The sequence below is a fragment of the Rhodoglobus galactosidasius genome, assembly GCF_054957775.1.
This window is the reverse complement of the sequence record NZ_JBQIAV010000003.1, coordinates 115,343-172,047: the sequence shown is the minus strand read 5'-3', so window position 1 is coordinate 172,047 and position 56,705 is coordinate 115,343. Positions and strand designations below refer to the sequence as shown.

Here is a 56,705-nt window from a genome sequence, read left to right as displayed (position 1 = left end):
ATCGTTACCTCTACTTCGCTGGCAAAGTCTTGGGTCGCCATGATTCTCGGCGGCTTTCGAACTCCGTGATATCTGTTTCGTTTCTCAGAGTGAGGCCGATGTCATCGAGCCCTTCGAGCAAACGCCACCTAGTGTAATCATCAATCTCGAAAGTGAACTGTGTCGAACCTGCGGTTACGGTGCGAGCTTCGAGATCGACTGTCACCTCAAGTCCGGGCTCTGCGTCAATAAGCGCCCAGATGGTTTCGATCTCTTCTTCGGTCAGTTGGGCCGCGAGTAGGCCCTGCTTGCCGGAGTTGCCACGAAAGATGTCGCCAAAGCGCGAACTGAGCACTGCTTGGAAGCCGAAGTCTCGAAGCGCCCACACAGCGTGCTCGCGGCTTGATCCGGTGCCGAAGTCGGGGCCGGTGACCAGAATCTTGCCCTGGGTGAATGGTTCGCGATTGAGAACGAAGTCGGGGTCTTGGCGCCAGGCGAAAAACAGTGCGTCTTCGAATCCGGTTTTCGTTACTCGCTTGAGAAACTCGGCCGGAATGATCTGGTCGGTATCGACATTGCTGCGCTTGAGCGGAACAGCGATCCCGCTGACTGTGCTGACCTTCTCCATTAACGCGACTCCTCTGCGGTGTTGCTGGTCGAAACAAGCTGTTCGGGTAGCGGGCTGTTTTCTAGATCCCACGGGCTCGACAGGGTTCCGCGGATGGCGGTGGCTGCGGCAACGAGCGGCGACACCAGATGGGTGCGGCCTCCTTTGCCTTGGCGACCTTCGAAGTTGCGGTTGCTTGTTGATGCGCAGCGCTCCCCCGGTGCCAACTGGTCGGGGTTCATACCGAGACACATGGAGCAACCGGCGAAGCGCCATTCTGCACCGAACTCTTCGACGATCTTGTCGATACCTTCAGCTTCTGCTTCGAGGCGCACTCGAGCGGAGCCGGGCACGACCATGACGCGCACGTGGTCGGACTTCTTGCGGCCCTGAATGATTGACGCGAATGCACGCAAATCTTCGATACGGCTGTTGGTGCATGACCCCATGAAGACGGCATCCACTCGGATGTCTTTCATGGGCATGCCTGCGTCGAGCGCCATGTATTCAATGGCACGTTCCGCCGAAACCCGTTCGGTGGGGTCGCTGATGTCGGCAGGAACTGGCACGTTTTGGCTGAGCGAGACGCCCTGGCCGGGATTGGTGCCCCAGGTGACGAAGGGCTCTAGCGTGTTGGCATCGAGGAAGACTTCGGCATCGAAGACGGCATCGTCGTCAGTCACAAGGGTGTCCCAGTAGTCGACGGCAGCATCCCAGTCGGCACCCTCGGGTGCGTGCGGGCGACCCTTCAGGTAGTCGTAGGTGATCTGGTCTGGCGCAATCATGCCGGCGCGTGCACCAGCTTCAATCGACATGTTGCAGATCGTCATGCGTCCCTCCATAGAGAGGGCACGGATGGCGCTGCCGCGGAATTCGAGCACGTAACCTTGGCCACCGCCAGTTCCGATCTGCGCAATGACGGCAAGGATGATGTCTTTTGAGGTGACCCCGGGGCGCAACTCACCTTCGACAGTGATCGCCATTGTTTTGAACGCTTTGAGCGGCAAGGTCTGGGTGGCGAGAACGTGCTCGACTTCGCTCGTGCCGATGCCGAACGCGATCGCTCCGAAGGCGCCGTGGGTGCTCGTGTGTGAGTCGCCGCAGACCACGGTGATGCCGGGCATGGTGAGACCAAGCTGCGGCCCAATGATGTGCACGATGCCCTGCTCGATGTCACCGAGCGAGTGCAGGCGCACACCGAACTCTTTAGCGTTCTTGCGCAGAGTCTCGATCTGGGTGCGACTCGTGAGGTCGGCGATCGGTTTGTGGATCGCGAGCGTCGGGGTGTTGTGGTCTTCGGTGGCGATGGTGAGGTCGGGGCGGCGAACCGGGCGGCCGGCCATCCGAAGTCCATCGAATGCTTGAGGGCTTGTCACTTCGTGCACAAGGTGAAGGTCGATGTAGATCAGGTCGGGGGTGCCGTCAGCACCCTTGACGACCAGATGGTCATCCCACACTTTCTCTGCCAGGGTCTTGCCCATAGCGCACCTCTTTCAGATCAACGATCGCACCGCAAATTGCGCGGCTCAATCTCTCTAGTCTACTTCCGTATGAGTCGGCGGTATGCTGACCACAGCGCACCACCCTTGCGCTACCACCACTTGCCGTTTTGTTGTTTTGCCCACAAGGCCCACACGCAGGAGAAGTACATGATTATGCAACCGTCAACGACGCTGGAAGCACCCGTCTCTGCTATTGAGAATGCGGATTTTACTCACGAAAACGTGCTCGTATCTACGGGTAAACGTTCCGGCCTCGTTATTAGCGTCGCCGTCCACTCCACCGTCCTCGGCCAAGCCCTCGGCGGTGCGCGAATGTGGAACTATCCGCACTGGACGGATGCTGTCGCCGACTCGCTGCGACTCTCGGCCGCAATGACGCTCAAGAACTCTGCCGCTGGGCTCAACCGCGGTGGCGGCAAGTCGGTCATCCACATCCCCATGGGAGTGGTCCTCACGGCAGAGCAGAAGCGTGACGCGATGCTCGACCTCGGTGATGCCATCGAAAGTCTCAACGGCGCGTACATGACCGCCGAAGATGTGGGCACAAGCGCCGAACTGATGTCTGTGGTCGCCGAGCGCACCGAGCACGTGTGCGGATTGCCCGCCGATCAGGGCGGTGCCGGTGAACCTGCGGATGCCACTGCCGCCGGTGTGCACGCGAGCATTCTTGCCACCTGCGAGGCCCTGTTTGGTGCTCGCGAGGTTGCCGGACGTCATCTTGTCATTTCTGGCCTCGGCCAGGTCGGCGGACGTCTCGCTCGCTCCCTCACCGCCGCCGGGGCTGTACTCACGGTTACCGATGTGAACCTCGACCGCAAGCTGCTCGCCGCCGAACTCGACGCCAACTGGGTTGACGCCGATGAGGCTCACAGCGTGGTTGCCGACATCTTCGTTCCGTGCGGAATGGGCGGCGCGCTCAGCCCGCGCGTCATCCGTGAACTCAACGTCAGTGGTGTGGTTGGCGCAGCAAACAACCAGCTCGCCCAGCATGACGGTGCTGAGGCACTCGCCGAGCGCGGCATCCTCTGGGCACCAGACTTCGTGGTGAACGGTGGCGGTGTGATCTACCTCGACATGGCGTCAGAACCCGATGCGGATGCCGACGCTATCGCTACACGCGTCGAAGCGATCGGTGACACTGTCGCCACGATTTTCCGCGATGCTGCCGCTCAGGGAATCACGACGTTGGATGCTGCAGAGCGTCTCGCGCAGTCACGGCTGGTCACAACCTAGTCATGTGATTCGCGCCCGAGGGCGCGCCAACACTGCCCGCTTAACGCAGCGCGCGGTGCACACATCCCTCTGAGCTGTTGCTCGGGGTGCGGCACCGCGCGTTGTGCGTTTTCGGCTGGGCGTTATTCGCTGTCGATGCTGGCGAGTTCGCGCCGCTTGTCGTGGTTCATCTTCACGAGGCTCGCTACGACCGAGATGGCCATTGACACGAGGATCACGATCAGCGACGCCCACGTGCTGATTTCAGGCGCCCACAGCACGTTCTCTCCTCCGTTGATGAACGGGAGTTCGTTGATGTACAGCGCGTGGAAGAACAGCTTCACACCGATGAAGCCGAGTACGAAGGCGATGCCGTAGTGCAGGTATTCGAGCTTGTCGATGAGGTCGCCTAGGAGAAAGTAGAGCTGGCGTAGTCCCATGAGGGCGAAGATGTTGGCGGTGAACACAATGAACGGGTCGGTGGTGATTCCGAAGATTGCGGGAATCGAGTCGATGGCGAACACGAGGTCGGTGATGCCAAGTGCGATGAACACCACCAAGATTGGCGTGAACACCTTTTTGCCATCGATCACGGTACGCAGTTTGGCTCCGTCGAAGACTGGAGAAATGTTGATGTGCTTGCGCAGGAACCTGATGATTCCACTTTCGGTCTCTTCCATGTCGTCGTGGTTTTCAAACACTTGACGAATGGCGGTGTAGAGCAGGAACGCACCGAAGACGTAGAAGATGAAGCTGAAGTTTTCGATCAGTTGAGCGCCAAGCAGAATGAAGATTCCACGCAATACGAGCGCGATCAGGATGCCCACCATCAGCACCTCTTGTTGGTACTTTCGCGGCACCGAGAACCGCGCCATGATGATCACAAACACGAAAAGGTTGTCGATCGAAAGACTGTATTCGGTGACCCAACCGGCAATGAACTGCCCGGCTTGCTCGACGTCTCCGAGAAGGAACATCATGAGGGCGAAGATAAGCGCGAGGCTCACATAGAAGCCCACCCACAACGCCGACTCACGTGTGCTCGGGATGTGCGGGCGTTTGTACGCCATGATCAGGTCTGCGGTCAAGATGATCAGCAAAATCGAGAGCGACGTTAGTTCAAACCAAATAGGCAGAGTGGTCAAGAGAATCCATTCGGGGGTTTCGAGGTGCTACAAGTCTCGAAAGTCTCTCCCGCATCCGTGTGAATTGTGGACGCCGTTGCCCCGGACTCACTACTGAGTGGTCGTATTGACGAGAACAACGAGGTGGGATACTCCCCTTCGCGTTCACCATAATAACCGACGCTCACCCTCGAGCTGTGCACTGTCTCCCAGCTTGTGGGAAATGCCATAAGTCAGCGACTGCTGTATGGTCAGTGGATGCTGACTAGTGCTTCGCGTCTCGATGTCATGAACCGACTGGGACGCGCGATGGCCGACCCGACCCGCGCCCGCATCCTGCTCTCTCTGCTGCAGAAACCCGGATACCCGGTGCAACTCGCCCACGACCTAGAACTGACGCGCAGCAACGTATCGAACCACCTCACGTGCCTGCGTGGTTGCGGACTCGTCGTGGCGACGCCTGAAGGACGTTCGACTCGCTACGAAATTTCGGATATGCATTTGGCCCGCGCGCTAACCGCCATGGTGAATGTCGTGCTGGCCGTCAACGACGGCGTCCCGTGCGCAGACGACGACTGCGACGTTCCACTGTGCTGCGGCCCGAAGGCGACGGCGTGAGCCTTCCGTCCACGGACGACGAACTTGCCCCGTGGTGGAGAGACCGCGCACTGGTGCTGCCTGCACTCTCCGGTGCGCTTCTTGCCGCTTCACTTATCGCGCAGGCCGAGGGCGCCGCCGAGTGGGCCGTAGCCGCGATGCAGGCAGCTAGCCTTCTCGCCGGCGCTGCCACCTTCGTTCCGGGTGCGCTTCGTCGGCTCGCGCGGGGATCTCTCGGCGTGGGGTTGCTCATGACAATTGCCGCGGTCGGTGCCGTTCTCCTCGGCCATGTCGGTGAAGCCGCGGCCCTCGCATTTCTCTTCTCGATAGCGGAAGCCCTCGAAGACCGAGCAATGGACCGTGCCCGCCACGGTTTACGAGCGCTGCTCTCCCTCATCCCCGATACGGCGCTCGTGGAACGCAACGGGAGCCGTACGGAAGTCGCAGCAGCAGAGCTTGTAGCAGGCGATCTGCTCGTCGTTCGCGCAGGTCAACGTGTCGCAACAGACGGTGTGGTCGAGAGCGGGCGCAGCAGCGTCGACACCTCTGCGGTCACGGGAGAGTCGATTCCCGTTGCGATTGAGACGGGCGACCCCGTGTTGGCCGGCTCCATCAATGGGGCGGGCTCGCTGCGCATCAGGGCTACCGCAAATGGCACCGACAACTCGCTGACGACGATCGTGCTACTGGTCGAAGGAGCCAACGCGCGCAAGGGCACGCATGCGAGGCTGGCCGACCGAATCGCCCGCCCTCTCGTACCCATCGTTCTTGTGGTGGCCGCGGGGATCGTCGGCTTCGGTTTCCTCGTCGGTGATCCTGAACTGTGGACCGAGCGTGCACTGGTCGTGCTCGTTGCGGCGTCCCCGTGCGCCCTCGCAATCGCGGTTCCTGTGACGGTGATTTCGGCGATCGGTGCGGCCAGCAAGCTCGGCATCATTGTGAAGTCAGGCGCGGCCTTTGAGCGGATGGGCAGCATCCGCACTGTCGCGTTAGACAAGACGGGCACGCTCACCCGCAACGCTCCGTCTATTGTTGCCGTCGAGACCGCACCCGGTTTCAGTCGCGACGACATACTACGGTTCGCTGCGGCTCTTGAGGTGCACAGCACCCACCCGCTCGCGACCGCCGTGCTCAACGAGCATCCCCGTCCTCCCGAGGCATCCGAGGTCAGTGAGGATGCCGGTCACGGCATATCCGGAATCGTCGGGGACCTGCCCGTGCGCGTGGGCAACACGCGATGGCTCAATCCCGGGGAGCTCGCCGGCGCGGCAGAGAAACTTTCCGACCGCGGGATGACCGTGGTGGTGGTCGAGCGCGATGCGCAGGTGATCGGGTTGCTCGGCATCCGCGACGAACTGCGGTCGGATGCTGCAGCGGCCGTGACGCAATTGGAGGCGTCAGGCATCCGCACCCTCATGTTAACGGGTGATAACGCTCGCACCGCCACAGCGTTGGGCCGAGAGGCTGGAATTGACGATGTGCGGGCTGAATTGCTGCCCGCCGATAAGGCTCAGGCGATAGAGACGCTCTCGGCGCACTCCCCCACGGCGATGATTGGTGATGGCATCAATGACGCTCCCGCGCTTGCCGCCGCAGATGTCGGAATCGCGATGGGTGCGACCGGCTCAGCTGCCGCGGTTGAATCGGCGGATGTCGCCTTCACCGGCAGCGACCTGCGACTTATCCCTGTGGCTCTGCTTCACGCACGCCGCGGCCGTCGCATCATGACGGGAAACATCGTGCTTTCACTCGCGATCATCGTTGTGCTGTTTCCGCTCGCGCTGACCGGTGTGCTTGGCTTGGCGGGGGTAGTTCTCGTGCACGAGGTTGCTGAGCTGATAGTTATCGCCAACGGGCTGCGTGCGGCACGACTCCCACAGCGCGGCCGCGCGCGAGGGAAACCCGTGCGGGCATCCCTCGCGTCGACTGACCGTTAGGTGTACCAGCTAGGTTCCGGCACCTCGTTGAGCAGCACATACTGGCCGACTTCGCGCTTCTTATAGGGCGCTGGGTCGTGCAGGCTGTGCGTACGGAGGTTGCGCCAGTAAATGTCCAAACCAACCGAGTTTGCGGATGCCCGCGCGCCAGTCAGTTCGAATACCTTCGTTGCGGCCTCAAGCCCGTCTTCGCTGATGCGGAGCTTGCCTGCCGCGATCCGCACGGCAATTTCTCCGCGGCGTCGCTCGGTGAGTTCTGTGCGGGGTGCGTGCAGAACCGCACTGATCTCGGCGCCGACAGAGTCGAGCAGGGCCTCATCCGCCCACAACTTTGACTGCAACTGGCCGTAGCCCTCGAGGATGTACCACTCGTCAGTTGCATGTGCTTTGTTGTCGCCTCCGTACGGCCAGGCACGGCTCTTTGTGCGCGTGTAGGCCGCCGCATTCTGGATCGCTCCCTGGGCGATGCCGAGGTAGAGATTGGCAAACACGAGCTGAATGGCGGGCACGTTAAGCGTGCTATAGGTGAGCGGCTGGAACTCTTTGTCGACGAAGCCCGCAGCCGATGCCCAGCTCGTGCGCACCCCGTTGATCTGAACCGAGCCCGACTCGGTGAGTCGCTGACCGAGGTTATCCCAATCGCCATTGAAAACGATGGCGGGCTGATCAGTGGGAACGATCGCGAAGACGTGGGTGTCTGTTCCTTTGAGGACGCCCTCAAGCACGGTGAGGTCAGAGACTACTCCGCCAGTCGAGAATGACTTATTGCCCGTGAAGATGATGTCGTCGCCGTCGTCCGTCACCGTCAAATCAGAATCACGAGGGTTGACGGCCCCGCCGATCAGGAAGTTGTTCTCGGTGTAGTTCTTCTCGATTGTGGTGATCTGGTCGTCGGTGGCGACGAGACGTGCCGTCCAGGCCCAGAGGTAGTGGTAGCCGAGTAGTTGCCCGATCGAACCATCCCCGCGGGCGATGATGCGGATGACCTTATAAGTGGTCTCCCACGACTGTCCGCCACCGCCGTGCTCAACGGGGCCGAGCAGAGTCACGAGGCCCGAGTCTTTCAGCAGTGCCACTTCGGCGTGCGGTGGTTGGTTCGCGACATCCCGCTCGAGAGCATCCACAGCAAGAATGTCCGACACCTCTTCTGCGCGGTGCAGCCAGCCTTCGGGCGTCGTTGGCGGGGATATGGATGCCCAGCGACTCTCAATCGTCGGGCGGGTGATGGTGACGTCAGACATGGTTGCGCTCCTCGGTTGTAGACCCACTTTTCTGGGTTGTGTGGGCTACATCCTGTTCCCGATTTCACGCAACGTCGAGTTTGTGTCGAGTATGTGTCGCCGCACTACTTCTTGTTACGTAGCCTGCGGTTCTACCCAATTTACGATTACTCTTGAGCGGAACTCACTGTCTCTTCTTTCTGTCGGAGTCTCCAATGAAAAGATCCCTACTTCCGACGCTTGTCGCCGAACTGGGGCCTAATGTGGATGCCTACGACGCCATCCATCGTGGATCCCGCAACACAGGCCCGCATAGAGGCCGACCTTGAAGCCGGCAAGGCTCTCGGCGTGAACAGCACTCCCTCGTTCTCCGTGGACGACGAGCTCATAGACACCCAGCGCGTCGAGAATCTGCCTGAGGCGATTGACGCAGCACTGCAGTAGAGCGAGGCTTCCCGGGGCGGCCAGCCTCAGCATCCGCGTGCCCTGTTTGGGTGGTCCGTTAACGAGGAAAGTCCCGGCCTTGTTGATACGAACATGACCGGAACTTTGCTACTGTGACCCCAGCGGGATTCGAACCCGCGTTACCGCCGTGAGAGGGCGGCGTACTAGGCCTCTGTACGATGGGGCCGTCACAACAACTAGGAAAGTATGCCACAAATTGAGGGCAATTTTTTCCACCACCGCCAATTACGGACCACAGGATCATTCTTGACTGCTATCACGCGCGCCACCGATGCCCGAAGCTTAAGTCGCGGCCGGTAGCGCGGCACGGGCAGGATGCGCAATCGGGCCGACGCAACAGTGGCGGCCCAGCCGAATAGCGGCAGTCGCGCTAGTCGCGCTGGTCGAGAATGTGCAGGACGCCCGGCGCCATCGTGATGTCGATCGGCAGCGCAGCAAAACGCTCCCCGTCGGCATAGGCGGTGATGTCTTCGGACTCGATGCGGATGTTCTTTCCGCGATACACCGTCACGCGCGGGTCGGAGAGATGCGTGCCATTGAATACGCGCGGGAAGACGCGCAAGAAAGCCAACCTCGAGAGAGCTTCGACGACAAGAACGTCGGCAAGGCCGTCATCCACTAGGGCATCCGGGGTCACTTTCATGCCGCCACCGAGCGACACATTGTTTCCGACACTGATGAGTGCACCCGTGGTTTCGATTACTTTGTCGTCGATCGTGAGCTTGTACTTGATCGCGCGCAGCCGCAGCAGTTCGATGATGAGAGCGACCGTGTAGCGACTCGGGCCCTTCGGCCACGACATCAGGTTCGCGCGCTCGTTGACGATCGCATCGAACCCGGCCGATAGCACACAGGCAAACCAGCGAGTTGCAGCGGTTCCCGTGGCTTCGTCGACGTAGGCAACACTGCCGGCATCGATGGCGCGCGGCGGACGTCCGAGGCCGCGCACAATGCTGGCGATAGCGGCATCCGTGTCATCGAACGGAATGCCCAAACCGCGAGCCATGTCATTGCCGGTGCCTGACGGGATGATGCCCAGCGGAACCGTCGTTTTGGCAACCAGATTGGTGCCGAGATTGACCATGCCATCGCCGCCAACCACGAGCAGAGCATCCGGCTTCTTGGCAACAGCTTTGCGGCCACGTTTCAGAAGCAGCGCAAAGTTAGCTTCCTCGAGAGCAGTGACCTCATGACCGAGAGCGCGCAACGCTTCAACGGCTCGAGGGCCAACACTCTTACCTTTACCAAAAGACGCTGTCGGATTGATCGCGACAATAAGACGCAGGGGTTTGATCGACTCCACGTGTTCAGTATGTCGCACTGATTCGCATCAGATGCACCGCGTGCACCACCGGTCTAGGCTCGTGGCATGAATGTCACCAAGTATGAGCACGCGTGCCTCGTTCTTGAGCACGAAAACCAACGACTCGTTATCGATCCCGGCGGGTTCACTGCCCCTCTGCCGCCGCTCGACAACGTGACCGCGATTGTGATCACCCACCAGCATCCCGACCACTGGACGGGCGAGCAGCTTGCGCGCATTCGCGAAAACAATCCCGACGCGCCGATCTTCGGTCCTGCCGGTGTCGCGGCCGCTGCCAGTGACTGGAACGTCACGACAGTCGTCGACGGCGCGAGTGAAACTGTTGGTGCGTGGACGCTGGAATTCTTTGGTGGCGAGCATGCTGTCATCCACGAATCGATCCCCGTCATCGACAACCTTGGTGTGCTCGTGAATGGCGAGTTTTGGTACGGCGGCGACTCGTTCACCGTGCCGCCGAAGCCGGTCGCGAGCGCCGCAATTCCCGCGGGTGCTCCGTGGTTGAAGATCAGCGAGGTCATGGATTACGTGGCTGAGCTAGCCCCGAAGCGCGCGATTCAGACGCACGATGCCGTGCTCTCTGACAAAGGGCTCGCGATCGCGGCGGCCCGAATTGTGGATGTTATGGCCGGCTATGGTGGCGAGCTCACGGTGCTGCAGCCTGGCGAGACGCTCGCGTTGTAGTCACAAATCACAGCCAGAGCTGGCGTTCGGTATGAGCATGCAGGTTCTGGTGCTGGTCGTGCAGAACACGTTCCTGAACTCGCAGGCGGGTAGCTTGTTTGTTGCTCGCCTCAGGTCGCCATCTCCGTGATGGTAGCTTCGGCGTCTGCCATGGTGATGGCGTGCGCTACCAGTGCACGCGCTCCGACTAGTGGTGAGGCTTCGACGCCCTTAAGGATTGCTTCCTGAAGCAGCAATGTGCCAAGGCCGCTTCCTGCGAAACGCTTGTCGACGGCTAGGTACTATGCCTGTAGTTGAGGAGCCGATCGCGTGATATCAGAATGTGCTCGCGAGTGCGGGTGCCGGCAAGCTCTGGATCAGCCTCGATGACGGCATCCAGAATCCCTTGGTGCTGGGCGGCGACATCGGCCGCAGTGAGTAGGCTGTTCGAGTCCACCTGACCGATGCACAACTCTATCTCCCCCATTATCAATGCGTGCATCTTGGCCAACCTTGGGCTCGGCTGCCCAAGAACGAGCGCCTGATGAAATGCGATGTCGGCGCGCGCATAGCTGGTCGGCTCCCCCGAATCAGCGGCGACCTTCAGCTCCCGGTGAGCACTGATCGCCGCCGCAGGCACCACTCCCGTCAGGGCGAGGTTGCGCAATGCGGCTTCCTCCACCACGACCCGGCTGGCATAGAGGTCGTAGATGTCCGACTCATCGAGCACCGGAACTTGTGCGGTGCGGTGCGCACTTCGACGAAGCAACCCCTCGCTCACCAGTCGCTCGATCGCTACCTTCGCAGTGGGGCGCGCAACCCCATAGCGCGCGGACACAGCGGTCTCGGTGAGCACCGACCCCGGTGGATCAGTGCTTGCGATGATGCTCTCGCGCAGCGTGTTGTACACCGCCTCGGGTAACGACGTGGTGTGCAGATCAATCGCCATTCACAAGCTCCATCCCAATATTGTTAGACAAGTTTACAAGCAAGCTCTATGCTCACGTTAACAGGTGAGCATTGGAGCACCCTTTGGTAGGTAGACGCTTCCCCCGTCCGCGAGACTTCGCCCAGCTCCTAGCATTCAAGAAACCGGAGTTGAATGCTAAGCGGCGACGGCTGCAAGCCGCCCTCACCATCTACGACCTCCGTGACATTGCGAAACGGAGAACTCCGCGAGCGCCATTCGATTACACCGACGGCGCGGCCGAAGCCGAGTTGTCTATTTTCCGTGCACGTCAAGCGTTCGAAGATATCGAATTCCACCCTTCAATTCTGCGAGACGTGACCACGGTCAACGCTTCGCGAAACGTACTAGGCGGGCCGAGCCGGATTCCGATCGCCATCGCGCCGACGGGGTTCACCCGAATGATGCACACTGAGGGCGAACTTGCCGGCTCCCAGGCAGCCAGCAAATTCGGAATCCCCTTCACGCTTTCTACCATGGGTACGGCCTCGGCCGAGTCCCTGCGAGCCGCAAGTCCTCAAGGACGCCTGTGGTTCCAGCTCTACATGCTGCACGATAGAGAGCGCTCGATGGAGCTGGTCACCCGCGCCAAAAACGCCGGCTACGACACCCTCGTGGTCACAGTCGACGTTCCTGTGGCGGGGGCGCGGCTGCGAGACAAGCGCAATGGCATGTCGATACCGCCCGAACTCACCCCCTCAACGATCCTCACAGCGATTCCGCACCCAGAATGGTGGATCAACTTCCTCACCACCGAGCCGCTGACCTTTGCGAGCCTCTCCCACTGGGACGGCACCGTCGGGGAGTTGATCGACTCGATGTTCGACCCGAGCATCACCTTCGAAGACTTGGCGTGGATGCGAGAGATGTGGCCGGGAAAACTCGTGGTCAAAGGAGTGCAATCCCTAGAAGATGCGGTGGCATTGGCCAAGCACGGCGCCGACGGCATCGTCTTGTCCAACCACGGAGGCCGTCAACTCGATCGTGCCCCCGTGCCCTTCCACCTGCTACCTGAAGTAGTCAAGGAGGTAGGCGGCGATCTCGAGATTCTGCTCGATACCGGAATTATGTCGGGTGCCGATGTCGTCGCGAGCATTGCGATGGGCGCGCGCAGCACCTTGATCGGCCGGGCATACCTTTACGGTCTGATGGCAGGGGGCCAGGACGGTGTAGAGCGCAGCCTCCAAATTCTGTCGGACCAGCTCTTCAGAACCATGCGGCTGCTGGGCGTCGCGGATATCGAGGAACTTACCCCTCGACATGTGACCCAGCTGAGACGGCTTGTTCCATACGCGACGAATTGACTCGGAGGTAGCAGGAAAATGCAAGACATCGAATTTACACCAGAACGTTCACAGTATGTGTATACATTCGGCGGCGCAGAGCCCGTCATGCGCATCAAGCCCGGCACAGCGTTACGCCTGTGGTCAGAGGATGCCTTCAACTTCGCGCTGCAATCGACCAGCGATCTGTCGAGTCAGAAACTCGATATGCGGTATGTGAACCCTCAAACCGGCCCGTTCTATGTTGACGGCGCGGAACCCGGCGACACTCTGGCCATTCACATCGTCGACCTGACACCGGCGCGCGGATTCGGGGCATCGACGACGATTCCGTTCTTCGGCGGGCTCACCAGCACCGATAGAACTGCCCTGCTGCAGGAAGCACTGCCCGAGGCCACCTGGATCTATGAGGTTGACAGCGAGCATCAGACGGTGGGGTTTCAAGCCCGGTTCGGCGACTTCGAGGTCGCCCTACCCCTGGAGTGCATGCTCGGAACGGTGGGGCTTGCACCGGCGGCGAACGAAGTGCGAACCAGCTTGGTTCCTGAGCGGTTCGGCGGCAATATGGACACCCCCGAGATGAAAATCGGCACCACAGCCTATCTCGGCGTAAACGTTGAAGGGGCGCTCTTCTCGATAGGCGATGGACACTACCGGCAGGGTGAGGGTGAAGCCTGTGGCACCGCGGTGGAGGGCGCGATGAACTCGGTCATCATCGTCGAGTTAATCAAAGGCTCGGCTCCCCTCTGGCCACGCCTGGAGAACGACGACTACTGGATGGTCGTCGGATCATCCAGACCCATGGAGGATTCTTGGCGGATTGCCCAAGTCGAGATGGTGAATTGGTTCACCGAGATGTTCGGGCTCCACCAAATGGATGCCTACCAATTACTCACCCAAATTTCGCGCGCGCCGATCGCCAACGCTGTGGACGCCAATTACAGCGTCGTAGTGAAGGTGAAGAAATCACTGATGCCTTCGGGCATCGCCTATCAGGGTCTGCATCAACAGCTTCGCGAAGCGGCCAAGAACGTCCGCTAGCGCAGGAGCCCAAAACCTTGGCCTCGCGAACAGAACATACAAAGGAGTATGAGAGTGAGTGATGTAAAAGTTGCAAATCCGGCTGTCCTCGGACTGCTGGGATATGGAATGTCCACGGTGCTTTTGAGCCTAGCCAATAGCGGCATCTACCCGGTTGACGGCATGGTCTTCGCCATGGCAATCTTCTTCGGTGGTGCTGCGCAGACGATGGTTGCAGCAATGCTCTTCCGGCAAGGCGACACCTTTGGAATGACCGCCTTCGGCGGTTTCTCCTTCCTGTGGCTGTCATTCGCCTTCCTCAATATCGGGGCCCTCAACGACTGGTGGACTGTCACCAACACCGGAGTCGGCTGGTACCTGATCATCTGGGCGGTGTTCACCCTCGGCCTCGTGATCGCCTCAACTGTGGCCCCACGGGTGCTGACGATCATCCTCGTCTTGACCGTGATCCTGCTGGGCTCACTGGGCCTGGGCGCCATCACCGGAAGCGCGGCGCTCAGCCTCTTCGGTGGATACGAGGGAATCCTCACGGGTGCACTCGCGATCTACCTCGCGTTCGCGTTCCTCATCAACGAGATGTATGACAAAACGGTGCTTCCCATCGGCTCACCGTTCCGCAAATAAGAAGGAGCAGAAAATGGATCTGAAGATCAAGGGAAAAACCGCTCTCGTCACCGGTGGCACCAGAGGCATCGGGCGGGCAATCGCCGAACTCTTCGCCACAGAGGGGGCCAATGTCGCCTTCTGCGCCAGGGATGCCAAAGAAGTGGCAGCGACCGAGAAGGCGATTGGCGCCCTGGGCGTCAAGGCGAAAGGCACAGTGCTGGATGTCGCCGACGCCGACGCCCTGAAAGCGTGGGTGGAAAGTAGCGCGGCTGAGTTCGGTGGCATCGACATGGCGGTGGCGAACGTCAGCGCCCTGGCCATTCCAGATACCGATGAGAACTGGGAAGCCTCTTTTCGCGTCGACCTGATGGGAACCGTGAACTTGGTGAAGGCAGTGCTCCCCTATCTGGAGCAGAGCTCCGTGAAGTCGGTGGTGGCCATTTCCAGCGTTTCTGGCCGGGAGGCAGACTTCGCGTCCGGCCCTTACGGAACGATGAAGACAGCGATCCTCGGCTATATGGCCGGTGTGGCGCTTCAGGTTGCGGAGAAGAGCATCCGGGTGAACTCGGTCTCGCCGGGCAACACCTACTTCCCCGGCGGGGTGTGGGAGAGCATCGAGGGTGGAAACCCCGAACTGTTCAGCTTCGCCATGGGCCTGAACCCGACCGGAAGAATGGGAACCCCCGAAGAGATCGCCGCCGGAGTTGTTTTTCTGTCAAGCCCAGTATCCAGCCGGGTCAGCGGTGCAAACTTCCTGATGGATGGCGCCCTGACGAAGGGAATACAGTTTTAGGCGCCTCCCTCTAACGTCTGTTCGAATGGGTGGCCCGTCCCTGGCTTCACACTGCGGGGATGGGTCACCTTTCTCGCTCGACCTTGATGAGTTCTCGCGATGCCTGGGAGCACTACAAGGGTTGCTGCGTGAAGCCTCCTTAGCACCCGCGCCGGTATCAGCAGTGGCGCGAGATACCACCCAGGGACCAGAAACAGCCTTACAGGTCGAGCGCGAGCTGCAAACCCACGATTGATGTTGCCGGCATGATCCGGCTGGCCATCACCTCCGCTGCTGAGCCGATCATGCCGTCGAACATGTTCAAGGAACGCAACTTTGTGCTGACCACGACATCCGGTCTCATCCCAGGTATCGCCATGTTTGGTGCTCTCGCCTACATGCCCACGTAACTTCAGATGGTTACCGGCGTGAATGCGACCCAGGCTGGGTTCTTGATGATCCCGATGATGGGTGACACGGGTGACACGAACTCGTTGACGCCGGGCGCAGTGCGCGACCTTCCGGATGCCGTGCGCGAGATCATTGTCAGCTCCTACAACGACGCACTTGCTCCTGTGTTCCTCTACATGGTGCCGCTGCGCTGCTCTCGGCAGTGCTGCGGGCATTCGTGAAAGAGGTTCCGCTAGCGACAACAATCAAGCGCGACGAACCCACCGACACCCTCACCGTGCTCGGTGAGGGTGTCACGGCGAGAAAGTGATCGCTGGGCGCGCTGAGAGGGGGTTAGTCGAGGCCCAGGTAAGCCTCGATGACCTTCTCGTCAGCGAGCAACTCGTGCGCGGGGCCGAAATGTGAAACCTCGCCGGTTTCCAGCACGTAGCCATAATCAGCTGCCGCTAGGGCGCGTCGAGCGTTCTGCTCAACGAGCACCACGGTGGTGCCTGTCAGCCGGATCTCCTCGATCACTGCAAAGACCTCGTCGACGATCTTCGGCGCCAGCCCCATCGACGGTTCGTCGAGCAGGAGCACCTTGGGTTCGGCAATCAGGGCGCGAGCGATCGACAGCATCTGCTGCTCGCCACCGGACAGCGCGCCCGCGTGCAGCTTGCGTCGTTCGAACAACACCGGAAAACGTTCGTAGACCTCGGAGACTTTCGCGTGCAGGGTGCTGTTTTTTCGGTGCCAGCCTCCTAGGCTGAGATTCTCGGCCACGGTGAGCGTGCCAAGAATTTCTCGCCCTTCGGGAACCTGCACCAGGCCGGCCTTCACAAGACGGTGCGCCGGCCACTTGGTGATGTCCTTGCCCTCGAACGTGATGACACCCTGGCGAGGACGCAGCAGACCTGAAACGGCGTTCAAGACGGAGGTCTTGCCAGCACCGTTGGCTCCCACCAAGGTGACCAGTGCACCCTCGGGCACCTCGAAGGACACGTTGCGCACAGCCTCCACACGGCCATAGTTGACCCGCAGGCCCTCGACGCTCAGGATCGGATCGCTCATCGGTTCTCCTCCGGGTTAGTCTCGCCGTCGGGAGCAGGGTCGCTGTGATGCCCCGACTGATCGCTGTCCCGGTCGGCGGCGACCTGAGCGAGGTTCTCGGAGGCGAGCACGGATGCCGCGTCGGCGTCTTCGTCGGAGCCGACTGAGCCGAGGTAGGCCTCAAGCACCCGCGGGTCCCTAGCAATGTCACCGGGCTTTCCGAAAGCGATGATCTCACCGAAATTCAGCACCATGATGCGATCACAGGTGGCCAGCATCATCCTCACGTTGTGCTCGATTACGAGCACCGCGATTCCGTCGGCGGCAAGCGAACGAATAAGCTCCGACAAACTTGCTGCTTCGACATGGTTCATTCCGGCAGCGGGCTCATCGAGCACCAGAAGAGACGGATGCGAGGCCAGCGCACGAGCGATCTCTAACCGACGCTGGTCGCCATAGGAGAGGTCACCGGCGGCATTGGACGCCTTGTCGGCGAGCCCAACGCGAATCAACTGCGCAGAGGCCATAGCCACGGCTTCGCGCTCCGAACGACGAGCCGAGGGCAGAAACAACAGTCGACGCAGCAGCGTGTCCTGAGTAATGCGGTACCCGCCGACGAGCACATTCTCGAGCGCGGAGAGTCGGTTGAAGAGCTTGATTTGCTGGAAGGTGCGCGCAACTCCGGCCTGGGCCAAGCGGTGAGCCTTTGTGGTGGCGGAAAGCGGAACGCCAAGTACGGTGCCGGTTCCCGTGGTCGGAGGCGTCAAGGCGGTGACCATGTTCACGAGGGTGGTCTTGCCTGCACCGTTCGGACCGATCAGGCCGAGAACCTTCCCGGCATTCACGGTGAGGTCTACCGATTGCACGGCGTGCACTCCTCCGTAGGACTTGCCGAGGCGGCTGAGGCTCACGAGTTCAGAGCCGGCCGCAGGCAAGGCAGGCAGGGCGGGTCGAAGCGAGGGATCTGCGATCAGTCTCTTGGCCGATTTTCTCCGCGGGATGAGGCCTGAGAGTCCGCCCGGGAGGAAGAGAATCACCACGAGGAGCAGCACGCCGGAGATGGTCGGGCGGATCCATCCAGCGTCAATACCGATCACGCGCTGCACCTCAGGAAGGACGCTGAGGAACGCGGAGCCGAGGATCGGACCAACAAACAGGGTGACTCCACCGACTACGGCCGTGACTAAGCCATCTACCGCGGCCGTGAACGAGAACTCGTTTGGGTCGGCAAACCGAGAGAAGTGGGCGAGCAGCACGCCGTAGAGGCCAGCAACCGCTCCCGCGATCACGAACGAAGCCATCCGGTACCGGGGAACATCGATTCCCATCGTGGTTGCGGCTAGTTCGTCTTCCCTGATCGCGGCGAAGGCTCGCCCCAGTCGGGAACCAGACAGGCGCCAGAACCAGTAGGCAACAACGGCTAGAGCGATCCAGGCGATGCCGGGGCCGACGAGCTTCGAGAAGCTCAGCCCTTGCGCGCCGTTCGTCCAGCTCTGGTTGATCAGGAAGATTCGTACCATTTCGCCGAAGGCGAGGGTTGCGATCGCCAGAAATACTCCGCGCAGACGGATGACGGGCAGACCCAGGATGAACGCGGCGATAGCGCCAACGAGCATGCCGAAAACGATGCCTATAGCAAGCGGGGGGATAAAACCGAAAAGTGGCTCCGCGGGGACAACGAGCGCGGAGGTGAAAGCGGCCAGCGAGGCGAGCCCGACCTGAGCCAGGCTCAGCTGGCCGGCGATGAGCACGGCATAGAAGCTGTAAGCGAGGATCGCGGTCAAGGCGATCAGGGTGATGAGCGAGGTGTAATCCGCGAACATGATTAGACCTCCCGCGTCTTGCGTGCGCCGAATAGGCCCTGCGGCCGAAGGATCAGGATAAGGAACAACAGCCCGAACGCCACCATGTCTCGCCACGAACTGCCGATGTAGTTCACGGCCAGCACCTCGGCCACACCGAGGATCAGGCCGCCGACCAGGGCACCCGGCAAGGATCCCATCCCGCCGACGACGATCACGGCGAGGGCCTTGAGCTCCACGGCATGACCGATTCCTAGGGAAGCGGCGTTCACGTTCAGGGTGAATAGCACGCCGGCCACAGCACCTAGTGCGGAGGAGAGAGCGAAGGTGGTGCTGCTGATCCGGCCAACGTTAAGGCCAAGAACCGCGGCGGCGTGCGGGTTCTCGGCGATGGTGCGCATGCCACGGCCGAGCTTTGACTTAGCCACGAGCCAGGTCAAGATAACCATCAGCGACACACTGACGATCAGGATGATGACTTGGAGCAGGGAAACCGTCGCACCGAAAATTTCTACCCGGGTGCTCGGAAATGCATCCGCGGGAAAACGCCGGGTGTCTGCCCCGTACAGTGCCTGCAGCAGCGAGAGGATGATCGCGCCGAACGCTATGGAGGAGATCAGTCCTGCGAAGTGCGCATCGTGCCGACCGGCGAGCGGTCGGAACGCGATGCGTTCGATCAGGATGCCCAGCACCGCGCCGAGAACCAGCACGACGGGAATAAGTAGCCAGATCGGAACGCCAAATCGGGTCACGATCTCGATCCCAACCAGGGCGCCGGCGGTGAAAACTGCGGCGTGGGCCAAGTTCAGCCGGTCGAGAATACCGAACACCAGGGTGAAACCGATCGCGAACAACGCGTAGATCGAGCCGAGAAAAATCCCGTCCAAGAAGAGTTGCATTGGTGATGTCCCTGTCTTTCGGCGCGTGCCGCCCGAAGGCGGCACGCGTGTGTTGCCGGTGCGGTGACGCTAGTTCAGGATGACGAACTCGCCGTCCTGAACGATCTGCACGAGGGCGTCGTGTTCAACGTCGCGGTTCGCGTTCAGAGTCACATTACCGAGAACGGTAGGAACATCGGTGATGTCGCCGAGGCCCGTCTTAATGTCGTCGCGTTCGCCCGAACAGGTGGTGCGCACTGCCTGGTCGATGATCTGCATTCCTGCGTATGCTTGCGCGGCGAACTGATCTGGAGCCGAGCTGTACGTCGCAGTGAAGTCCTCGATGAACTTCACGTTCTGCGGGTTGTCGGAGGCCGAGTTCCAGGCGGCACCCACGATGACGCCCTCAGCTGCTTCGCCGGCGCCAGTGATGAGAGCCGGTGAATTGAAACCGTTGCCACCGATGATCGGAGTATCAATACCGATTTCGCGGGCCTGGGTGACGAGCGGCACAGCCGCATCAATGAGACCAGAAACGATGATCGCGTCCGCGTTGGACTGCTTGGCCTTATTGAGCAGGGCGCGGAAGTCGGTGTCTGACTTGGAGAATGTGAGGGTGTCGGCTACGTCGACGTTCTGGTCCTCAAGTGCCGCGGCAAAAGCCTGATAACCGGATTCGGTGAAAGCGTCATCGTTGGCGTACATGACAACGACCTTCTTCACCCCGAGCTTGTCAACGGCAGCCTTGACGGTCTGCGGGATAACAGCATCCTCGGTGAGCGAATCGCGGAAGATGTAGTCGCCGATGTCGGTGATGCCAGCTGCGGTATTCGACACGCCGAGCACGGGAACCTGCGCGTCCTGCGCGATCGGGTCCGTCTGCTTCGCTGTGTTGGACAGGGTCGGGCCGATGATGATGCTGGCGCCCGAGCTGATGAAGGTGTCGAATACCTGGATGGCCTGTTTCGGGTCGGTCGCATCGTCTTCGATGGTGAGGTCGTAAGTGACTCCACCAACCGCGTTCAGGTCTTTAACGGCGAGTTCCAGTGCGTTCTTTTGGCCTTCACCATATTGGGCGGCAGCACCGGTGAGGCTGAACGCGGCGGCGATGGGCACGGCGGAATCGATGACGCATTCCGCTCCGGTTCCTGTTCCCGTCAGGCCGCCATCGGCGGTCGAATCCGTTCCCGCGGGGGTGCTGCAAGCGGTGAGGACGAGCAATAGGGTTGAACCGCAGACAGCGGCAGAGAGCAGTTTTCTTCTCATAGTGGACCTCCTTGGCCAAGGTGCGCGAGTCGCCTAGCGCCTAGACAAACCCGTCTGGGCGAGTCTATCTTTCCTCCCCTCGAACCGGGACGCCAAATATTCGGGCGTGGAATTTAGGCATCATCACGTTTCGGTTACGAGCCCCTCTGCAGGTGCAGGCCGGGGCCACGCGGCTAGAACAGTGGCCAGAGCACCGCAAGCATTTCCCCATGCGGGGCGGGAAACCGAGCGTCGGAACGCAGCAGATTGCACCGCTCGGCGAGCGCAGCGATCTCGACATCGCTGCGCAACCCCGCGAGGGTGTGGCTGAGGCCACCGGCAAGCTGTGACAGCGGTGCAATTCGGGCCCATCGTCGTGGAATAGACGCACGGAAAGTTCTGGATCCACTCCCCCATTCAACCCAACGTTTTCTAGATTCTGCAACAGTCTGGATGCCCACGGCAACGATTCACGCAGGCGAGTCATCACCCGAGCTACGGCGTCGAGGGTTCGTCCCAGGTTGGGGATTCTGGCCACCAAACTCCGTGAGTTCGCGCCCGGCCGAGAATCGGGTCGACAAATGCTCCTATGACCTTCACTACGTCAGCAAACTCCGCGGGGAGTTCCTCTTCGCGGTGGACGCGCGATCGCCACGCACGCCATTTGGGCTGGGCGATACTCGGCATCTCTTCTAGACTTGGCAGCAGCGGGCTCAGCTCTGCCTGTCGATGGTCAGCGACAGCGGAAAGCGAGGCGGCAAGTTCTTGCGCATCGACGGTGTGTGCTCGGATGAGGGTGTAAATGTCAGCGAAGTCACGCCAGCGGGTATTTGCATCACCACGTTCGATGGCCGTGACTACTTTCTCTGCGAGAACCATCGTCAGCTAGCTGAGTGACAGCAATCTGTCGGATGCGGGCTGCCACCTCATCGGCATCGTTGGCGAACCGGGTGGCCTGCAGTACGGCTCACAGCAGGATTTCGAGTGCGTTCCGAAGGGCCGGTCGGGACTGCGGAAAGTCGTGCGCCATCGTCAACAAAGCTCCCGCCGTGTTTCCACGCATGCGGAGCCACCGCTTCAGGGCTGTGACAGCAAGGCCACTCCCCCACTCATACCGCAGCCGAAAGAGGTCAATGATTGTGCGCTCAGCCGAGTACAGGCCTATGGTCAGGCCCCCCCGGAAGCGCGTGCTCCTTGCGGCCGATCTCGAATGTAGCGGCCGAGAAACGGTGCCATGCGATTGGGGCATAGTGCGTTTTGATTGGGTGCGTTCCGCGCGGGATTGCAATGTCACTGCTACGGGGGATTTCATCAGTCAGTTCGTGCAGGGCGAGTGCGGTGAGCAGACAGAGCGTCGCGGTCGGTCGTTTCACGGCGATCGCCATCCACGCTGCGGTCGTGTCGTCAGTGCTATTCGTACGCAGGAACGTTCCCGGTGCGATGCGCTCGTATTCGCCTAACTCAAGCAGGCGATCAAACTGGTGTCGTGTGATCTTTCTGTCGGCAAGTGGGTGCACTCAAAAGGATCGATACGATCATTCGTGTCTAGGGCTGCCAGCTTCTCGATAACTTTTACTGTGAGGCTGAGCGCATGACTCAACTGCTGATCGTGATGGTGACCGCCCTTGCGGTGATCGCCGCTGCGACCCTCCTCGGCCCTCGTTTCGGCGTCGCGTCACCACTCGTCTTGGTTGCGATCGGTGTTGCTGCCAGCCTTCTGCCCGCGTTCGAGTCGGTGCAGATTGACCCTCAACTTATTCTTCTGGGCATCCTGCCGCCGCTGCTCTATTCGGCTGCGGTGTCGTTGCCGACGATGAATTTCCGGCGTGAGTTCGGCGCAATCGGGGCCTTGTCTGTCGTGCTTGTCGTGGGCACGTCGCTCATTTTGGGTGTGTTCTTCATGCTGGCAATTCCCGGGCTTGGGTTTGCTTGGGGTGTGGCACTGGGCGCAATCGTTAGCCCCACGGATGCTGTCGCAGCATCCATCATCAAGCAGACTCCGGTGTCGAAGCGGGTGGTGGCGATGCTCGACGGCGAGAGCCTGCTGAACGATGCCACGGCGCTAACACTGCTGAGGGCTGCGATCGTGGCGACTGCCACCTCGTTCTCTTTCTGGGGTGTGGTTGCCTCGTTCTCATATTCGGTCGTTATCGCGCTCATCATTGGTGGCGCGGTCGGCTTGCTTAACCTAGTGGTTCGTAAGCGCATTACTGACCCGACAGTCAACACTGCGCTGTCGTTTACTGTTCCGTTTGTTGCCGCCATCCCTGCGGAGCTTCTGGGGGCTTCTGGGCTGGTCGCTGCGGTTGTCGCGGGCCTCGTGACCGGCGTCCGAGCAGCGCGTGTTCTTTCACCACAAAACCGTATGTCGGATTCCCAGAACTGGCGCATGATCGAGCTTGTGCTTGAGGGCAGCATTTTCTTGATGATGGGGTTGCAGATTTCGGCCATTCTGACGGATGTCGAGAATGACGACGCTGGGATCAAGGCTGCCGTGCTCATTGCGGTGGGGGCGCTCGTGATCACTGTTCTTGTGCGCGCGGCTTTTGTGGCACCGCTGCTCGCCGTGCTGACCCGTCGATCGCGGCGGCACGCCACAATGAAGCCCCGAATGGAAGTGATTCAGGAGCGACTGACTACACCGCAAGAGATTCTGGATGCGCCGGAGCACCCGAGCGGGCTCACTCCCACCAAGTCGGCGCGCTACGTTGAGCGGGTCACGTCACTGGTGACGCGCTCTCTCGCCGACATCGACTATTTCTTGCGCGAACCGCTCGGCTGGCGCGAGGGAACCACCGTGATGTGGGCGGGTATGCGCGGTGCGATCACTGTCGCGGCAGCGCAGTCGCTCCCCTCGGATACTCCGCTGCGATCAACGCTCGTGCTCATCGCGTTCGTGGTCGCCGCGCTGTCGCTTCTGGTTCAGGGCGGCACGATTGGTGCCCTTGTTCGACGCATCTCCCCCAAGGTTGATGACGCGGTGCAGGATGAGCGGGCCACCGCTGAGCGCACGAGGCTCTTCGCGCTGCTCAAGGCAAGCGCCGCGACGGTGCCGAAGCCTGCGGTGGTGGGCGACGAGGTAGAAATCGGCGCGGTAGATGGCGACCAGTTGGATGGCGGCGACCACGCAGCGGCGGACGACGACTATGCGCCTCGCCGAGCCCGCTTCGAGGCGGACAAACAGCACCGGCTCGCAGTCATTAGTGCGCAGCGCACGGCCCTCCTCGATGCGCGCGACAACGGCATCTTCGATTCCGACCTGCTCGAGAATGCGTTGGACAATCTCGATGCGACACAGATCACGCTGGAGATGCGCGGCAAGCCCGTTGGCTGAGCGCAACGCGATTGCGACATCCACCGTACGGCCGTGTTTCTTGACACGATCCGAAAGAGCAAACGCGACAGTAGGTTAAGTGGCTCCGAAGGAGCATGATGTCCTCATGAAGCCGGAAGCCGCGCGACCAGATCGCACGCTCATCGCGATCCTTTCCATCATTGCTGCCATTGTGGTGATCGCCCTCGTGGTGGTCTTCACCCGCGGTGGGCCAGCGGATGTGGACCCCGCAACGCCGGAAGGTGTCGTGCAGTCGTACTCGCGCGCGATGGTCGACAGTGACTACACGGCGGCACGGGACTTTCTCGCTTCCGATATTCGCGACAACTGCGAGCGGGCCGAGCCGAGCATGATTCAGGGCCTTCGGATGACCGTCATTTCGTCGAAGAATAGCGGCGATACCGCGGTGGTGCGGGTGGCGATGGAACGCCGCGCTGGCGAGTTCGGCGGTTCAGGCTACGAATCTGACGAAGTTTTTACGATGATTCGCGAGGGCGGACTGTGGAAGATTGAAACGACTCCGTGGGACCTGACCTTGTGCTACAACCAAGGAATTCGCGAATGACCTCCACGACGCCAACTCCCAGCGCGACACCTGCAGTCGGAGGCGTGCAAACTGTCCGGCGCGTGATCACGTATTTGTTGCTGGCGGCCACGGTGATCATCGCTGCGAGCGGTCTGAGTGGCCTCTTGGAACGGCTGTTCACGGCCAACCGCGTCGAGGTGAGTTTTGACAATTTCGGTCTGGCAACATCGCTGGCCTCTGCCATCATTGCGGGCCCCCTCGCCGCGCTCCTGTGGTGGCTGACGTGGCGTGACGCGGCCATTGCCCGCGACCGGGCATCCGTCATCTGGCCGGTGTACCTCGTGATCATGTCCACGGTGGCGCTTCTCGTCTCCACGATCGCGCTCTTCTCTTGGGTAGCTAGTGCCATCACCGCCGGTTGGGACCCGTATGGGCTCGCCGTGGGTATCGTGTGGGGGCTTGTGTGGCTGTGGCATTACTGGATGTGGCGGCATCCCCGTAAGGCACCCACAAGGCTTCCGGGTGCCGCCCCCGCGATCGCCTCCCTGATCGGCCTGACGTACGCGGCAGGCGGACTGGTCTTCGCTTTGGGGAGACTCATCGACTCCGCTGTCGACACGTTCACGGGCAGTGTCGTGGTCAGCGACCCGGTGTGGCAGCTGGTGATGCAGTCACTGGTGTGGGCGGTCGGTGGCGCGCTTCTGTGGTGGTGGCACTGGTTCCGCGTGGGTGTTCGCAGGCAGTCGTTCGGGTTCACGAATGTGATCCTCGTCTTCACTGCGGGTCTCGCCTCGTATGCCGTACTCGCTTGGGGCTTCACGCTCACCCTGTCGGCCATTCTCGAGTTGGTGACGGGGTTGCAGCAACCGCTCGCTGTCACACTCGATCCGTTGGGTATCGCGCTTGCAAGTGCGGCCGTTGGTGCGCTGGTTCTCGTGTATCACGCCCGTGTTGTTGTTACGCGGTCCGCCGGAGTTTGCGCGGCAACCAGGTTGGCGAGTGCAGGTGTCTCGCTGGCGTACGCGGCGTCGGGTGTCGGCGTGACCCTGAATGCGCTGCTGGCAACGTCAAGCAACTCGATCGTCGAGGGCAACATCCGGAGTCTGCTGCTGGGTGGGCTCAGTGCGTTGCTTGTCGGCGGTGTGTTCTGGTGGATGACGTGGCGCCCGCTTGAGGCGTCAACCCCCGAACGTGTGGCGACTCCGGGGCGGCGCATCTTCCTCGTGATCATTTTTGGTGTCAGCGCGTTGGTGGCGCTCATCACGTTGCTCGTGATCGGGTTCCAACTGTTCTCGTTCCTGCTCGATGGGAGCAGCGGTGAGACCTTCATTGAACGTTCACGTCAGGCGCTCGGACTACTCACGGCAACGGTTCTCGTGGCGAGCTACCATTTCGCGATCTGGAAGAAGGATCGCGCCTCTGACGTCGCCGAAGAACGCGTCCGCCGCATTGAGCGTGTGACACTCGTGACCTCCAACGACAGCGCCGAACTCATCGACGCAGTGCGCGCCTCCACGGGTGCGCGTGTCACAGTGCTTCGCCGCACGGATGCGGCGGAGGGTGAACCGGATGTCGCAGCGATCGTCGCCGCACTCGACGGCATTGAGGCCAATGACGTGCTGGTTGTGGCGGGAGCGAACGCCAAGGTCGAAGTTATTCGGATCAACGGGTGAGTTCGCTAGTCAGCTGGATGTGCGTTGACAACACATCCGTTTTTATCAAGCTATTTCCATTTTAGGAAAAATTGATAAAACACCATAAAATCGCTAAATTGACAGCATGGATAGTAGGACAAACCCTTACACGCCCAATGCGGGAGCCGCGCCAGAGCTAGTGGTTGGTCGAACTGATCAGCTAGAAAGTTTCAAGATCCTGCTTGGCCGCCTAGGCAGCGGCCGTACCGAACAGTCCATGATCATGACTGGCCTCCGGGGCGTTGGAAAAACGGTTCTCCTTGGAGAGTTTCGCGAGCTTGCACTGGCCGAGAAATGGCGCGTAGTCGAGATAGAAGCAAGTAAGCACGATGAAAGCAGCTTCCGAAAGCGAATGTACGCCGAATTGCGCTCGGCCCTCTTCGAGATATCTCCACGTAATAAGTGGGGAGATCGCGCTAAGCGTGCCGCTAGCGCGCTGACGTCCTTCGGGATTTCAAGTCAACCAGACGGTGGATTCACTGTCTCCATGGGTGTGTCCTCCGTCGAAGGCCTAGCAGATCACGGCGACTTGGCAATGGATCTCTCCGATCTTCTGGTGGCGCTCGGAGAAGCGGCCCAAGAGCACAAAACCGGACTCGTCCTCCTTGTCGACGAGGTCCAATTTCTGACCAAAATTCAGCTGGAAGCGCTTATCCAAGCAATTCACAAGACTGTTCAACGCAGGCTTCCCGTCACCTTCGTTGGCGCCGGACTGCCGCAAATTGCCGAACTCGCGGGTGACGCTAAATCGTATGCTGAGAGGCTATTCAAGTTCCCGAAAATTGACTCGTTAGGCGAATCGGATGCAAAGCTGGCGTTTACTAAGCCTGCGGAAGTCGAGGGCACATACTTCACCGATGAAGCCCTCGAGCTGGCATTCGAGATAACACGTGGATATCCCTACTTCATTCAGGAATTGGGATATCAAGTCTGGGCCATTGGATCAAACGACTGCATAGAGCGTGAAGATGTCGAGGCGGCGCGAGAAGCATACGAAGCCAAGTTGGATAGCTCCTTCTTCCGAGTCCGGTTAAACCGCGCAACCGCTCATCAAACAATGTATATGCGGGCGATGGCTCAACTTGGCCCGCAGCCACAGAAAGCGGCCGACGTTGCACGATTGCTAGGCAAAGAGTCAAACCAAGTCGGCCCGACTCGCGCCGAACTCATCAATATGGGCTTGCTCTACACCCCAGAACATGGCTACGCAGCCTTTACTGTTCCAGACTTTGACAAATTCATGATGCGTGCAGTTCCCATGCTCGAACAGCCGCCCGCGAAACGAAGTAATTCAACGAGCTAAGGTCGTTCAATGCTTGGCTGCTACGACTCGCTCATCAAGTTCTGTGAGCAGATAGTGACGTAGAAATTCGACACTCTCTAACTTTTCCACCAAGACGAATGGCAAAGTGTCTAGCGCGCGTGCTCAGGCAGTTGGAGCGAAACCAGAAACGTTGAACCTAGCAGAAAACAAAGAAAAAGCCCGGCAAATCCGGGCGGTGGGAGTTGCTCCCTAAATGTTTTGCTGGGGTACCTGGACTCGAACCAAGAACAAAAGAATCAGAATCTTCCGTGTTGCCAATTACACCATACCCCACAGGATTCAGCCGGAGCCGAACCGATTTACTACTTTAGCGCATCCTGAGCGGGCTGTGGTTCACACTGCCAGCTGAGCCACAAATGCGCGCCGACAACGTGGCGTTAGAGCAAGTCGCGGTTGATGACTGCGGCAACCTGAGCGCCGTCACCGGCGGCAACGATGAGCTGCTGGGGGCCGGGCGGGGTGGCATCACCGATCGCATAGGCGCCAGCCGTGGTGGTACGGCCGGCAGCGTCAACGACGATCAGACCCTCCGAGTCGAGCGCGAGCTGCAGTCCCTGCGCATAGTCGAGCGCGGTCTCATAGTCGGGGCGAACAAACGCGGCCTCGCGCGGGACAGTTTCGCCGTCGGCGAGCACAACACCGTTGAGCCCATCGCGGTCACCCGAAACATCCGCCACTTCACGACGATCCACCCGGATGCCGCGGTCAGCCAGCGCCGCCTCATCCGCCTCACTCACATACCCAATGCCCTGAGTGAAGACGATCAGATCGCGGCTCCACTGCGACAACAGCAGCGCTCGCTCCGCCAGGTCATCACTGTGACCGATCAGCGCGATCGGACGATCCGCATACTCATAGCCGTCACACTCCATGCAGGAGTGGATGCTCGTGCCATAGAACGCCCGCAGCGTCGGCAACTTTGGCAGAACCTCACGCAATCCGGTCGCGATCAACACCGTGCGGGTCGTGACTGCTCCCCCACGATGTGTGACCGTGAAGCCGACGTTTTCGCCAGCTGCAGCAGAACCCGCAGGAGCCTCGCCGTCAGCACGGGCGACAGCGACACCACCCTCAAGCGGCACAAGGCTCTCGACGATCGTGCGCTCAAACGCAACGTTCGGATACTGCTCAAGCTCCTCACGCCCCATCTTGCGCAGCTCGAGAGGAGAAATACCATCGCGGCTCAGAAAGCCGTGAGAGTGGAACGTCGCCGAATTGCGGGGGCGATTGCTGTCGAGCACCAGCGTGCGCCGGCGCGCCCGCGCAAGATTCAGGGCAGCGCTGAGTCCGGCCGGTCCGCCGCCGACAATGACAACATCCCAGTCGAACTGCTCGCTCATAGCTGTGCGCGCAGCGCTCCCAGGCGAGCCAGAGTCGACTCCTTGCCCAGCAGTTCCATTGACTCGAACAGCGGCGGGCTGATGCGGCGACCAGCGATCGCACTCCGCAACGGACCAAATGCCAACCGTGGCTTCATTTCTTTCACATCAATAAGTTCGGCGCGGAGAGCCGCTTCGATTGCATCGTGCGTCCACGAATCCAGATCCGTCAGCACGGCGATAGAAGCATCCAGAACCTCAGGGCCCTCGGCCTTGGGCATTGCATCTGCCTCAACGACAAGTTCAGCATCCGGGGTGAACAAGAACTGCAACAGTGCGGGCGCATCACCCAGCAACTGCATGCGCTCCTGCACGAGAGGCGCTGCACTCGCGAGCGTCGCCAGCTCAGCTTCGGTCGGCTCAGTCGAAATCACGTCAGCAGCAACCAGATACGGCACCAGACGCCCCGCAAACTCCTCAGCTGACAGCAGACGGATGTGGTCGCCATTCAACGACTCCGCCTTCTTCACATCGAAGCGGGCCGGGCTCGGGTTCACATTCACCACGTCGAACGCCGCAATCATCTCCTCGACGGAGAAGACATCGCGGTCGGGGGCGAGTGACCAGCCCAGCAGCGACAGGTAGTTGATGAGACCCTCGGGGATGAACCCGCGGTCACGGTGGTGGAACAGGCTCGCCTCGGGGTCGCGCTTGGAGAGCTTCTTGTTGCCCTCGCCCATCACGTAAGGCAGGTGACCAAAGCGCGGGATCGCATCCGTGAGACCGATCTCAATGAGCGCCGTGTAGAGGGCGATCTGGCGAGGAGTGCTCGAGAGCAGGTCTTCACCGCGCAGCACGTGCGTGATGCCCATGAGCGCGTCATCCACGGGGTTCACGAACGTGTAGAGCGGGGCACCATTCGGGCGCACCACAACGAAGTCAGAGAACGAGCCGGCGGGGAACGTGATGTCGCCACGAACCAGATCGTCAAAGCTCAGATCGGAGTCAGGTACCCGCAAACGCAGTGCCGGCTGGCGACCCTCTTCCTTGAATGCCGCGATCTGCTCAGCAGTGAGGTCACGCTCGAAGTTGTCGTAGCCCTGCTTGGGGTCGCGACCGTTAGCCACGTTGCGGGCCTCAATCTCTTCACCCGTCGCAAAAGACTCGTAGAGGTGACCGGAAGCCTTCAGCTTCTCAATAACCTCAAGGTAAATATCGGTGCGCTGCGACTGGCGGTACGGCTCGTGCGGGCCACCCGTCTCCACGCCTTCGTCCCAGTCAAGACCCAACCAGCTCATCGCGTCGAGAAGCTGCACGTAGCTCTCTTCGCTGTCGCGAGCGGCATCCGTATCTTCAATACGGAACACCATCTTGCCGCCCATGTGGCGCGCATACGCCCAGTTAAACAGGGCAGTGCGAATCAGCCCAACGTGGGGCGTACCCGTGGGGGACGGACAAAACCGAACGCGAACGTCGGAAGCGGTTGCAGTAGAAAATGGCGCAGACATTGCGCCCATTCTACCGAGAAGCGGTGCGCACCGGGTTGCTCAGCGTGCCGATGCCCTCGATCGTGATCTCGACGGTGTCGCCGTGCACAATCGGCCCGACGCCCGCGGGGGTTCCCGTGAGAATCAGATCGCCCGGCAGCAGCGTGAACACGCTCGACGCATACGCGACCAAGGATGTCACCGAGTGCACCATCTGGTCGACGGTTCCGTCTTGCTTCAGGTCACCATTCACCGTCGTGCGGATGCTCTGCGATGCCACCTCGAACTCGGTCTCGATCACGGGCCCGAGGGGGCAGAACGTGTCGAAGCCTTTAGCGCGAGACCACTGGCCGTCCTTCTTCTGAAGGTCGCGTGCCGTTACATCGTTCGCGATTGTGTAGCCGAAGATCACGCTGTCAGCGTCAGCCTCGGCCACGTTCTTGGCGATGCTGCCGATGACGACAGCCAGCTCACCTTCGAAACTCACGTGCTCGCTCTGCGGCGGCAGCATGATGGCATCCCCCGGGCCAACCACAGAGGTGTTGGGCTTCAGAAACATCATCGGCTCGGTCGGAGTCTCATTGCCGAGCTCCTTCGCGTGCTCTGAGTAGTTGCGGCCAATAGCCACAACCTTCGAGCGCGGAATGACCGGTGCCACAATCTTGATTTCCGACAGCGGCAAGCGCTCCTCGGTCGTCTCGAAGCCATTGAACATGGGATCACCGGTCAGAACAACAATTTCGTCGCCGTCGATGATGCCATAGCGGGCTCCCGTGCCAGAACTGAAACGAGCTACCTTCATGCGTCGAGCCTCATCATCCAGCCGTGCTTGTCTTCACGACGGCCATATTGGATGTCGGTGAGCTCTTCGCGCAGCGACATCGTCAATTCGCCGGCCGGAGCATCCGCCGACCCAAACTCAACACCATCCCCCTTGAGCAGGGCAAGGGGCGTGATGACCGCGGCGGTTCCGCAGGCAAACATCTCGGTGATCTCGCCAGACTCAACGCCCTCGCGCCACTCGTCGAGAGTCACGCGGCGACGCTCAACCTTGTGGCCGCGGTCTTCAGCAAGCTGAAGCACGGAGTCCCGCGTGATGCCCTCGAGGATCGACTCGGAGTGCGGAGTAACAAGGGTTCCATCTTTCTTGACGAGAACCACGTTCATTCCACCGAGCTCTTCGATGTACTTGCCCTCTTCGGCATCCAAGAACAACACCTGGGCGCAGCCCTGTTCAGCAGCTTCTTGCTGAGCGATAAGCGACGACGCGTAGTTGCCGCCCGTCTTTGCCGCGCCTGTGCCACCCTTGCCTGCGCGAGTGAAGTTTGTCGAGATCCAGATCGATACGGGAGCAACGCCACCGGGGAAGTACGCTCCAGCAGGGCTAGCGATCACGAAGTAGTTGACTTTCTTCGCAGCACGCACACCGAGGAATGCCTCTTTGGCAAACATGAAGGGGCGCAGGTAGAGGCTCGTCTCAGGTGCGTTCGGCACCCAGTCGCCATCAACCGCGATGATCTGCTTGAGCGAATCAATGAAGGCATCGATCGGCAGCTCAGGCAGCGCCATCCGGCGAGCGGAACGCTGCAGGCGTGCACCATTAGCTTCGGGGCGGAACGACCAGATCGAACCATCCTCGTGACGGAACGCCTTCAGGCCCTCGAAGATCTCCTGGCCATAGTGCAACACTGCTGCGGCCGGATCGAGCTCGATGGGGCCGTACGGCTGAACGCGCGGACGGTGCCACCCGCCCATCTCCGACCAGCACACATCAACCATGTGGTCAGTGAAGTTCACACCGAAACCGGGGTTCGCCAAAACCGCGTCTCGCTCTTCGACAGAGCGTGGCTCTTGGTTCTCCTTAACCATGAACGTGAGGGGGCGAGCAGCCAACAGATTCTTCATGCGATGTCCTTAATGACGTTCAGCCACAATGGCGGTGGGTTAATTCTGCGCTACAGCGTCGGCAATTGCACTGCCAATCTCAGACGTGGACCGTGCGGTGGTGCCACGAGCGCTGAGATCAGCTTCAACAGCCGCAGAAACGCGGGCTGCGGCATCCGATTCGCCGAACTGTGACAGCAGCAATGCGATCGACAGGATTGCCGCCGTAGGGTCAGCAAGTTGTTTGCCCGCAATGTCAGGCGCTGAGCCATGGACCGGCTCAAACATCGAGGGGAATGCCCCGCTCGGGTTGAGATTGCCGGAGGCGGCCAAACCGATGCCGCCGCTGATGGCCGCTGCGAGGTCTGTGATGATGTCACCAAAAAGGTTGTCAGTGACGATGACGTCAAATGTACTCGGTTGTGTGACCATAAAGATCGTGGCCGCATCAACGTGCATGTAGTCGACCTCGACCTCGGGAAACTCGCTGGCGACACGATCGACTGTCGACTGCCACAGCCCACCAGCGTGAACGAGCACGTTGGTCTTGTGCACGAGGGTGACCTTCTTGCGGTCGCGCCCCATCGCGTGAGCAAAAGCAAAACGAACCACACGCTCGACACCGAACGCCGTGTTGATTGAAACTTCAGTCGCAATCTCGTGCGGAGTGCCGGTGCGGATGCGCCCACCATTGCCCACGTAAGGGCCCTCGGTGCCCTCCCTCACGACAACAAAGTCCACCGCGCCAGGGTTAGCCAGCGGTGACGTCACGCCGGGAAAAATCGTTGTGGGGCGCAAGTTCACGTGGTGATCGAGCGCAAAGCGCAGCTTCAGCAACAGACCGCGCTCAATGATTCCGCCCGTGAGGCGAGGATCGCGCGGGTCTCCCCCGACAGCACCCAACAGGATCGCGTCGTGCGTGGCGAGCTCGTCGATGTCGGAGTCTTCGAGAATGGTGCCCGACTCGAGGTAGTGGCTTGCGCCGAAGGGAAACTCGGTGGTCGAAACATCCACACCGGTTGCCTTCAGCACCTTGAGCGCTTCGGCCACAACTTCGGGCCCAATACCATCACCGGGAATGACTGCAAGCTTGATCTGAGAAGGCATACAAATACAGTACCGGTGCGCACACGGTGTGGGCCGCACAGCGGATATAGAGCTTTTTCCCCGCGCGCTGAACTAATTTTCCATTCCTGAATGTTTTCTGATTGCGTCCTGTGCGTATTTCGCCAATAATTGGTCGTATGAGTATTGGAACCGGAATTGTCTTATTTGTTATTGGCGCGATTCTTACGTTCGCGCTCGACCTTCAAGTGCAAGGAGTGAACTTCGACCTCATCGGCTACATCTTGATGGGCGCCGGAGCGGTCGTGTTCATCATTGGCCTCGTGCTAATGATGCGTAAGCGCACCTCCGTCACCACCGTGCACAACGGCACCGATGGAGTGAATGGCTCCGTCAGCGAGCGCCGCACCACTAACACGACCCCCGACGAAACCATCTAACGACCACAAACATTTACACCGACTGCGCAGGACGATTTAATCGTCCTGCGCAGTCGTTAGTTAAGTCGGTTACCACGCCACCCAGCCATTAGGAAGTTGCGTGAGTCTGGCGCGAGCGTGCTTGACCTGCTCCGTTGATTCAGTTGGCGGCCCCATTTTGCCCGAGCCTCCGTAACTGCCTGTACTGGCCTGGATTTTCCAGTCGTAACGAGGGTGACGACCGCGTGAGAGCGCTTCGCTCAGTCCTCCCGCCGCTACCGCGAGAACCTGCCATTCCATCTCGGCGGCGACATCCTCCCACCCGTCGTCACAGGCATCACAGCCACAATCAGGGAACAGGAAGTCGGTGAGCGCCCCAGCATGGACGATCACCGAGGGAAAGCTCGTGAACACGAACGTGAGCGGAGCAGCGCGAGGGTTGTGTGGCGTTAGCCGAACGGCCCGCACCACGTCATCGCGGGTACGCATGATGTCCCTAGCGCTCGCGAGGTCGTCACTCACGTCGACCCCGTAGGTCTCGACGAGATGCGCAATCAGCGCCTCCGCGACAGTGTGCAGAGGCTGCAAGCGCTCAAGGTTCGAAGTGACGCTGTACGTGTCTTCCAGGGGCTGACCCATGCCCCACCGCTCGCCATAGGGAATGACGTTGCCCGCGGCATCCCGAAACTCAGGAGCCTCTATCGAAGGCCGAACATAGGCGGACATGTCTTGATTCTAAAACGATCTCGCGCTTCACCATGCTCCCCTCCCCACCATGAACCTTTTCCCATAAGTGTTACCGAGATTCATCTTTACTAACAGTTTTGCAATAAGTGTTAGTAAAATCAGGCACGAGTAACACCACACCGGAAAAGGAGACGGGAATGAGCAACGCCGATTACCAGCCCACGGAGCTCAGGGTGCCTGCTACCACACACGAAACCCACATCTGGACAGTCGATCCAGATGGCCCGTTCAGCCGGTCAGAACGAAGCCGTGGCTCAGGACCATACTCATCAACCATCCCCGCCGCGCTCGCAAGCTATAGTCCCGCGCTATCAAGCGAGATGGCGGCAGATCTCGACGATGCCGCACAATCGCTCATAGCGTTTGACACCCACGCAGCAATCACCCTAGGCCGCGACAATCCAGCGCTGGGGCCGATGAGTGCCGTCTTGCTGCGCACCGAGTCCTCCACCTCATCGCAAATCGAGAACCTCACGGCGGGTGCGCGGCAGATAGCGCTCGCAGAACTCAACGAATCCCTCAGCCAGAACGCAACAATCATCGTCGCGAACGTACGCGCCCTAGAAGCCGCTCTTCGGCTTGCGTCAGAGCTCAACGAATCCAGCATTCTCAGCATGCACCGAGAGCTACTAATCAATCAGCCCGGATGGGAAGACCATGCTGGTGTGTACCGAACCGAGCTCGTCTGGGTCGGTGGCGGTCGAAGCTCACCTCGCGCTGCGCAGCACATCGCCGCGCAAAGCGAACGGATCGCCCCCGCGATGAAGGACCTCGTAGAGTTCATCGGTCGCGATGACATTCCCGTGCTTGCTCAGACGGCGATCGCCCACGCGCAGTTCGAAACCATCCACCCGTTCGCTGACGGCAACGGACGCACGGGACGCGCACTTGTGCAGTCGATGTTGCGCGGAAAAGGCCTCATAACTAACGCAACAGCGCCGATTTCAGCTGGGCTCCTGAGAGACACCGAAACTTACTTCTCTGCGTTGACCGCCTACCGGGAAGGCAACGCCGCGCCCATCGTTCGACAATTCGCGGAGGCGTCCCGGTATGCGGCGCACACCGGAAAAAAACTCGTAAACGACCTTGCTGCGCAGCAAGAGTCAGCACGCAAAAAACTCTGGCCACTTCGAAAGCAAGCCGGAGCGTGGCAAGTGCTCCCCCACCTCATTGCTCAACCAGTGATCAACGCCGCATATTTGCGGGCGAAACTCGGGATGAATGCGATGAGCGCTGGCCGAGCGCTCACCCAACTCACCGAGGCCGGAGTATTGCGTGAAGCGACCGGTCTGCGACGCAACCGGGTGTGGCAACAACCCGAGATTCTCAGCATCCTAGACGACTATGCGGCGAGCATCCGCCGCAACTAGGCCCCCCACACGAAACGGGCGCACCCCGTGTTAGCACGATGCGCCCGTTCAGACAACTGCCGTTTTGAGCGGCAACTCACACTATGCGTCGACGATATCGATCGCGTGCACGTAGCGGGCGTCGATACGCTCTGCAACTGTTGCGAGCACCTCTGCGGATGCCTGCGAGTCGACCGTAAGAACCGAGAGCGCGTTGCCGCCTTCGCTTTCACGCGCGATCTGCATGCCTGCGATGTTGATGTCGGCGTCGCCGAATTCCTTGCCGAACACGGCAACGATTCCCGTGCGGTCTTCGTACATCATCACGATCAGGTGATCCGCGAGCGGAACCTCAATGTCGTAACCGTTGATCTCAACGATCTTCTCAAGCTGCTTATTGCCAACAAGCGTTCCTGAAACCGAAACCTGCGAGCCGTCAGCAAGCGAGCCACGGATCGTTAGCAGGTTGCGGTATTCGGGGCTCACTGCATCCGTAATCAAACGAACGGTGAGTCCACGCTGGTCGGCGAGCACCGGAGCGTTGACGTAGCTGACCGTCTCGGACACCACATTGGTGAAGATGCCCTTGAGAGCCGCAAGCTTGAGCACGTTAACATCGAACTCAACGATCTCGCCGCGAACCTCAATGTCAACAGCGGTGAGGGGGCTGTCTGACAGACCAGAAAAGACCTGGCCAAGCTTTTCCATGAGCGGGATACCGGGGCGCACGCTCTCGTCGATAATTCCACCAGCAACGTTCACAGCGTCAGGCACGAGCTCGCCACCGAGGGCAAGACGAACCGACCTAGCAACCGAAACGCCAGCCTTCTCCTGAGCCTCCGCAGTCGAAGCGCCAAGGTGCGGGGTGACAATGACGTTGTCGAGAGCAAGAAGCGGCGACCCTGTGGGCGGCTCGCTCACGAACACATCAAGACCGGCACCGGCAATGCGGCGCGACTTGAGGGCCGTGTAGAGCGCATCTTCGTCGATGAGGCCACCACGGGCAACATTCACGATGTATGCGGTGGACTTCATGTGAGCAAACTGCTCAGTCGAAATCATGCCCGTCGTTTCGGGCGTCTTCGGCATGTGGATGGTGATGAAGTCTGAACGCTGCAACAGCTCGTCGAGCGAGACGAGGGTGACACCCATCTGCTGCGCGCGAGTCGCCGTGACGTAGGGGTCGTAAGCGATGATGTTCGTGCCGAAGCTCTGCATCCGCTCAGTAATCAGCCCACCAATGCGGCCCAGGCCGATGATGCCGATCGTCTTCTCAAACAGCTCAGTGCCCGAGTACTGCGAACGCTTCCACTGCCCCTGCGCGAGAGCGCCATGAGCGGCAGGAATGTGACGCGCCAAGCTCAGGATGTGCCCAACGGTCAGCTCAGCGGCCGAGATGATGTTCGAGGTTGGCGCATTGACGACCATCACACCAGCAGCCGTGGCCGCCTTGATGTCCACGTTGTCGAGGCCGACACCGGCGCGCGCAATGACCTTCAGGTCAGGGGCGGCGGCAAGAGCATCGACATCCATGTTGGTTGCTGAACGGATGAGAACGGCCTGCGCATCAGCGAGCGCAGACTTCAGAGCGCCACGGTCGGTGCCATCGATGTTTCGTATCTCAAAGTCGGGCCCGAGGGCGTCAACTGTTGCGGGGGAAAGTTCTTCGGCGATCACAACGATCGGCTTGGCCACAGATCTGGTCCTTCAATTCGCGGGGACTTCGCGCTGACACAGCGAAGGCTGCTTGAATACACAACTACTGCAACTTTAGCCGCGACGGGAAGCCGCCGTTGCCATGTGACGACTCAGTGCGACGATTGACCCATGATGGATGCCGCCGAAATCGCCCAGTGGGTGTTGCGAATCGCCCTCGCGCTCGCGTTTATCGGCATGGGCGTCAGCCACTTTGTTGCCGCCCCCGCACGCACAATGGCGGCTATGATCCCACCCGCACTGCGCCACAAGCGGATGCCCTCCCCCAGCGTTCTCGTGACAATCACCGGACTCTGCGAAGTTGCCGGAGGTCTTGGTCTGCTGTGGGAACCCACCCGCTTTATTGCCGGAATCGCGCTTGTACTCTTTCTGATTGCCGTATTCCCCGCCAACGCGTATGCGTCCGAGCATCCGGAACGCTTCGGGCGTGTAGCAACCCCGTTCTGGCCGCGCTATTTCGCACAACTGCTGCTCATCACACTCTGCCTGCTCGCGGCTGTGTAGTCCGCGCCGTGAACCCCTGCACAACAAATTCGAACTTTCTCTCAGCAGCACACAACGAAACCGTGCACTCCATCGTCTACCTAGGTAGGAGGACACAATGCCCACAAAAACAGTGCTCAAGAAGATTGCCCCACTGATCACCATCAGCCTGCTCGCTCTCGCCGGGTGTGCGGGCTCTGCATCGGATGTCGGCTCTGATGAGCCGCCGCTCGACAGCGGGCCCGGCTACGGCGACGGACAAACCCCTGGCGACCCGATCCCGGTTGAAGGGATCGACGGCACGTGGACCTTCCTCGATGGCATCGATGCGTCAGGCACCATGACTGTCGACGCAACGGTGACGCTCGTGATCTCCGGTGGCAGCATCGTTGGTCAATCGGCGTGTAACAGCTATGTAGGGGCCCTCGACGGCGAACCTACTGACTTCATGGTCAAAAATTTGACCCGGACGGAGCGTGCCTGCCCTGATACCGCGCTCATGGAGTTCGATGATCGCTACTTCTCCGCCCTCGACCTCGCGACCACCGCGGTGCCCACCGGCGGAAGCCTCGTACTGCAAGGCGACGGCGTGACAATGAATTTCCTGCCTAAGCAGTCGCTGCCCGAGGGGTAGTCGCGCCGCGATAGCGCGACAGGAAGTGCACGCTCACTACTCCCCCGCCGACGAATGCGCCACCTGCTAGCTGCGGCGCGCCATCCACAGCCGATCGGTGTTCGCCCAGCGCGCCCGACTGATCGCGATCAGCACGAGTGCGATGGCAATAATGAACGCCGCGATGCCGAGCACGTAGACCGTGACTCCGCCCCATCCGTCTGGGCCGCCTGGCTGCAGGAATGGGTAAGGGAACCATCCGTCGAGCGCACCCCGGGAGAACGTAAACGCCAACCACGCAAGCGGGTAGATGATGACAATGCGCACGTCGCGCATCCGCAGCACTGGTCGTGACGGCGCCAATACCCAGTCAACAACCAAGAACAGCGGCACCCAGACGTGGATTACCTCGTTCGGCCACTGAATGCCGACATAGCCGTCGTCGGGGATTCCGCGTAGCAGCACGTTATAGACCCCAGCGGTCACAACCGCATAGGAGACGACGGATGCTCGCAACACCGCCAGCAGCGTCGACTCGCGTTCACGGCGCCACGCCACCAGCCCGCTCAGCGCAAGTATCACGACGTTGATCAGGCTCGACTGAATAGTGAAGTAGCTGAAGTACTCCTTTGCCACAAAGTCATTGTGGATCGACTCGTCGACAACCTGAGTGGCGATGCTGGCAAAGACAAGCGCTGCCGCCACAAGTCGGAGTGCGCCAAACACGCGCGATGCGGTGCCGACATCGAAGGTGGGCTCTGGGGATGCGAGTTCTGGGGAGATTCGCTGCGCGTTCGCTGTCACTCCGACAGAATAGTCTCCTGAAACAAGATCACGCAGGTAGTTGCACGACCGATCGAGGAGTTCACCATGCCGTTCACGGACCTCAACGGAAACGAACTGCGCAGCCTGCCACTCATTTACCGGCTGGGTCGAGACTTTCAGGTCGCTGAAGCATTTCGCTGGCGTGATCCCCGCGACAGCGACCGAGTGCTGACGATTCCCGCACACGACTTCTCCCTGCCCCCTGGGGAGGGAAACAGCACCGATTTCGCCTCAGTGCCACCGTTTCTCTGGGGGCTGATTGCCAGTTTCGGCAAACAAACGTTGCCGGCGATTCTGCATGATTCGCTCACCACCGTTGCCCAGCTGGCCCCCGCAGATCAGCGCCTAAAGCTGCGACGAACCGCTGATGAAGACTTCCGGGTCTCGCTCATTGACAGCGGGATGCACCAACTGCGTGCTCGCGTGATGTGGGCTTCGGTGGGCATGGAACGCTACGTCCGCTATGCCGGCCGGCTCGGTATCGCGATCATTGCGCAACTGAGCATCGGGGTGCTCGCGATTATCGCCGCCGTCGCGCTGGCGATAGCCGCGCATCCGCTGTGGCTCCTGCTCGCTCTGGTTCCCGCTATTGCTGCGCTGGCGTGGGGCAAGAATATGGATCTTATTTTCACCGCCAGCTACCTGGGTGCCCTGTATGCGCCTCTCGTCGCGGCCGCATTCCTCGGTTCGCGCCTCGAACAGTTAATGGCACTCTCTGTCTGGGTGGGAACCGGCACCCCCGGCCCCGCGCCCAAGGCCGAGCCCACGCTGCGCTGGCCTGATCGCGGCACCACCCTTCCGCCAAAATAGTGGTGAAACGCACAACGGCCGCCCCGCACAGTGCGGAACGGCCGTCGTAATGACTAGCGAAAGTTAGCGTGCAGCTGAACCATCGGTGTAGTCGGAGTCTTGCTGCTTCCAAGCGAAGAGAGCACGCAGCTCCTTGCCGGTTGCTTCGATGGGATGGTTCTGTCCCTTTTCGCGCAGGGCAAGGAACTCTGGCCCACCAGCATCCTGATCCTTGATGAAGCGGTCAGCGAAGGCACCCGACTGGATGTCTGCAAGAACAGCCTTCATGTTGTCCTTGACCGACTCGTCGATAACGCGCGGGCCGGAAACGTAGTCGCCGTACTCAGCTGTGTCAGAAACACTCCAACGCTGCTTGGCGATGCCGCCCTCCCACATGAGGTCAACGATGAGCTTGAGCTCGTGAAGTACCTCGAAGTAGGCGATCTGCGGCTGGTAGCCAGCCTCGATGAGAGTCTCGAAACCGTACTGCACGAGCTGCGAAGTTCCACCACAGAGAACTGCCTGCTCACCGAACAGGTCGGTCTCAGTCTCTTCGGTGAAGGTGGTCTTGATGCCGCCGGCGCGGAGGCCACCGATTGCCTTCGAGTACGACCATGCCATGTCCCACGCGTGACCAGTGGCGTCGTTCTCCACAGCAACAATGACGGGAACGCCACGGCCTGCTTCGTACTCGCGGCGAACGGTGTGACCCGGTCCCTTAGGGGCTACGAGGATGACGTCAACGTCGGAAGGCGCGTCGATGTATCCGAAGCGGATGTTGAAGCCGTGTCCGAAGACGAGGGTGTCGCCAGCAACAAGGTTGTCCTTGATGTCGTCGGCGTAAAGGCCGCGCTGGTGCTGGTCGGGAGCAAGGATCACAACAACGTCAGCCCACTTGGCTGCTTCGGCGCTGGTGAGCACCTCGAAGCCTGCGTCGGTTGCCTTGGCGATGCTCTTCGAGCCCTCCTTGAGGCCAACCTTGACCTGAACACCGGAGTCGCGCAGGTTCAATGCGTGGGCGTGGCCTTGCGAGCCATAGCCAATGACAGCAACCTTTTTGCCCTGGATGAGCGCGAGGTCAGCGTTATCGTCGTAAAAGATCTCGGTCACAGTAGTGATTCTCCTTAGTTGTTGGTGCTGTTAGTTCTTGAAAACTCGGTCGGTGATGCTCTTCGAACCGCGGCCCATGGCCAACAGTCCACTCTGAGCAATTTCTTTGATCCCGTAGGGTTCGAGCACTCGCAGGAATGCCTGAATCTTGCCCGAGTCGCCGGTGGTTTCAATGATGAGCGCATCGGATGCGACATCAACCACGCGGGCACGGAACAGGTTTACCGCTTCGAGAATCTGTGAGCGCGTCGTGTTGTCTACGCGCACCTTGATCAGAAGGTGCTCGCGCGTTACCGACTGCGCTGGGTCAAGCTCAACGATCTTAATGACGTTGATGAGTTTGTTAAGTTGCTTGGTGACCTGCTCGAGCGGCAGCTCTTCGACATCCACCACAACGGTGATGCGCGAAAGGCCTTCGATCTCGCTTGAGCCAACAGCCAGCGACTGGATGTTGAACCCGCGACGCGCAAACAATCCTGCGACGCGAGTGAGCAGACCTGGTTTATCTTCTACCAGCAGAGAAAGTACGTGACTCATCGCTTTACTCCTCTTCCCACTCTGGGGCATGATCACGGGCATACTGCACGCTTGAATTTCCGACACCCTGCGGCACCATCGGCCACACCATTGAGTCTCGGCTCACAACGAAGTCGATAACAACGGGGCGATCGTTGGTTTCAAGCGCGAGCTTGATGGCCGGGTCGATCTCTTCCTTCTTGGTGACGCGGATGGCGAGGCAACCGTAGGCCTCCCCCAGCTTCACGAAGTCGGGGATCATCACGGTGTCGTGCCCGGTGTTGAGATCGGTGAACGAGTGGCGGCCGTCATAGAACAGCGTCTGCCACTGGCGCACCATACCGAGGCTCGAGTTGTTGATGATCGCGACCTTGATCGGGATCTTGTTGATCGTGCAAGTCGCGAGTTCCTGATTGGTCATCTGGAAGCATCCATCGCCATCAATCGCCCACACGGGGCGATCGGGGTTGGCAACCTTGGCGCCCATCGCTGCAGGAAGGCCGTAACCCATGGTTCCAGCACCACCCGAATTGAGCCAGGAGTTGGGACGTTCGTGCTTGATGAACTGCGCAGACCACATCTGGTGCTGACCAACGCCCGCGGCAAAGATGCCCTCCGGCCCAGTGATTTCACCGACGCGCTGGATTACGTACTGCGGTGAGAGTAGCCCGTCGTCAGGCTCAGTGAAGCCGAGCGGGAACTGGTTGCGCAACGAATTGAGGCGCTCCCACCATGCCGAATAGTCGGGCGTGGTCTGCTTGCGCACCTCAGCGAATGCGGCAGTGAGATCGATGATCACGTCTTTGGCGTCACCAACGATGGGCACTTCTGCTGCACGAATCTTGCCGATCTCAGCCGGGTCGATGTCAACGTGAACGACCTTGGCAAGGGGAGCGAATTCGCTTGGCTTGCCGGTAACCCGGTCGTCGAATCGAGCGCCGAGCGAAATGAGCAGGTCGGACTCTTGGATGGCGAGAACCGCAGGCACTGAGCCGTGCATTCCCGGCATCCCAAGATTCAATTCGTTGGAGTCGGGGAACGCACCGCGAGCCATCAGCGTGGTCACGATGGGCGCACCCACCTGTTCTGCAAGCTCCAGCAGTTCTGCTGATGCGCCTGAGCGCACCACTCCGCCACCAACGTAGAAGACGGGGCGCTCGGCCTCGGCCAGCATCTGCGCCGCTGCCTGAACCTGCTTGCCATGCGCCTTCATGACCGGGCGGTAGCCGGGCAGGTCAACCTTGGGCGGCCAGATGAATGGGGCAGATCCCTGCTGGCAGTCCTTGGTCACGTCAACCAGCACCGGGCCAGGTCGGCCCGTTGTGGCGATGTGGTATGCCGCGGCCAGGGTCGCCGGGACGTCTTCCGGTTTGGTCACGAGGAACGAATGCTTCGTGATCGGCATCGTGATGCCCGAGATGTCTACCTCTTGAAAAGCGTCGGTTCCCATCGAGGTCGAGAAGACCTGACCGGTGATCGCGAGCAACGGCACGGAGTCCATGTGGGCATCCGCAATAGCCGTAACGAGGTTGGTCGCACCGGGGCCAGATGTTGCGATGCAGACGCCGAGCTTTCCTGATGACGATGCGTAGCCTTCAGCAGCGTGACCAGCACCCTGCTCGTGACGAACCAAAATGTGACGGATAGCAGTGGATGCCATCAGCTCGTCGTAGAAGGGCATGATTGCGCCGCCGGGCAAGCCGAAGACATCTTTCACCCCCAGCTTTTCCAGACTGCGCAAGATTGCACCAGAGCCGGTCAAAATCTCCGGTGTGGTGCTCTTCGGCCGCGGTACGGGGTCAGAGGACATGTGTAAATCCTTTAAATTTCACTGGTGAACGTGGTGCTAACTGGTTACCGCGCCGCGAGCGGCGGACTGCACAAGCTTCGAATACTTGGCGAGAACGCCTCGCGTGTAACGCGGAGGTAGGGGGGCCCAGCCTTTTCGGCGGGCTTCGAGCTCAGCGGAGTCGACAAGTAAGTCGAGCGAGCGAGCTGCGATATCGACCCGTATCAGATCACCATCGCGCACGAAGGCAATAGGACCTGCGTCTACTGCTTCGGGAGCTATGTGGCCGATGCACAGCCCGGTTGTGCCGCCTGAGAATCGTCCGTCTGTTAAGAGTAGTACATCTTTGCCGAGTCCTGCGCCCTTGATGGCCGCCGTGATCGCCAGCATCTCGCGCATCCCCGGCCCGCCCTTGGGGCCCTCGTAGCGGATGACGACAACAGAACCGGACTCGATTGTGCCAGCTGTGAGAGCATCTAAGGCTTCACGCTCGCGCTCAAAGACGCGCGCGGGGCCCTCAAACTCGGAGCGGTCGAAGCCTGCGGTCTTCACTACAGAACCCTCGGGGGCCAGTGAACCACTCAGAATCGTGAGCCCACCGGTCGGGTGGATGGGGTTGTCAATCGTGCGGAGAACTTCACCATCGAGAGGGTCGATATCCATCTCAGCGAAGTTCTCGGCAACAGTCTTACCCGTGACCGTGAGCGCATCGCCATGAATGAGCCCCTCTTCCATGAGCGCCTTCATGAGAACGGGCAGACCGCCGTGACGGTCAACATCGTTCATCACGTATTTGCCGAACGGCTTAAGGTCTCCCAGATGAGGAACCTTGTCGCCAATGCGGTTGAAGTCGTCGAGAGTGATGTCGACCTCAGCTTCGCTGGCGATCGCCAAGATGTGCAGCACAACGTTCGTGGAACCACCGAGAGCCATCGCAACGGTGATCGCGTTCTCGAAGGCCTTCTTCGTCATGATGTCGCGCGAGGTGATTCCCAGACGCAACAGGTTCACAACAGCTTCGCCGGAGCGGTGCGCAAAGTAGTCGCGTCGGCGGTCGGCGGATGCGGGGCTTGCCGAGCCGGGAAGGCTCATTCCCAGCGCTTCCGCAACACTCGCCATCGTGTTGGCCGTGTACATACCGCCACAGGCGCCTTCGCCGGGAGCAAAAGCACACTCAATGCGCTTAGCGTCAGCTTCGCTCATCCGGCCAGCCTTCACAGCGCCAACCGCTTCGAAGGAGTCAATGATCGTGATGTCTTTTTCGGTGCCATCACTGAGCTTGACCCAGCCTGGAGCAATCGAACCCGCATAGAGGAACACGGATGAGAGGTTGAGTCGTGCCGCAGCCATCAGCATTCCGGGCAACGACTTGTCGCAGCCCGCGAGCGTGACCGAACCATCGAGACGCTCGGCCTCCATAACGACTTCAACGGAGTCGGCAATGACTTCGCGGCTTACGAGCGAGAAGTGCATGCCCTCGTGGCCCATCGAGATTCCGTCAGAGACGCTGATGGTGCCGAACTGAAGCGGGTAGCCGCCGCCAGCGTGCACACCCTCTTTTGCTGCTTGAGCGAGACGATCAAGCGACAGGTTGCAGGGAGTTATCTCGTTCCACGAACTCGCAATACCAATCTGGGGCTTCTCCCAATCGGCATCTCCCATACCCACGGCGCGAAGCATCCCGCGCGACGTAGTGGCTTCAATTCCGTCGGTTACCGTGCGGGAACGTGGCTTAATATCGATCGAATTGCTCTCAGACATGCTTCGAGTTTAGGGCTTAGCGAAACCTCAGTTTGTCCGCGCAGAAACTGCGACTGCACGACGATCGGCGAGCACCTTAAGAACGTCGGCAATTTCGCGCGTTCCGGCGACTCGAAGTCTGGCCGCAGATGGTGCATCCCCCACCCGAACACCGAGGTCATTCGGGGCGAGCACTGCGATCGCATCCTCGTCAGTTGCGTCGTCTCCAGCAAAGAAAACTGCGTCGGCACCCACGTATTCACGCAGGCGCTCGATCGCATCACCCTTCGTTGCATCGTGGATGGCGAACTCGACAACGTTCTTGCCGAGACGTGTGGTCAGGCTCGGGATGTCGGCCTCCACGCGTGCTACTGCTTCGGCGGTTAGTCGTTCCGCGTCTTCCGCAGCCGTCATTCGAACATGCAGAGCCCGCCCGGCAGGCTTGAGCTCAACCCAAGCTCCCTCGGCGCTGTCGGCAAGCTCGTGCATGAGTGCATCAAGCTTCACCAATTCCGCGGCGTGTGCTTCACTCATCGGCAGAGCAGAGTCGCCCTCGTCGAGCCGATATTCCCAACCGTGCGAACCACCAAAAAGTACACGGTCGTCGAGGTGCGCCACATGCTCAAGGCTGTCGAGGGCCCGACCAGACACGAGAGCCAGCCGTGTATCGGCGAGGTCGAGAATCCGTAGCAGCTGCTCCTGGGCTTCAGGAAGTGCACGGGCGTCAAGCGGATCATCGACCTCAGGGGCCAAAGTGCCATCGAAATCGAGAGCGATCAGCAGGGTCGGCATCGCAACAAGCGCGTCAATCGCCGCAGCGATCTCCGTTTCAGAGGAATACTTCACGACTACTTGACTCGCTTTCGTTCGATGGTCCACTCAATCTCTTCGGCCATATCTAACGGCGCAATCCTGCGGTGACGATCCGATCGCGTCGCGGCCAAATTCTTGAGGAACGCGTTCGACCAGCGGGCCACATCGTGGTCGAGCACACGCTTGCGCATGGAACGCATCCGAGTCATACGATCAGCCTTAGGCATGTTGATTGCCCGCATCATCGCCTCCTTCACGCCGTCGATGTCGTGGGGGTTGATCAAAAGAGCCTTGCGTAGTTCCTCCGACGCGCCGGCAAACTCGCTCAGAATCAGCACACCATCGTTATCGAAACGGCTCGCCGCATACTCCTTCGCGACCAAGTTCATGCCGTCGCGCAGCGCAGTAACAAGCAGCACGTCAGCGGCTAAGTACAGTGCAACCATCTCTTCACGCGGGAAACCTTGGTGCAAGTAGCTGATCGGCGAGTGGCTCAGCGTACTGAACTGACCATTGATTCGACCAACTGTCAGCTCGATCTCGTCACGCAAGTGCATGTATGCCTCAACACGCTCGCGACTGGGGCTTGCAACCTGAATGAGCGCAACATCACCGACCTCGATTGAACCATCATGCAACAGCTCGCCGTACGCCTTCAGGCGGTGGCGGATGCCCTTCGTGTAGTCGAGGCGGTCAACACCGAGCATGACCGTCTTCGGGTTACCGAGACCCTTACGAATGTCGCGAGCACGCTGCTGGATAGCGGGATCGCGAGCGAGCTCCTCGAAGCTGCGGGAATCAATCGAAATCGGGAACGCCTTCGCTACCACCCGGCGCGTAGGTTGGCCGTCGATCGTGACCTCGATCGCCGGGTTCTTCGTCGGATGATTCGTGAGGCGACGCACGGCCGACGAAAAGTTGGCCGCGTCTGACGAACGCTGAAAGCCAACAACGTCGGCACCGAGCATGCCCTCAATGATCTGAGTGCGCCACGGCAACTGGGCGAAAATTCCGTATGGCGGGAATGGAATGTGATTGAAGAAACCGATAGTCAGATCGGGGCGCTGTTCACGGAGCATGCGCGGCACGAGCTGGAGTTGGTAGTCCTGCACCCAGACGACAGCACCCTCGGCGCTGTTCGCGGCTGCGGCATCCGCGAACCGCTGATTGACGGCCACGTAGTCGTCCCACCACTCACGATGGTAGGCCGGCGGTGCGATGACATCATGATAGAGCGGCCAGAGGGTGTCATTGCTGAACCCCTCGTAGTACTCCTCAATGTCTTGAGAGCTGAGAGGAACCGGAATGATTTGGATGCCGTCATTGCGAAACGGTTCGACCTCGAGATCGGGGCGACCGGCCCAGCCAACCCAGGCGCCATCCGCAGCCTTCATAACCGGTTCGAGGGCAGTAACGAGACCGCCAGGCGAGCGCTTCCAAGTGAGGGATCCATCGTCTTCAACGGTGCAGTCGACCGGCAACCGGTTGGAAACAACGACAAAATCGTACTCGGAGGGAGAAGAATTCTTGTGAGCTTCCATAAGTGGTCACTTTACCAGCGGGCTCTGCGCTCTGCCCGAGGATCGCCGCCCTCTCCCGGCCGGTGGCCGATGATCGCTAGGTGTACCCCGCCGCCTGCGTCAGAGCGGTCGAGAATCGACTGGAGCCAGAATTATTCTGGTTGCGGTCGATTTTCGTATCCGCTTCACGGCGAGTACCGAGAGCGCAACACTCACTACGGCAAGCGCGAGAAGCGCAAACGCGGCGGTGATCGCCGGCTGAGGGTTTCCGCCCGACAGGATCACGTACATGCCTTCGACCGCGTAGGTCAGGGGAAGGAATGGGCTCATTGCTTGGAACGGCGCGGCAAGTGCCTCAATCGGATAAATGCCGCCAGTTGAAGTGAGCTGGATCGCCAAGAGGAACAGCGAGATCACAAGCCCTCCTCGCCCGAGTGCCGCGGTCAAGAAGTAGTGAAATGCTGCAAACGAAATTGCCGTCAACAGTGCGAGACCTGCGGTAGCAGGCAGCAGCGTCCAGCTCACTCCGACGCCGGCATGAAGGAGGACAACGAGCAGAACCGCTTGAATCGCGGTCAACAGTGATGCTCTGACCAGCGTCGACGCAACAATTCGTCCATCCTTCGCCGTGGATGACAGCGAACGGTAGGTGGGCAAGCTCAGCACCAAGAACACGGCGAGCGCACCCAGCCACAAACTGAGGGGGATGAAGAAGGTCGCGATCGCCTGTGCCGGTTCGCTGACTTCGTTATCGGTACTCACCGAGAGGGTCACGGGCTCTGATGCGATATCTGCGTTAGTGCTTGCTGTATCTGGATCGCTCGACGGCACCTGCGCAGCACCTTCAGAGAGACCGGTCGCCAATTCTGAAGCCCCCGTCGAGATGCCTTTCGCCCCGCCGGTGAGAGCGGCTGATCCGGCGGAAAGCTCTCCAGCGCCCGACGCACTCTGGGAGATTCCGTACTGGATACCGCCTACCGCGTCAGCAGTCTGCGACTTAAGAGTTGCCCCGCCTACCGCCGCCTGCGTGAGCCCATCGACGACAGCTTGGAGGGTGCCTGTGAGCTGCGGGTCGTTGAGCTGCGCCTGAATTGCCGGATTGATGGATGCCAGTGTCGACGACAGCTGGGAGACGCTCGAGGTGTACTGCCCGACCCCTACCGTTAGCGAAGAGAGCCCCGCCGCACCATTGTTCAGCTCGCTGAGACCGGAGGCTAGCGAATCAACGCCCGTGGTGTAGGTGGTGAGTCCAGCGGTGAAGTCTGTGGCGCCATCCGACAACTCTGTGGCGCCATCTGCGGCAGTGGAGAGCGCTCCTCCGAGTTCACCAATGCTGGCGTAGATACCGTCAATGTACTGCGAGGTGATGGCGCGACCAAAGGTGTCGGTCATCGACTGGCCGACTACCTGCGCGACAGAGCCGGTGAGGTAGCTGTGCGAGTCGTCGGTTCGGATCGAGATTTGTGCTTGAGCGGGCTTATCCGTTGAGAGCGAAAGGATCGACTCTGAGAATTCTGCGGGCACCGTCAAGATTGCATAGACGTCACCTCGCGCCAATGCCGTTTCCGCATCATCCGAATTGGTGATCGTCCAGTCGAAGCCGTCGGCGCCAGTGAGCTCGGTGACCAGTTGGCGCCCAGCAAAGACGATCTGCTCGTCGCCGTCAAGGGCCGTTGTGGTCTGAATCTCGTCGTTGTTGACGAGCGCGACGGGGATGTCGTCAATCGCGCTATCGCCATCGCCAATTGCGGCGACGAAGAGCCCGGTGAAAGCCAAAGGAATCAAGGCAACAGCGGCGAATCCTGCCACTGTCAGCCAGCGCTTCTTCGGCAGAGCTGTGGGGTATGAGGTACTCATCGAAGCAGTCCTTCCGGTGCAAGGAGATAGAGGTCGACGAGGAGCACGTTGCGTTCTCCGCGATCGATTGAATGGGCAACGGTCGCTGGCGACTCGGTGCCGAAAATGATGGTTGTTGTGGCGTCCGCGAGTCTGCCGACAGCGGTAAGGAATGCTGCCTCGTCTTCTTCAGAGGCGAACTGATCAAAGCGGTCGAAGAACACAATCTCTGTGCCTTCAGCGAGCGCGATGGCGGCAAGTGCTACCGCGCGTTCGAGTTGCGGCAGGGCACTGATGTTCGTTTCGGCGGTGATGCGCACGGTTCGCCGTGCGGTGACCTGCGCGAGCACATCATCAACACGTCGGATCCAGTCGCGCACACTCGCTGAGGTTCGCCAGCTTCGGCCCAACGGCTGAGTCATCTCGAGTCGTTCGCGCAACATCGCGACAATGGATAGTGGACCGTCGGTATACGGCGAACCCGCAACTTCGGCGAGCGCCACTACTTTGTTCACGTGGGCTGCGTGCGAGGGAAGCGGGTATCCCGCAACCTGCACTAGGCCCGACACGGGCGGCAGCACTCCGCTGAGCGTCGCGCCCATCACGCGGCGCTCGCGACGTTCTCCCGAAGCAATCACCAACGATCCGCGGGGAATTGCGAACGCAATAGGCCCGAGTCGATACTCGGCATCCCCGATAACGAGATATTCGGAGCTCATTGCTAAGGCAGTTTGTGTGCTCGCCCAGTCGAGCTCGTGGCGGTGCTCGCGCAACTGCTCACCCTCGATATCCACATTAGGGAGCAGCCGGCTGAGCCATGCCGGTAGCCACCAGGCAGCGTTACCGAAGAGAGCCATCAGGGCTGGCACCAGCGTCATCCGCACCAGGAATGCGTCAAATGCGATTCCGACGGCAAGCCCGAGTGCGATGGGTTTGATGGTGCCGCTGCCTTCAGGAACGAAAGCGAAGAAGACGAAGAACATGATCAGAGCGGCCGCGGTGACAACACGAGCGCTGCTGGCGAATCCATGACGCACCGATGATGCCGCTTTGCCCGTCTTGACGAACTCTTCACGCATTCCTGATACCAAGAACACTTCGTAATCCATCGCCAGCCCGAAGAGCACCGCCATCAACAGAATCGGCATGAAACTCAGGATGGGGCCAGGGTTTTCGACCCCGATGATGTCGCCGAACCAGCCCCACTGGAACACCGCAACAACCACACCGAATGAGGCGACAACCGAAAGCAGGAACCCGGTTGCCGCCTTGAGAGGCACGAGCACCGAACGGAACACCATCATGAGCAACAAGATCGAAAGCCCGACAACGATCACGCCGAAGGGCACCAGGGCGTCGCTGAGGCGGTTCGAGATATCGATGCCGATCGCCGTAGTGCCGGTGACGAAGATGTGGATGTCGTACTTGCGTTCAAGTTCAGGAGCGAGATCGCGAATGGTTTGCACAAGCGCTTTGGTCGCTTCGGAGTCTGGCGAGCTCGATGGCGTCACCTGAATGATGGCGGTGTCGAGCCCGTCGTCAGGGAACCCCTGAGAGACAAAGTCGACGTCATCGAGCTGCTCCAGATCGGCGGCGATCGATTCCAAATCATCCTGAATGTCGATGGTTTGAGTGATGTCGAGAGCAACCACAAGTGGTCCGTTATAGCCCGGGCCGAATCCTTCAGTCACCAAGTCGTAGGCTTCGCGCTGCGTTGAGCCCGCTGGCTCGGATGCGCCATCCGGAAGGCTCAGTTGGAGGCTGGCAGCCGGAATGGCGAGCGTTCCCAAAACTGCCACGACGGCAATGGTCGCAAGCCACGGGTGACGGGTTACTCCGCGTACCCAGCGGGCGCCCATGGTCTTGCTCTCATTCGCGGATACCGTGAACCGGCGATACGCTCGCGACCCAGGCTTGGGGATGAGGCGAGCCCCGGCCAATCCGAGCAAGGCTGGCAGCAGTGTTGTTGCGACGCCCATCGCAATGAATACGGCGACCGCGGCCCCTATGCCCATCACACTCAAGAACGGGATTCCCACAACGAGCAAGCCAAGCAGGGCGATGATTACGGTGACTCCGGCAAACACCACGGCGCTTCCGGCCGTGCCCACCGCCATCGCGGCGGACTCTTCGGGGTCCTCCCCCGTGGCGAGCTGTGCTCGATGCCGAGAAACAATAAAGAGTGCGTAGTCGATGCCGACCGCGAGCCCAATCATGAGCGCGAGAAGCGGCGCCGAACTCGACACCGTCGTGAATGCCGAGAGCGTCGTGATGAGCCCCATTACAATCCCCACGCCAAGCAGCGCGCTCAAGAGAGGCATTCCGGCCGCGAGCAGCGACCCAAAGGTGATCACGAGCACAAGTGCGGCAAAGAAGACACCGACAATTTCGGTGACCGTAATGCCGAATGACGTGTCCTGGAATACTTGGCCGCCGAACTCGACCCGCAGGTCTGCATCGCTGCCAATCTCGGCCGTAGTAACCAGTTCTTCAAGGGTGGCATCGGTAACGTCCGTCGCGACACCATCAAACTGCACGCGGATGATCGCCATGCTGTGGTCATCAGAAATGGCCTTGCCCGCATACTCGCTGAACGGACTCACCGCCGAGTCGATCCCGTCAATGCGGTCGATAGCCGAGGTGATGCGTTCGATCACATCCTCTGAAGCCTCGATGCGTGATCCGCTCTCGTCAACAATGACTGCAGTCGCGGCGGCCCCCGCCACTGAAGGAAACACTGCCTCGAGCCGATCAAGTGCGGCCTGCGACTCGGTGCCCGGAATCTCGAACGACTCTTGGGTTTGCCCACCAAGTGCGACTCCCGCGCCGAGCGTTCCTGCGATGAGCAGAATCCAGACGATGAGCACACGCCACGAATGCCGGAACGAGAATCGGCCGAGCCGATAGAGAAGAATTGCCACGAGAGCTCCGGTTCTTGAGGGAGAAAGTTACTTGCTGCTAACGGGAGCGAGCAGTTCGCTCATGATCGTGATGAGGGCCGCGCGAGTGTCGTGGTCTGCTTCGAGCGGCAGATCAAGGTTGTCTGCGGTGCACAGCATGTAGGCCGATCCGCCGAGAGCGATGCCGAACCGCATCTTGTCGTGCGGATTTGCCGTGCTGGAGGAGAAGAACTCCGCGAGGTTGCGCACAGTGTTGTTGGCGCGTTCGATCACCGGCACGTCCTGAAGCGATGGCCCTTGATTGATGAACATGTGAACTTCTTGCCTGCAGTCGAACAAGAAGTCGACGAACTGTTCGAGGAACTTAGTGCGGTAGTCGGGTGACAGCCCACGCATTTCGAGTTCGGCCATGAGTGCTTCTAAGCGATCGATCGCCGGTCCAACGGTGGCTTCGAGGAGCGCCTCTTTAGAGGTGAAGTGGTAGAGCACGGTGGATTTTGAGAGACCCGCGAGTTCGGCAATTCTCTGAATCGAGGTACCTGTGTAACCCGCGGAGGCGAATTCGGCGAGCGCGATGCGCTGGAGCTCTTCATGACTAGACACCTGTAGAGACTAACTGACCGATCGGTCAGAACTGTCCAATCGGTCAGTTTCACAGCCCATCTCCAGCACACGCCCCTCCCGCTGGCCGCAATCAGAATGTCGCGCTAGCGTTAGCCCCTAGACCGACGCACCAACCACGGAGGAAAAATGCGCAAGTACCTGTTCAACGGCAGTCTCCTCGGCGCAGTCGCAGGCGGCTGGAGCATCTTTCAAACGACCAAACAGGGGCCACGTGACTGGCGTCTCATCCTCATGTGGGTCAGCTGGGGACTCACCGTGGCGATCGCCGTCGGCACCATCGCCAAACAAGCTCAAAACTCCTACGACCTCGAGGAGTAGTCGGTAGCGGCGTGCGCGCCTGCCGCAAGTAGCGGCGTGCGGCAAAACGCGCCCTGAGGCGCACTAACCCATTACTTGCTCGTCGGCGAGCGCCCTATGCTTCGAGCGGTAGCGGGCTGCGGCCTCCACAACGCCTTCGAAGAGACGCAAGTCTTGTTTGGCATCCTCTTCTGGATGCCACTGCACGGCAACGCCAAAGTCGACGCTCGGCAGCTCGACCGCCTGGATGATGCCATCCTCGCCACGCCCGGAGATGATGAGCCCGTCAGCGAGAGTATCGATCGCCTGGTGGTGATACGACTTCACGGCCACGCTATCGTCGCCACCGAGCAGCGCAGCGAGGATTGTGTCGGGTTCAACCGCAACATCGTTTACCAAAAATACGCCGCCCCCGGCGCTATAGCGCGCTGATCCGATCACATCAGGGAGGTGCTGAATGATTGTTCCGCCCAGCGTCACGTTAAGCACTTGCGCACCACGGCAGATACCCAAGAAGGGCACGTTCTGCTCAATGGCAGCATGCAAGAGTGCGTCTTCGAATGCATCGCGATCTTTGCGAGGCACATCAGCGGTTGGATGCGCTTCCTGTCCATAGCGCGCCGAGTCAACGTCTTTGCCACCCGTGAGAATCAAGCCATCGAGTCCCTGGATGATCGACGCGGCAATCTCGGAATCTACCGGCTGCGGCGGCAGCAGAACGGCGACGCCGCCGGCGTCCGTCACTGCTTCAAAGTAGATCTTCGGTAGGAATGAGGCGGGGAGGTCCCAGACACCGGTTTGGGCCTGCTCGAGGTATGACGTGAGCCCGATTATTGGCCGTGAACTGGTGCCCATGCGGACTCCTCTCCATCAAAGAACTAGAACGTTTGTAACCAAAAGGATATAGGCCAGCGTGACCCAAATGCGTCTTCCTGAGAGCGGTTCTCAGGAAGTTCAGCTAAATTCGGCAACTTACTCGCCTGTCTAACCGCATCGAAGCGGTTTCGGCCAGTGCGCTGCAGTGTGCACCAATCCGGCTCTTCCGTCGCCCACACCCGAGGGAACGCTGAGCCACCACGAGATTGTTCTTCGCTTCGGCAGCCATTTCACCCTGACCCAAACCAAGGAACGCTGTTGAAACGAACTATTACTATGCTCGCCGTTGGGGCGTTGCTCATTGGCGGCACAGTACCCGCAGCGATACTGCCGACCACCAACAACGACACCTTTCTCGCCGATGCGACAACTCTCGCAGCCGCCGCAGATGGTTCGATTAGCGCAGCGCCTGCAGATGACATTCAGACTTTTGCGTCACCGGCCACCGGTGAAGTCGCTCCTATCGTTCGCGACTCGTACCAAATTGAGCAAGTCGAACAACAAGTTGTGATCACTGCGGCCGGTATTACTGGCCTCCTCGAAGTGTTCCCCGCCAACGGCCCGGTCAACGACGCTTTTGGCTACCGCGGCACCGAGTTCCACGGCGGCATGGACATCATGGCCCCCGAAGGCTCAGCAGTTGTTGCGGCCTCCCCCGGAACGGTCGAGAGTGTGACCTATGGAGGCGGCTGGGGCCGTCACGTGATAATCGATCACGGCAACGGAGTCAAAACGCTATACGCGCACATGATTGAAGGCTCGCAATTGGTTACTGCCGGACAATGGGTTGCTGCCGGCACTCCCCTAGGATCCATAGGCAACACCGGCTACTCAACGTTCCCGCACCTTCACTTCGAGGTCTACGTGTTCGACGCACGTGTCGACCCGGCGCCCTGGTTGCCGTAGTCAGAAGTTGAGGGTGCGCGCTATAGCTACGCACCCAGCACGCAGAAGTGTGGCCCCGAGCAATGGCGCCACACTCAGCTAACAGACAACTAGACCGTGTGACGGATGTCTAGCTAACGACATCCATTCGACGTCGCACATAGACGGCGGCGACATCAAGCAGGATCATGCTCGTTGGTACCAACCACCAGATGGGCCCGGCTCCCCCGCCTCCGGTGAAGGCGAGTGTCGGCAGCCCTGCAGCTGCCAACGGATTTGCCCCATCGCATTCAAGACCGATGAGGTCACCCACCGGCACGCACGAGCCGCGCGGCAAGCTTTACAAGTGAAGTGCACCTCCCCGGACTTGAACCGGGAACCCACTGATTAAGAGTCAGTTGCTCTGCCAATTGAGCTAGAGGTGCGTGGCTGGGTTTGCCTCTCAGGGCAACCGAGGAACAACGTTACCATGAGTTAAAGCGACTAAGGAGCACAATGACCACGGAACCCACTCGACTTACCGCAGGCACCCCCGCACCAGGTTTTTCTCTGCCTGATCAGGACGGAAATTTGGTGTCGTTGAGCGATTTTTCTGGCAAGAAAGTGATTCTGTATTTCTACCCAGCAGCGATGACTCCCGGCTGCACGACGCAGGCTTGTGACTTCCGCGATCAGCTCGGCGCACTGCAGTCAGAAGGCTATGTCGTGTTGGGTGTTTCGCGCGATACTCCCGAAAAGTTGACCAAATTCCGGGAACAGGAAGCCCTCACATTCCCACTGCTCAGCGACCCTGATCACGAAGTGCACGAGGCGTATGGAGCCTGGGGTGAGAAGAACCTGTACGGCAAGCAGGTCGTTGGCGTCATCCGCTCCACCTTCGTTATTGACGAAGCCGGCGCGATCACACTCCCGCTTTACGCAGTGAAGGCCACTGGCCACGTCGCATCACTGCGCAAGAAGCTCGGGCTCAACTAGCCTTCGCGCCTCGTGGTCGCCGCCAGTACCGGCTTGGTAAACAACAAGACGAGCACGGCGATCGCGGGCATGAGCAAGAGCCATCCGACATCGGGACGCGCGAACACGCCCTGAAAGGTGCCAATAGCCACAGAGATTTGCAACACCTGCCACACCACCGCTGCACCGCGAATCCACGCCTGGCCTCGCAGCACGCTGATGCCAATCACCGCCACCCAAATGGCGGCCAGTGCAGCGAGCACGGTCAATGCGATCGCGCTCGGGTACGACTGAGGCGTCTCGCTAGCCAACTCAAAGATTAGGTAGGCGAGGACACCAAATAGCAGGGCACTCTCCAGAAAAATTACGAGAGCAAGCGCAACCAGATACCGATGGTTACGACTCGGTTTTTCTTCTAGGACAAGTTCGTCTACCATTCGCTCCCCGTTAAATCGCTGAAAGACCATTGCTTTGCATTGTTTGATATGCGATTCTAGTTGAGGTTGATTTCTGGCTCCCAGTGTTGCGAGCGAGACCCACACACTTTCTCAAGCTCGACGCCGATTTAGGCGTATTTTTTGTGCGCTCGAGCAACGCAACACGCTGTAAG

At 60.1% G+C, this 56,705-nt stretch carries 55 protein-coding genes and 3 tRNA genes (1 of these 58 cut by a window edge); 23 read left to right on the top strand and 35 right to left on the bottom strand.

Annotated features, from left to right (window positions below; all coding sequences use genetic code 11):
* The 3 genes in view from murA to leuC are tightly spaced (at most 8 nt apart) and all read right to left on the bottom strand, a layout consistent with a single transcriptional unit that may run on beyond the window.
* Positions 1–2, bottom strand: partial view of a UDP-N-acetylglucosamine 1-carboxyvinyltransferase gene (gene murA, locus ACTJJW_RS05055; RefSeq protein WP_462643209.1) — a 2-nt sliver only. It extends 1,366 nt beyond the left edge of the window; just 2 of its 1,368 coding nucleotides fall inside the window; the start codon is cut by the window's left edge — 2 of its three bases fall inside, at positions 1–2; the stop codon falls past the left edge of the window.
* An 8-nt stretch (positions 3–10) separates the two neighbouring features.
* Positions 11–607, bottom strand: coding sequence for a 3-isopropylmalate dehydratase small subunit (leuD, locus tag ACTJJW_RS05050; protein ID WP_462643048.1), 597 nt, complete (start codon positions 605–607; stop codon positions 11–13).
* Positions 607–2,067 carry a 3-isopropylmalate dehydratase large subunit gene (gene leuC / locus ACTJJW_RS05045; protein ID WP_462643047.1) on the bottom strand — a complete coding sequence of 487 codons (1,461 nt, stop codon included), beginning with the start codon at positions 2,065–2,067 and terminating at the stop codon, positions 607–609. The genes leuD and leuC overlap by 1 nt, the downstream gene beginning before the upstream one ends.
* 168 nt (positions 2,068–2,235) lie before the next feature.
* On the opposite strand from leuC, the gene ACTJJW_RS05040 reads away from it, so the two are divergent.
* Positions 2,236–3,321 (top strand): Glu/Leu/Phe/Val dehydrogenase family protein, encoded by a 1,086-nt coding sequence (locus ACTJJW_RS05040; protein ID WP_462643046.1) that lies wholly within the window; start codon positions 2,236–2,238, stop codon positions 3,319–3,321.
* Between the two features lie 122 nt (positions 3,322–3,443).
* On the opposite strand, the gene ACTJJW_RS05035 is transcribed toward ACTJJW_RS05040, so the two are convergent.
* Positions 3,444–4,445: a TerC family protein gene (locus tag ACTJJW_RS05035; protein ID WP_462643045.1), complete on the bottom strand. Its 1,002-nt coding sequence runs from the start codon at positions 4,443–4,445 to the stop codon at positions 3,444–3,446.
* 237 nt (positions 4,446–4,682) lie between these two features.
* Between ACTJJW_RS05035 and cmtR the strand changes: the two genes are divergently transcribed.
* The gene (gene cmtR, locus ACTJJW_RS05030) at positions 4,683–5,042 is read left to right on the top strand and encodes a Cd(II)/Pb(II)-sensing metalloregulatory transcriptional regulator CmtR (protein WP_462643044.1); all 360 of its coding nucleotides are present in this window, start codon (positions 4,683–4,685) and stop codon (positions 5,040–5,042) included.
* Positions 5,039–6,958 carry a heavy metal translocating P-type ATPase gene (locus ACTJJW_RS05025; RefSeq protein WP_462643043.1) on the top strand — a complete coding sequence of 640 codons (1,920 nt, stop codon included), beginning with the start codon at positions 5,039–5,041 and terminating at the stop codon, positions 6,956–6,958. Before cmtR ends, ACTJJW_RS05025 begins: the two co-directional genes overlap by 4 nt.
* Here the strand turns inward: ACTJJW_RS05025 and ACTJJW_RS05020 are convergent.
* Positions 6,955–8,199, bottom strand: coding sequence for an acyl-CoA dehydrogenase family protein (locus tag ACTJJW_RS05020; RefSeq protein ID WP_462643042.1), 1,245 nt, complete (start codon positions 8,197–8,199; stop codon positions 6,955–6,957). The genes ACTJJW_RS05025 and ACTJJW_RS05020 overlap by 4 nt on opposite strands.
* A 246-nt stretch (positions 8,200–8,445) precedes the next feature.
* Between ACTJJW_RS05020 and ACTJJW_RS05015 the strand changes: the two genes are divergently transcribed.
* A complete protein-coding gene (locus ACTJJW_RS05015; RefSeq protein WP_462643041.1) occupies positions 8,446–8,622 on the top strand; it encodes a DsbA family protein in 177 nt (58 codons plus the stop codon).
* Positions 8,623–8,736: 114 nt separating this feature from the next.
* Here ACTJJW_RS05015 and ACTJJW_RS05010 read toward each other — a convergent pair.
* Positions 8,737–8,809, bottom strand: a tRNA-Glu gene (locus ACTJJW_RS05010).
* Between the two features lie 204 nt (positions 8,810–9,013).
* Positions 9,014–9,946, bottom strand: coding sequence for a diacylglycerol kinase family protein (locus ACTJJW_RS05005; RefSeq protein ID WP_462643040.1), 933 nt, complete (start codon positions 9,944–9,946; stop codon positions 9,014–9,016).
* A gap of 66 nt (positions 9,947–10,012) precedes the next feature.
* On the opposite strand from ACTJJW_RS05005, the gene ACTJJW_RS05000 reads away from it, so the two are divergent.
* Positions 10,013–10,648 (top strand): MBL fold metallo-hydrolase, encoded by a 636-nt coding sequence (locus tag ACTJJW_RS05000; RefSeq protein ID WP_462643039.1) that lies wholly within the window; start codon positions 10,013–10,015, stop codon positions 10,646–10,648.
* A 274-nt stretch (positions 10,649–10,922) separates the two neighbouring features.
* Here ACTJJW_RS05000 and ACTJJW_RS04995 read toward each other — a convergent pair whose 3' ends face one another.
* Positions 10,923–11,576 carry a GntR family transcriptional regulator gene (locus ACTJJW_RS04995; RefSeq protein WP_462643038.1) on the bottom strand — a complete coding sequence of 218 codons (654 nt, stop codon included), beginning with the start codon at positions 11,574–11,576 and terminating at the stop codon, positions 10,923–10,925.
* Between the two features lie 83 nt (positions 11,577–11,659).
* Between ACTJJW_RS04995 and ACTJJW_RS04990 the strand changes: the two genes are divergently transcribed.
* The 6 genes from ACTJJW_RS04990 to ACTJJW_RS04965 all read left to right on the top strand — a co-directional run bounded on the left by ACTJJW_RS04990 (position 11,660) and on the right by ACTJJW_RS04965 (position 15,928).
* Positions 11,660–12,898, top strand: coding sequence for an alpha-hydroxy acid oxidase (locus ACTJJW_RS04990; RefSeq protein WP_462643037.1), 1,239 nt, complete (start codon positions 11,660–11,662; stop codon positions 12,896–12,898).
* Positions 12,899–12,985: 87 nt separating this feature from the next.
* Positions 12,986–13,918: an acetamidase/formamidase family protein gene (locus ACTJJW_RS04985; protein ID WP_462643036.1), complete on the top strand. Its 933-nt coding sequence runs from the start codon at positions 12,986–12,988 to the stop codon at positions 13,916–13,918.
* 54 nt (positions 13,919–13,972) lie between these two features.
* Positions 13,973–14,542, top strand: coding sequence for an acetate uptake transporter (locus tag ACTJJW_RS04980; RefSeq protein WP_462643035.1), 570 nt, complete (start codon positions 13,973–13,975; stop codon positions 14,540–14,542).
* Positions 14,543–14,555: 13 nt separating this feature from the next.
* Complete coding sequence (locus ACTJJW_RS04975; protein ID WP_462643034.1) at positions 14,556–15,317, top strand: SDR family NAD(P)-dependent oxidoreductase; 762 nt, start codon at positions 14,556–14,558, stop codon at positions 15,315–15,317.
* A gap of 245 nt (positions 15,318–15,562) precedes the next feature.
* On the top strand, positions 15,563–15,706 hold the full coding sequence (locus ACTJJW_RS04970) for a hypothetical protein (RefSeq protein ID WP_462643033.1): 144 nt from the start codon (positions 15,563–15,565) through the stop codon (positions 15,704–15,706).
* Between the two features lie 18 nt (positions 15,707–15,724).
* Positions 15,725–15,928: a hypothetical protein gene (locus ACTJJW_RS04965; RefSeq protein WP_462643032.1), complete on the top strand. Its 204-nt coding sequence runs from the start codon at positions 15,725–15,727 to the stop codon at positions 15,926–15,928.
* A gap of 112 nt (positions 15,929–16,040) precedes the next feature.
* Here ACTJJW_RS04965 and ACTJJW_RS04960 read toward each other — a convergent pair whose 3' ends face one another.
* From ACTJJW_RS04960 to ACTJJW_RS04940, 5 genes are all read right to left on the bottom strand, one after another.
* Positions 16,041–16,757 (bottom strand): ABC transporter ATP-binding protein, encoded by a 717-nt coding sequence (locus ACTJJW_RS04960; protein WP_462643031.1) that lies wholly within the window; start codon positions 16,755–16,757, stop codon positions 16,041–16,043.
* Positions 16,754–18,559: a branched-chain amino acid ABC transporter ATP-binding protein/permease gene (locus ACTJJW_RS04955; protein ID WP_462643030.1), complete on the bottom strand. Its 1,806-nt coding sequence runs from the start codon at positions 18,557–18,559 to the stop codon at positions 16,754–16,756. Before ACTJJW_RS04955 ends, ACTJJW_RS04960 begins: the two co-directional genes overlap by 4 nt.
* Positions 18,560–18,561: 2 nt before the next feature.
* Entirely contained in the window at positions 18,562–19,437 is an 876-nt protein-coding gene (locus ACTJJW_RS04950) for a branched-chain amino acid ABC transporter permease (RefSeq protein ID WP_462643029.1), read from the bottom strand.
* Positions 19,438–19,506: 69 nt separating this feature from the next.
* On the bottom strand, positions 19,507–20,682 hold the full coding sequence (locus ACTJJW_RS04945) for an ABC transporter substrate-binding protein (protein WP_462643028.1): 1,176 nt from the start codon (positions 20,680–20,682) through the stop codon (positions 19,507–19,509).
* Positions 20,683–21,156: 474 nt separating this feature from the next.
* Positions 21,157–21,540: a nucleotidyl transferase AbiEii/AbiGii toxin family protein gene (locus tag ACTJJW_RS04940; RefSeq protein WP_462643027.1), complete on the bottom strand. Its 384-nt coding sequence runs from the start codon at positions 21,538–21,540 to the stop codon at positions 21,157–21,159.
* Between the two features lie 712 nt (positions 21,541–22,252).
* Here ACTJJW_RS04940 and ACTJJW_RS04935 point away from each other — a divergent pair.
* From ACTJJW_RS04935 to ACTJJW_RS04920, 4 genes are all read left to right on the top strand, one after another.
* The gene (locus ACTJJW_RS04935; protein ID WP_462643026.1) at positions 22,253–23,995 is read left to right on the top strand and encodes a cation:proton antiporter; all 1,743 of its coding nucleotides are present in this window, start codon (positions 22,253–22,255) and stop codon (positions 23,993–23,995) included.
* Between the two features lie 79 nt (positions 23,996–24,074).
* A complete protein-coding gene (locus ACTJJW_RS04930; RefSeq protein WP_462643025.1) occupies positions 24,075–24,560 on the top strand; it encodes a nuclear transport factor 2 family protein in 486 nt (161 codons plus the stop codon).
* The gene (locus tag ACTJJW_RS04925) at positions 24,557–26,194 is read left to right on the top strand and encodes a DUF5671 domain-containing protein (protein WP_462643024.1); all 1,638 of its coding nucleotides are present in this window, start codon (positions 24,557–24,559) and stop codon (positions 26,192–26,194) included. Before ACTJJW_RS04930 ends, ACTJJW_RS04925 begins: the two co-directional genes overlap by 4 nt.
* A gap of 106 nt (positions 26,195–26,300) precedes the next feature.
* Complete coding sequence (locus tag ACTJJW_RS04920; RefSeq protein ID WP_462643023.1) at positions 26,301–27,518, top strand: ATP-binding protein; 1,218 nt, start codon at positions 26,301–26,303, stop codon at positions 27,516–27,518.
* 222 nt (positions 27,519–27,740) lie between these two features.
* On the opposite strand, the gene ACTJJW_RS04915 is transcribed toward ACTJJW_RS04920, so the two are convergent.
* The 6 genes from ACTJJW_RS04915 to ACTJJW_RS04890 form a co-directional block, all read right to left on the bottom strand.
* A tRNA-Gln gene (locus ACTJJW_RS04915) sits at positions 27,741–27,812 on the bottom strand.
* 104 nt (positions 27,813–27,916) lie between these two features.
* Positions 27,917–28,879 carry an NAD(P)/FAD-dependent oxidoreductase gene (locus ACTJJW_RS04910; protein WP_462643022.1) on the bottom strand — a complete coding sequence of 321 codons (963 nt, stop codon included), beginning with the start codon at positions 28,877–28,879 and terminating at the stop codon, positions 27,917–27,919.
* Entirely contained in the window at positions 28,876–30,366 is a 1,491-nt protein-coding gene (gltX, locus tag ACTJJW_RS04905; protein ID WP_462643021.1) for a glutamate--tRNA ligase, read from the bottom strand. Before gltX ends, ACTJJW_RS04910 begins: the two co-directional genes overlap by 4 nt.
* A gap of 10 nt (positions 30,367–30,376) precedes the next feature.
* Positions 30,377–31,147: a fumarylacetoacetate hydrolase family protein gene (locus tag ACTJJW_RS04900; RefSeq protein ID WP_462643020.1), complete on the bottom strand. Its 771-nt coding sequence runs from the start codon at positions 31,145–31,147 to the stop codon at positions 30,377–30,379.
* Entirely contained in the window at positions 31,144–32,250 is a 1,107-nt protein-coding gene (locus ACTJJW_RS04895; protein WP_462643019.1) for a branched-chain amino acid aminotransferase, read from the bottom strand. The genes ACTJJW_RS04900 and ACTJJW_RS04895 overlap by 4 nt, the downstream gene beginning before the upstream one ends.
* Positions 32,251–32,289: 39 nt before the next feature.
* A complete protein-coding gene (locus tag ACTJJW_RS04890; RefSeq protein WP_462643018.1) occupies positions 32,290–33,336 on the bottom strand; it encodes a 3-isopropylmalate dehydrogenase in 1,047 nt (348 codons plus the stop codon).
* Positions 33,337–33,473: 137 nt separating this feature from the next.
* Here ACTJJW_RS04890 and ACTJJW_RS04885 point away from each other — a divergent pair, with 137 nt between their 5' ends.
* The gene (locus tag ACTJJW_RS04885; protein WP_462643017.1) at positions 33,474–33,734 is read left to right on the top strand and encodes a DUF6458 family protein; all 261 of its coding nucleotides are present in this window, start codon (positions 33,474–33,476) and stop codon (positions 33,732–33,734) included.
* A 69-nt stretch (positions 33,735–33,803) separates the two neighbouring features.
* Here the strand turns inward: ACTJJW_RS04885 and ACTJJW_RS04880 are convergent, their stop codons facing one another.
* Complete coding sequence (locus ACTJJW_RS04880) at positions 33,804–34,439, bottom strand: DUF6226 family protein (protein ID WP_462643016.1); 636 nt, start codon at positions 34,437–34,439, stop codon at positions 33,804–33,806.
* 158 nt (positions 34,440–34,597) lie between these two features.
* Between ACTJJW_RS04880 and ACTJJW_RS04875 the strand changes: the two genes are divergently transcribed.
* Positions 34,598–35,830 carry a Fic family protein gene (locus ACTJJW_RS04875; RefSeq protein ID WP_462643015.1) on the top strand — a complete coding sequence of 411 codons (1,233 nt, stop codon included), beginning with the start codon at positions 34,598–34,600 and terminating at the stop codon, positions 35,828–35,830.
* A gap of 81 nt (positions 35,831–35,911) precedes the next feature.
* On the opposite strand, the gene serA is transcribed toward ACTJJW_RS04875, so the two are convergent.
* Positions 35,912–37,504, bottom strand: coding sequence for a phosphoglycerate dehydrogenase (gene serA, locus ACTJJW_RS04870; RefSeq protein ID WP_462643014.1), 1,593 nt, complete (start codon positions 37,502–37,504; stop codon positions 35,912–35,914).
* Between the two features lie 132 nt (positions 37,505–37,636).
* Between serA and ACTJJW_RS04865 the strand changes: the two genes are divergently transcribed.
* Both ACTJJW_RS04865 and ACTJJW_RS04860 read left to right on the top strand, forming a co-directional pair.
* Entirely contained in the window at positions 37,637–38,029 is a 393-nt protein-coding gene (locus tag ACTJJW_RS04865) for a DoxX family protein (protein WP_462643013.1), read from the top strand.
* Positions 38,030–38,126: 97 nt separating this feature from the next.
* Positions 38,127–38,642, top strand: coding sequence for an META domain-containing protein (locus ACTJJW_RS04860; RefSeq protein WP_462643012.1), 516 nt, complete (start codon positions 38,127–38,129; stop codon positions 38,640–38,642).
* A gap of 66 nt (positions 38,643–38,708) precedes the next feature.
* Here the strand turns inward: ACTJJW_RS04860 and ACTJJW_RS04855 are convergent, their stop codons facing one another.
* Positions 38,709–39,425, bottom strand: coding sequence for a Pr6Pr family membrane protein (locus ACTJJW_RS04855; RefSeq protein ID WP_462643011.1), 717 nt, complete (start codon positions 39,423–39,425; stop codon positions 38,709–38,711).
* Positions 39,426–39,491: 66 nt separating this feature from the next.
* On the opposite strand from ACTJJW_RS04855, the gene ACTJJW_RS04850 reads away from it, so the two are divergent.
* Complete coding sequence (locus tag ACTJJW_RS04850; RefSeq protein ID WP_462643010.1) at positions 39,492–40,256, top strand: DUF1353 domain-containing protein; 765 nt, start codon at positions 39,492–39,494, stop codon at positions 40,254–40,256.
* Positions 40,257–40,319: 63 nt separating this feature from the next.
* Here ACTJJW_RS04850 and ilvC read toward each other — a convergent pair whose 3' ends face one another.
* From ilvC to ACTJJW_RS04805, 9 genes are all read right to left on the bottom strand, one after another.
* Positions 40,320–41,345 carry a ketol-acid reductoisomerase gene (ilvC, locus tag ACTJJW_RS04845; protein ID WP_462643009.1) on the bottom strand — a complete coding sequence of 342 codons (1,026 nt, stop codon included), beginning with the start codon at positions 41,343–41,345 and terminating at the stop codon, positions 40,320–40,322.
* Positions 41,346–41,375: 30 nt separating this feature from the next.
* On the bottom strand, positions 41,376–41,882 hold the full coding sequence (gene ilvN, locus ACTJJW_RS04840) for an acetolactate synthase small subunit (protein WP_462643008.1): 507 nt from the start codon (positions 41,880–41,882) through the stop codon (positions 41,376–41,378).
* Between the two features lie 4 nt (positions 41,883–41,886).
* The gene (locus ACTJJW_RS04835; RefSeq protein ID WP_462643007.1) at positions 41,887–43,671 is read right to left on the bottom strand and encodes an acetolactate synthase large subunit; all 1,785 of its coding nucleotides are present in this window, start codon (positions 43,669–43,671) and stop codon (positions 41,887–41,889) included.
* A 36-nt stretch (positions 43,672–43,707) separates the two neighbouring features.
* Positions 43,708–45,411 carry a dihydroxy-acid dehydratase gene (ilvD, locus tag ACTJJW_RS04830; RefSeq protein WP_462643006.1) on the bottom strand — a complete coding sequence of 568 codons (1,704 nt, stop codon included), beginning with the start codon at positions 45,409–45,411 and terminating at the stop codon, positions 43,708–43,710.
* Positions 45,412–45,438: 27 nt separating this feature from the next.
* Entirely contained in the window at positions 45,439–46,236 is a 798-nt protein-coding gene (otsB, locus tag ACTJJW_RS04825) for a trehalose-phosphatase (protein WP_462643005.1), read from the bottom strand.
* A 2-nt stretch (positions 46,237–46,238) separates the two neighbouring features.
* The gene (gene otsA / locus ACTJJW_RS04820) at positions 46,239–47,744 is read right to left on the bottom strand and encodes an alpha,alpha-trehalose-phosphate synthase (UDP-forming) (RefSeq protein WP_462643004.1); all 1,506 of its coding nucleotides are present in this window, start codon (positions 47,742–47,744) and stop codon (positions 46,239–46,241) included.
* Positions 47,745–47,843: 99 nt separating this feature from the next.
* Positions 47,844–49,580 carry a YhgE/Pip family protein gene (locus ACTJJW_RS04815; RefSeq protein ID WP_462643003.1) on the bottom strand — a complete coding sequence of 579 codons (1,737 nt, stop codon included), beginning with the start codon at positions 49,578–49,580 and terminating at the stop codon, positions 47,844–47,846.
* Positions 49,577–52,480, bottom strand: a complete 2,904-nt coding sequence (locus tag ACTJJW_RS04810) for an MMPL family transporter (protein ID WP_462643002.1) — start codon at positions 52,478–52,480, stop codon at positions 49,577–49,579. Before ACTJJW_RS04810 ends, ACTJJW_RS04815 begins: the two co-directional genes overlap by 4 nt.
* A gap of 27 nt (positions 52,481–52,507) precedes the next feature.
* Complete coding sequence (locus ACTJJW_RS04805; RefSeq protein WP_462643001.1) at positions 52,508–53,062, bottom strand: TetR/AcrR family transcriptional regulator; 555 nt, start codon at positions 53,060–53,062, stop codon at positions 52,508–52,510.
* A 147-nt stretch (positions 53,063–53,209) separates the two neighbouring features.
* On the opposite strand from ACTJJW_RS04805, the gene ACTJJW_RS04800 reads away from it, so the two are divergent.
* A complete protein-coding gene (locus tag ACTJJW_RS04800; RefSeq protein WP_462643000.1) occupies positions 53,210–53,401 on the top strand; it encodes a hypothetical protein in 192 nt (63 codons plus the stop codon).
* A gap of 63 nt (positions 53,402–53,464) precedes the next feature.
* Here the strand turns inward: ACTJJW_RS04800 and ACTJJW_RS04795 are convergent, their stop codons facing one another.
* Entirely contained in the window at positions 53,465–54,235 is a 771-nt protein-coding gene (locus tag ACTJJW_RS04795; protein WP_462642999.1) for a gamma-glutamyl-gamma-aminobutyrate hydrolase family protein, read from the bottom strand.
* Positions 54,236–54,514: 279 nt separating this feature from the next.
* Between ACTJJW_RS04795 and ACTJJW_RS04790 the strand changes: the two genes are divergently transcribed.
* Positions 54,515–55,162: a M23 family metallopeptidase gene (locus tag ACTJJW_RS04790; RefSeq protein WP_462642998.1), complete on the top strand. Its 648-nt coding sequence runs from the start codon at positions 54,515–54,517 to the stop codon at positions 55,160–55,162.
* 109 nt (positions 55,163–55,271) lie between these two features.
* On the opposite strand, the gene ACTJJW_RS04785 is transcribed toward ACTJJW_RS04790, so the two are convergent.
* Positions 55,272–55,454, bottom strand: a complete 183-nt coding sequence (locus ACTJJW_RS04785; protein WP_462642997.1) for a hypothetical protein — start codon at positions 55,452–55,454, stop codon at positions 55,272–55,274.
* A gap of 39 nt (positions 55,455–55,493) precedes the next feature.
* Positions 55,494–55,566 (bottom strand) — tRNA-Lys (locus ACTJJW_RS04780).
* A gap of 70 nt (positions 55,567–55,636) precedes the next feature.
* On the opposite strand from ACTJJW_RS04780, the gene bcp reads away from it, so the two are divergent.
* Positions 55,637–56,116: a thioredoxin-dependent thiol peroxidase gene (gene bcp / locus ACTJJW_RS04775; protein ID WP_462642996.1), complete on the top strand. Its 480-nt coding sequence runs from the start codon at positions 55,637–55,639 to the stop codon at positions 56,114–56,116.
* Here bcp and ACTJJW_RS04770 read toward each other — a convergent pair.
* Positions 56,113–56,532: a hypothetical protein gene (locus tag ACTJJW_RS04770; RefSeq protein WP_462642995.1), complete on the bottom strand. Its 420-nt coding sequence runs from the start codon at positions 56,530–56,532 to the stop codon at positions 56,113–56,115. The two genes, bcp and ACTJJW_RS04770, sit on opposite strands and share 4 nt — an antisense overlap.
* Positions 56,533–56,705 lie beyond the last annotated feature (173 nt).

Coding starts and splice junctions, on each gene's coding strand:
- leuD (WP_462643048.1), bottom strand. CDS start 607: ATGGAGAAGGTCAGCACAGTCAGCGGGATCGCTGTTCCGCTCAAGCGC.
- leuC (WP_462643047.1), bottom strand. CDS start 2,067: ATGGGCAAGACCCTGGCAGAGAAAGTGTGGGATGACCATCTGGTCGTC.
- ACTJJW_RS05040 (WP_462643046.1), top strand. CDS start 2,236: ATGATTATGCAACCGTCAACGACGCTGGAAGCACCCGTCTCTGCTATT.
- cmtR (WP_462643044.1), top strand. CDS start 4,683: ATGCTGACTAGTGCTTCGCGTCTCGATGTCATGAACCGACTGGGACGC.
- ACTJJW_RS05020 (WP_462643042.1), bottom strand. CDS start 8,199: ATGTCTGACGTCACCATCACCCGCCCGACGATTGAGAGTCGCTGGGCA.
- ACTJJW_RS05015 (WP_462643041.1), top strand. CDS start 8,446: ATGCCTACGACGCCATCCATCGTGGATCCCGCAACACAGGCCCGCATA.
- ACTJJW_RS05000 (WP_462643039.1), top strand. CDS start 10,013: ATGAATGTCACCAAGTATGAGCACGCGTGCCTCGTTCTTGAGCACGAA.
- ACTJJW_RS04995 (WP_462643038.1), bottom strand. CDS start 11,576: ATGGCGATTGATCTGCACACCACGTCGTTACCCGAGGCGGTGTACAAC.
- ACTJJW_RS04985 (WP_462643036.1), top strand. CDS start 12,986: ATGCGCATCAAGCCCGGCACAGCGTTACGCCTGTGGTCAGAGGATGCC.
- ACTJJW_RS04975 (WP_462643034.1), top strand. CDS start 14,556: ATGGATCTGAAGATCAAGGGAAAAACCGCTCTCGTCACCGGTGGCACC.
- ACTJJW_RS04970 (WP_462643033.1), top strand. CDS start 15,563: ATGATCCGGCTGGCCATCACCTCCGCTGCTGAGCCGATCATGCCGTCG.
- ACTJJW_RS04960 (WP_462643031.1), bottom strand. CDS start 16,757: ATGAGCGATCCGATCCTGAGCGTCGAGGGCCTGCGGGTCAACTATGGC.
- ACTJJW_RS04955 (WP_462643030.1), bottom strand. CDS start 18,559: ATGTTCGCGGATTACACCTCGCTCATCACCCTGATCGCCTTGACCGCG.
- ACTJJW_RS04950 (WP_462643029.1), bottom strand. CDS start 19,437: ATGCAACTCTTCTTGGACGGGATTTTTCTCGGCTCGATCTACGCGTTG.
- ACTJJW_RS04945 (WP_462643028.1), bottom strand. CDS start 20,682: ATGAGAAGAAAACTGCTCTCTGCCGCTGTCTGCGGTTCAACCCTATTG.
- ACTJJW_RS04940 (WP_462643027.1), bottom strand. CDS start 21,540: ATGGTTCTCGCAGAGAAAGTAGTCACGGCCATCGAACGTGGTGATGCA.
- ACTJJW_RS04935 (WP_462643026.1), top strand. CDS start 22,253: ATGACTCAACTGCTGATCGTGATGGTGACCGCCCTTGCGGTGATCGCC.
- ACTJJW_RS04925 (WP_462643024.1), top strand. CDS start 24,557: ATGACCTCCACGACGCCAACTCCCAGCGCGACACCTGCAGTCGGAGGC.
- ACTJJW_RS04920 (WP_462643023.1), top strand. CDS start 26,301: ATGGATAGTAGGACAAACCCTTACACGCCCAATGCGGGAGCCGCGCCA.
- ACTJJW_RS04910 (WP_462643022.1), bottom strand. CDS start 28,879: ATGAGCGAGCAGTTCGACTGGGATGTTGTCATTGTCGGCGGCGGACCG.
- gltX (WP_462643021.1), bottom strand. CDS start 30,366: ATGTCTGCGCCATTTTCTACTGCAACCGCTTCCGACGTTCGCGTTCGG.
- ACTJJW_RS04900 (WP_462643020.1), bottom strand. CDS start 31,147: ATGAAGGTAGCTCGTTTCAGTTCTGGCACGGGAGCCCGCTATGGCATC.
- ACTJJW_RS04895 (WP_462643019.1), bottom strand. CDS start 32,250: ATGAAGAATCTGTTGGCTGCTCGCCCCCTCACGTTCATGGTTAAGGAG.
- ACTJJW_RS04890 (WP_462643018.1), bottom strand. CDS start 33,336: ATGCCTTCTCAGATCAAGCTTGCAGTCATTCCCGGTGATGGTATTGGG.
- ACTJJW_RS04885 (WP_462643017.1), top strand. CDS start 33,474: ATGAGTATTGGAACCGGAATTGTCTTATTTGTTATTGGCGCGATTCTT.
- ACTJJW_RS04880 (WP_462643016.1), bottom strand. CDS start 34,439: ATGTCCGCCTATGTTCGGCCTTCGATAGAGGCTCCTGAGTTTCGGGAT.
- ACTJJW_RS04875 (WP_462643015.1), top strand. CDS start 34,598: ATGAGCAACGCCGATTACCAGCCCACGGAGCTCAGGGTGCCTGCTACC.
- ACTJJW_RS04865 (WP_462643013.1), top strand. CDS start 37,637: ATGATGGATGCCGCCGAAATCGCCCAGTGGGTGTTGCGAATCGCCCTC.
- ACTJJW_RS04860 (WP_462643012.1), top strand. CDS start 38,127: ATGCCCACAAAAACAGTGCTCAAGAAGATTGCCCCACTGATCACCATC.
- ACTJJW_RS04850 (WP_462643010.1), top strand. CDS start 39,492: ATGCCGTTCACGGACCTCAACGGAAACGAACTGCGCAGCCTGCCACTC.
- ilvN (WP_462643008.1), bottom strand. CDS start 41,882: ATGAGTCACGTACTTTCTCTGCTGGTAGAAGATAAACCAGGTCTGCTC.
- ACTJJW_RS04835 (WP_462643007.1), bottom strand. CDS start 43,671: ATGTCCTCTGACCCCGTACCGCGGCCGAAGAGCACCACACCGGAGATT.
- ilvD (WP_462643006.1), bottom strand. CDS start 45,411: ATGTCTGAGAGCAATTCGATCGATATTAAGCCACGTTCCCGCACGGTA.
- otsA (WP_462643004.1), bottom strand. CDS start 47,744: ATGGAAGCTCACAAGAATTCTTCTCCCTCCGAGTACGATTTTGTCGTT.
- ACTJJW_RS04815 (WP_462643003.1), bottom strand. CDS start 49,580: ATGAGTACCTCATACCCCACAGCTCTGCCGAAGAAGCGCTGGCTGACA.
- ACTJJW_RS04800 (WP_462643000.1), top strand. CDS start 53,210: ATGCGCAAGTACCTGTTCAACGGCAGTCTCCTCGGCGCAGTCGCAGGC.
- ACTJJW_RS04795 (WP_462642999.1), bottom strand. CDS start 54,235: ATGGGCACCAGTTCACGGCCAATAATCGGGCTCACGTCATACCTCGAG.
- bcp (WP_462642996.1), top strand. CDS start 55,637: ATGACCACGGAACCCACTCGACTTACCGCAGGCACCCCCGCACCAGGT.
- ACTJJW_RS04770 (WP_462642995.1), bottom strand. CDS start 56,532: ATGGTAGACGAACTTGTCCTAGAAGAAAAACCGAGTCGTAACCATCGG.